The 57,671-nt window shown below is 38.2% G+C and carries 50 protein-coding genes and 6 tRNA genes (1 of these 56 running past the window's edge); 25 read left to right on the top strand and 31 right to left on the bottom strand.

Translation table 11 applies throughout. The features are described from left to right. Window positions 1-1,595, top strand: partial view of a translocation/assembly module TamB gene (locus ASG38_RS11985; RefSeq protein WP_056071464.1) — the final stretch only. 3,487 nt of this gene lie to the left of the window's left edge; 1,595 of the gene's 5,082 nt are visible here — the last part of the coding sequence; its start codon lies beyond the left edge, outside the window; the stop codon is at window positions 1,593-1,595. After that, on the top strand, window positions 1,585-3,894 hold the full coding sequence (locus tag ASG38_RS11980; RefSeq protein ID WP_056071079.1) for a BamA/TamA family outer membrane protein: 2,310 nt from the start codon (window positions 1,585-1,587) through the stop codon (window positions 3,892-3,894). The genes ASG38_RS11985 and ASG38_RS11980 overlap by 11 nt, the downstream gene beginning before the upstream one ends. A 69-nt stretch (window positions 3,895-3,963) precedes the next feature. On the opposite strand, the gene ASG38_RS11975 is transcribed toward ASG38_RS11980, so the two are convergent. The 5 genes from ASG38_RS11975 to ASG38_RS11955 all read right to left on the bottom strand — a co-directional run bounded on the left by ASG38_RS11975 (window position 3,964) and on the right by ASG38_RS11955 (window position 8,893). After that, window positions 3,964-6,465: an AsmA-like C-terminal region-containing protein gene (locus ASG38_RS11975; RefSeq protein WP_200937036.1), complete on the bottom strand. Its 2,502-nt coding sequence runs from the start codon at window positions 6,463-6,465 to the stop codon at window positions 3,964-3,966. Between the two features lie 233 nt (window positions 6,466-6,698). Then, window positions 6,699-7,205 carry a pyridoxamine 5'-phosphate oxidase family protein gene (locus ASG38_RS11970; RefSeq protein WP_056071076.1) on the bottom strand — a complete coding sequence of 169 codons (507 nt, stop codon included), beginning with the start codon at window positions 7,203-7,205 and terminating at the stop codon, window positions 6,699-6,701. Window positions 7,206-7,224: 19 nt separating this feature from the next. Beyond that, a complete protein-coding gene (locus ASG38_RS11965; protein ID WP_056071074.1) occupies window positions 7,225-7,602 on the bottom strand; it encodes an STAS/SEC14 domain-containing protein in 378 nt (125 codons plus the stop codon). 101 nt (window positions 7,603-7,703) lie between these two features. After that, on the bottom strand, window positions 7,704-8,195 hold the full coding sequence (locus ASG38_RS11960) for a GNAT family N-acetyltransferase (protein ID WP_056071071.1): 492 nt from the start codon (window positions 8,193-8,195) through the stop codon (window positions 7,704-7,706). A 5-nt stretch (window positions 8,196-8,200) separates the two neighbouring features. Further along, on the bottom strand, window positions 8,201-8,893 hold the full coding sequence (locus ASG38_RS11955) for a DUF421 domain-containing protein (protein WP_056071069.1): 693 nt from the start codon (window positions 8,891-8,893) through the stop codon (window positions 8,201-8,203). A 352-nt stretch (window positions 8,894-9,245) separates the two neighbouring features. Here ASG38_RS11955 and ASG38_RS11950 point away from each other — a divergent pair, with 352 nt between their 5' ends. Beyond that, window positions 9,246-10,262, top strand: coding sequence for a DUF3667 domain-containing protein (locus ASG38_RS11950; RefSeq protein WP_056071065.1), 1,017 nt, complete (start codon window positions 9,246-9,248; stop codon window positions 10,260-10,262). Between the two features lie 26 nt (window positions 10,263-10,288). Beyond that, entirely contained in the window at window positions 10,289-11,290 is a 1,002-nt protein-coding gene (locus ASG38_RS11945; protein ID WP_056071458.1) for a M28 family metallopeptidase, read from the top strand. Between the two features lie 50 nt (window positions 11,291-11,340). On the opposite strand, the gene ASG38_RS11940 is transcribed toward ASG38_RS11945, so the two are convergent. From ASG38_RS11940 to ASG38_RS11915, 6 genes are all read right to left on the bottom strand, one after another. Then, on the bottom strand, window positions 11,341-11,670 hold the full coding sequence (locus ASG38_RS11940; protein ID WP_056071062.1) for a YegP family protein: 330 nt from the start codon (window positions 11,668-11,670) through the stop codon (window positions 11,341-11,343). Window positions 11,671-11,791: 121 nt separating this feature from the next. Further along, complete coding sequence (locus tag ASG38_RS11935) at window positions 11,792-12,055, bottom strand: hypothetical protein (protein ID WP_056071059.1); 264 nt, start codon at window positions 12,053-12,055, stop codon at window positions 11,792-11,794. A gap of 115 nt (window positions 12,056-12,170) precedes the next feature. Continuing rightward, window positions 12,171-12,246, bottom strand: a tRNA-His gene (locus ASG38_RS11930). A 63-nt stretch (window positions 12,247-12,309) separates the two neighbouring features. Then, the gene (gene bshB1, locus ASG38_RS11925; protein ID WP_056071057.1) at window positions 12,310-13,026 is read right to left on the bottom strand and encodes a bacillithiol biosynthesis deacetylase BshB1; all 717 of its coding nucleotides are present in this window, start codon (window positions 13,024-13,026) and stop codon (window positions 12,310-12,312) included. Window positions 13,027-13,067: 41 nt separating this feature from the next. Further along, window positions 13,068-14,129, bottom strand: a complete 1,062-nt coding sequence (locus ASG38_RS11920; protein ID WP_369814315.1) for a chorismate-binding protein — start codon at window positions 14,127-14,129, stop codon at window positions 13,068-13,070. Continuing rightward, a complete protein-coding gene (locus ASG38_RS11915; protein ID WP_056071051.1) occupies window positions 14,126-14,554 on the bottom strand; it encodes a hotdog fold thioesterase in 429 nt (142 codons plus the stop codon). Before ASG38_RS11915 ends, ASG38_RS11920 begins: the two co-directional genes overlap by 4 nt. Before the next feature lie 190 nt (window positions 14,555-14,744). Here ASG38_RS11915 and ASG38_RS11910 point away from each other — a divergent pair, with 190 nt between their 5' ends. From ASG38_RS11910 to purL, 3 genes are all read left to right on the top strand, one after another. Beyond that, window positions 14,745-16,289, top strand: coding sequence for a hypothetical protein (locus ASG38_RS11910; RefSeq protein ID WP_056071048.1), 1,545 nt, complete (start codon window positions 14,745-14,747; stop codon window positions 16,287-16,289). Between the two features lie 85 nt (window positions 16,290-16,374). Further along, window positions 16,375-17,022: a DUF1579 domain-containing protein gene (locus ASG38_RS11905; protein ID WP_056071045.1), complete on the top strand. Its 648-nt coding sequence runs from the start codon at window positions 16,375-16,377 to the stop codon at window positions 17,020-17,022. A gap of 145 nt (window positions 17,023-17,167) precedes the next feature. Then, complete coding sequence (gene purL / locus ASG38_RS11900) at window positions 17,168-20,878, top strand: phosphoribosylformylglycinamidine synthase (RefSeq protein WP_056071040.1); 3,711 nt, start codon at window positions 17,168-17,170, stop codon at window positions 20,876-20,878. A 45-nt stretch (window positions 20,879-20,923) separates the two neighbouring features. On the opposite strand, the gene ASG38_RS11895 is transcribed toward purL, so the two are convergent. Beyond that, a complete protein-coding gene (locus ASG38_RS11895; protein ID WP_157486159.1) occupies window positions 20,924-21,211 on the bottom strand; it encodes a hypothetical protein in 288 nt (95 codons plus the stop codon). Window positions 21,212-21,358: 147 nt separating this feature from the next. Between ASG38_RS11895 and ASG38_RS11890 the strand changes: the two genes are divergently transcribed. Together ASG38_RS11890 and ASG38_RS11885 are read left to right on the top strand one after the other, a co-directional pair. Next, a complete protein-coding gene (locus tag ASG38_RS11890) occupies window positions 21,359-21,748 on the top strand; it encodes a DUF2809 domain-containing protein (protein ID WP_056071034.1) in 390 nt (129 codons plus the stop codon). A 93-nt stretch (window positions 21,749-21,841) separates the two neighbouring features. Then, window positions 21,842-22,765, top strand: coding sequence for an AraC family transcriptional regulator (locus ASG38_RS11885; protein WP_056071031.1), 924 nt, complete (start codon window positions 21,842-21,844; stop codon window positions 22,763-22,765). On the opposite strand, the gene ASG38_RS11880 is transcribed toward ASG38_RS11885, so the two are convergent. The 3 genes from ASG38_RS11880 to ASG38_RS11870 all read right to left on the bottom strand — a co-directional run bounded on the left by ASG38_RS11880 (window position 22,758) and on the right by ASG38_RS11870 (window position 25,816). Then, window positions 22,758-23,132: a DUF779 domain-containing protein gene (locus tag ASG38_RS11880; RefSeq protein ID WP_056071028.1), complete on the bottom strand. Its 375-nt coding sequence runs from the start codon at window positions 23,130-23,132 to the stop codon at window positions 22,758-22,760. The genes ASG38_RS11885 and ASG38_RS11880 overlap by 8 nt on opposite strands. Before the next feature lie 49 nt (window positions 23,133-23,181). Further along, window positions 23,182-24,243, bottom strand: coding sequence for a 2,3-butanediol dehydrogenase (locus ASG38_RS11875; RefSeq protein WP_056071026.1), 1,062 nt, complete (start codon window positions 24,241-24,243; stop codon window positions 23,182-23,184). A 67-nt stretch (window positions 24,244-24,310) separates the two neighbouring features. Beyond that, window positions 24,311-25,816, bottom strand: coding sequence for an aldehyde dehydrogenase family protein (locus tag ASG38_RS11870; RefSeq protein WP_056071022.1), 1,506 nt, complete (start codon window positions 25,814-25,816; stop codon window positions 24,311-24,313). Between the two features lie 222 nt (window positions 25,817-26,038). Between ASG38_RS11870 and ASG38_RS11865 the strand changes: the two genes are divergently transcribed. From ASG38_RS11865 to ASG38_RS11855, 3 genes are all read left to right on the top strand, one after another. Beyond that, window positions 26,039-27,817, top strand: coding sequence for a long-chain fatty acid--CoA ligase (locus ASG38_RS11865; protein WP_056071021.1), 1,779 nt, complete (start codon window positions 26,039-26,041; stop codon window positions 27,815-27,817). A gap of 110 nt (window positions 27,818-27,927) precedes the next feature. Next, window positions 27,928-29,316, top strand: coding sequence for a S41 family peptidase (locus ASG38_RS11860; RefSeq protein WP_056071018.1), 1,389 nt, complete (start codon window positions 27,928-27,930; stop codon window positions 29,314-29,316). A gap of 106 nt (window positions 29,317-29,422) precedes the next feature. Next, entirely contained in the window at window positions 29,423-29,872 is a 450-nt protein-coding gene (locus tag ASG38_RS11855) for a VOC family protein (RefSeq protein WP_056071015.1), read from the top strand. Between the two features lie 45 nt (window positions 29,873-29,917). Here ASG38_RS11855 and ASG38_RS11850 read toward each other — a convergent pair whose 3' ends face one another. The 9 genes from ASG38_RS11850 to ASG38_RS11815 all read right to left on the bottom strand — a co-directional run bounded on the left by ASG38_RS11850 (window position 29,918) and on the right by ASG38_RS11815 (window position 35,287). Continuing rightward, entirely contained in the window at window positions 29,918-31,015 is a 1,098-nt protein-coding gene (locus ASG38_RS11850; protein WP_056071455.1) for a slipin family protein, read from the bottom strand. 655 nt (window positions 31,016-31,670) lie between these two features. After that, window positions 31,671-31,991: a hypothetical protein gene (locus ASG38_RS11845; RefSeq protein ID WP_056071011.1), complete on the bottom strand. Its 321-nt coding sequence runs from the start codon at window positions 31,989-31,991 to the stop codon at window positions 31,671-31,673. Between the two features lie 27 nt (window positions 31,992-32,018). Next, window positions 32,019-32,091 (bottom strand) — tRNA-Phe (locus tag ASG38_RS17740). Window positions 32,092-32,096: 5 nt separating this feature from the next. Further along, a tRNA-Leu gene (locus ASG38_RS11840) sits at window positions 32,097-32,169 on the bottom strand. 10 nt (window positions 32,170-32,179) lie between these two features. Then, window positions 32,180-32,251, bottom strand: a tRNA-Pro gene (locus ASG38_RS11835). 5 nt (window positions 32,252-32,256) lie between these two features. Next, window positions 32,257-32,330, bottom strand: a tRNA-His gene (locus tag ASG38_RS11830). Between the two features lie 99 nt (window positions 32,331-32,429). Then, a tRNA-Arg gene (locus ASG38_RS11825) sits at window positions 32,430-32,503 on the bottom strand. A gap of 916 nt (window positions 32,504-33,419) precedes the next feature. Next, window positions 33,420-34,478: a DNA polymerase beta superfamily protein gene (locus tag ASG38_RS11820; RefSeq protein ID WP_056071008.1), complete on the bottom strand. Its 1,059-nt coding sequence runs from the start codon at window positions 34,476-34,478 to the stop codon at window positions 33,420-33,422. Window positions 34,479-34,540: 62 nt separating this feature from the next. Then, a complete protein-coding gene (locus tag ASG38_RS11815) occupies window positions 34,541-35,287 on the bottom strand; it encodes a nucleotidyltransferase domain-containing protein (protein WP_056071005.1) in 747 nt (248 codons plus the stop codon). A gap of 246 nt (window positions 35,288-35,533) precedes the next feature. Between ASG38_RS11815 and ASG38_RS11810 the strand changes: the two genes are divergently transcribed. Both ASG38_RS11810 and ASG38_RS11805 read left to right on the top strand, forming a co-directional pair. After that, window positions 35,534-37,255, top strand: a complete 1,722-nt coding sequence (locus tag ASG38_RS11810; protein ID WP_056071002.1) for a choice-of-anchor tandem repeat GloVer-containing protein — start codon at window positions 35,534-35,536, stop codon at window positions 37,253-37,255. Between the two features lie 40 nt (window positions 37,256-37,295). After that, complete coding sequence (locus ASG38_RS11805) at window positions 37,296-39,623, top strand: BspA family leucine-rich repeat surface protein (RefSeq protein WP_056070999.1); 2,328 nt, start codon at window positions 37,296-37,298, stop codon at window positions 39,621-39,623. A gap of 22 nt (window positions 39,624-39,645) precedes the next feature. Here the strand turns inward: ASG38_RS11805 and ASG38_RS11800 are convergent, their stop codons facing one another. Further along, the gene (locus ASG38_RS11800) at window positions 39,646-41,067 is read right to left on the bottom strand and encodes an RtcB family protein (protein WP_056071451.1); all 1,422 of its coding nucleotides are present in this window, start codon (window positions 41,065-41,067) and stop codon (window positions 39,646-39,648) included. A 229-nt stretch (window positions 41,068-41,296) separates the two neighbouring features. Between ASG38_RS11800 and ASG38_RS11795 the strand changes: the two genes are divergently transcribed. The 4 genes from ASG38_RS11795 (at window position 41,297) to ASG38_RS11780 (ending at window position 44,156) form a co-directional block, all read left to right on the top strand. After that, on the top strand, window positions 41,297-41,500 hold the full coding sequence (locus ASG38_RS11795) for a hypothetical protein (RefSeq protein WP_056070997.1): 204 nt from the start codon (window positions 41,297-41,299) through the stop codon (window positions 41,498-41,500). 4 nt (window positions 41,501-41,504) lie between these two features. Next, window positions 41,505-41,867, top strand: a complete 363-nt coding sequence (locus tag ASG38_RS11790) for a VOC family protein (protein ID WP_200937034.1) — start codon at window positions 41,505-41,507, stop codon at window positions 41,865-41,867. A 385-nt stretch (window positions 41,868-42,252) separates the two neighbouring features. Continuing rightward, window positions 42,253-43,275, top strand: a complete 1,023-nt coding sequence (locus ASG38_RS11785) for a YafY family protein (RefSeq protein ID WP_056070994.1) — start codon at window positions 42,253-42,255, stop codon at window positions 43,273-43,275. Between the two features lie 47 nt (window positions 43,276-43,322). Further along, a complete protein-coding gene (locus ASG38_RS11780; protein WP_056070991.1) occupies window positions 43,323-44,156 on the top strand; it encodes an AraC family transcriptional regulator in 834 nt (277 codons plus the stop codon). A gap of 91 nt (window positions 44,157-44,247) precedes the next feature. Here the strand turns inward: ASG38_RS11780 and ASG38_RS11775 are convergent, their stop codons facing one another. Then, window positions 44,248-44,742, bottom strand: a complete 495-nt coding sequence (locus ASG38_RS11775) for an SRPBCC domain-containing protein (protein ID WP_056070989.1) — start codon at window positions 44,740-44,742, stop codon at window positions 44,248-44,250. 289 nt (window positions 44,743-45,031) lie between these two features. Here ASG38_RS11775 and ASG38_RS11770 point away from each other — a divergent pair, with 289 nt between their 5' ends. From ASG38_RS11770 to ASG38_RS11745, 6 genes are all read left to right on the top strand, one after another. Continuing rightward, window positions 45,032-46,603 (top strand): Na+/H+ antiporter, encoded by a 1,572-nt coding sequence (locus ASG38_RS11770; RefSeq protein ID WP_056070986.1) that lies wholly within the window; start codon window positions 45,032-45,034, stop codon window positions 46,601-46,603. 206 nt (window positions 46,604-46,809) lie between these two features. After that, window positions 46,810-47,283, top strand: coding sequence for a MarR family winged helix-turn-helix transcriptional regulator (locus ASG38_RS11765; RefSeq protein ID WP_056070982.1), 474 nt, complete (start codon window positions 46,810-46,812; stop codon window positions 47,281-47,283). 9 nt (window positions 47,284-47,292) lie between these two features. Further along, complete coding sequence (locus tag ASG38_RS11760) at window positions 47,293-49,683, top strand: 3-hydroxyacyl-CoA dehydrogenase/enoyl-CoA hydratase family protein (protein WP_056070980.1); 2,391 nt, start codon at window positions 47,293-47,295, stop codon at window positions 49,681-49,683. A gap of 22 nt (window positions 49,684-49,705) precedes the next feature. Next, window positions 49,706-50,887, top strand: a complete 1,182-nt coding sequence (locus ASG38_RS11755) for an acetyl-CoA C-acyltransferase (RefSeq protein WP_056070977.1) — start codon at window positions 49,706-49,708, stop codon at window positions 50,885-50,887. Window positions 50,888-50,940: 53 nt separating this feature from the next. After that, window positions 50,941-51,309, top strand: coding sequence for a four helix bundle protein (locus ASG38_RS11750; RefSeq protein WP_056070974.1), 369 nt, complete (start codon window positions 50,941-50,943; stop codon window positions 51,307-51,309). Between the two features lie 77 nt (window positions 51,310-51,386). Continuing rightward, entirely contained in the window at window positions 51,387-53,192 is a 1,806-nt protein-coding gene (locus ASG38_RS11745) for an acyl-CoA dehydrogenase family protein (RefSeq protein ID WP_056070971.1), read from the top strand. Between the two features lie 77 nt (window positions 53,193-53,269). Here the strand turns inward: ASG38_RS11745 and ASG38_RS17735 are convergent, their stop codons facing one another. The 4 genes from ASG38_RS17735 to ASG38_RS11735 all read right to left on the bottom strand — a co-directional run bounded on the left by ASG38_RS17735 (window position 53,270) and on the right by ASG38_RS11735 (window position 55,599). Then, entirely contained in the window at window positions 53,270-53,440 is a 171-nt protein-coding gene (locus tag ASG38_RS17735) for a lmo0937 family membrane protein (protein ID WP_121366417.1), read from the bottom strand. Between the two features lie 46 nt (window positions 53,441-53,486). Next, window positions 53,487-53,648: a lmo0937 family membrane protein gene (locus ASG38_RS17730; protein WP_157486158.1), complete on the bottom strand. Its 162-nt coding sequence runs from the start codon at window positions 53,646-53,648 to the stop codon at window positions 53,487-53,489. Between the two features lie 27 nt (window positions 53,649-53,675). Then, a complete protein-coding gene (locus ASG38_RS11740; protein ID WP_056070968.1) occupies window positions 53,676-54,269 on the bottom strand; it encodes a DUF4142 domain-containing protein in 594 nt (197 codons plus the stop codon). 127 nt (window positions 54,270-54,396) lie between these two features. Further along, window positions 54,397-55,599, bottom strand: a complete 1,203-nt coding sequence (locus ASG38_RS11735; protein WP_056070965.1) for an FAD-binding oxidoreductase — start codon at window positions 55,597-55,599, stop codon at window positions 54,397-54,399. Between the two features lie 219 nt (window positions 55,600-55,818). On the opposite strand from ASG38_RS11735, the gene ASG38_RS11730 reads away from it, so the two are divergent. Then, entirely contained in the window at window positions 55,819-57,018 is a 1,200-nt protein-coding gene (locus ASG38_RS11730) for an LETM1-related biofilm-associated protein (RefSeq protein WP_056070962.1), read from the top strand. A 30-nt stretch (window positions 57,019-57,048) separates the two neighbouring features. Here the strand turns inward: ASG38_RS11730 and can are convergent. Further along, window positions 57,049-57,671: carbonate dehydratase (gene can, locus ASG38_RS11725; protein WP_056070959.1), on the bottom strand; the 623-nt coding region annotated here is incomplete at its 5' end.

The following is a 57,671-nucleotide window of genomic DNA, read 5'->3' as shown; positions in this document are numbered from 1 at the left end:
CCATAAACGATAAGATTTCGTTTACCAATACCGGAATTGGCTTCAATAATTTTTCAATATCTGATGCCGAAGACAATCTTTTGACGGTTAACGGACGCGTACTTACAACCAATTACAGTGATTTCGGTTTTGACCTAAAAATCAAGGCAGACAATTTCAAGGCACTCAACTCGAAAGAAAAAGACAATGACCTTTATTATGGCGTTTTGGTACTCGATACAAATCTTAGCGTAAAAGGAGACCTGAACAAACCTGTAGTTGACGGTACACTCAAAATAAACAAAGACACGGACCTTACAATCGTACTGCCACAATCCGACCCGTCTTTGGCCGATCGTGAGGGGATTGTAGAATTTATTGACCAAGACGAAGTACAAATTGACAAGCGTTTTACGGCTCCTACCGAGGCATTGACACAAACCCAATTTAAAGGTATGGACGTTTCCGTAAACATCGAAATCGTAAAAGAAGCCGAACTGACAATGATTATCGACAAAGGAAACGGTGACTACTTAAACCTGAAAGGCGAAGCCCAACTCACCGGCGGTATAGATGAATCCGGAAAAACAACGCTCACCGGAAGATACGAATTCAACGAAGGTGCTTATCAAATGAACTATAACCTCATTAAAAGAAAATTCGATATCAAGGAAGGCAGTTATATACTTTGGACGGGAGAACCTACTTCGGCAGATGTCAACATTACTGCCGTTTATGAAATAGAAACCGCCCCTATTGATTTGCTGGACAATCAACTGGGCAATGCCGCACCAGCCGTTCGGAACACCTACAAACAAAAAATTCCGTTCCAGACGTTATTGAAAATGAATGGCGAATTGCTGAAACCGGAAATTACTTTTGATATCGTACTTCCGGATGGGAATTATGGCGTAGCTACTGAAATCATTTCTGCGTCAAAAACAAAACTGGCACAGCTTCGCCAGGAACCGGGCGAACTTAACAAACAGGTTTTTGCACTCTTGCTGTTAGGCCGTTTTATTGGTGAAAATCCTTTTGCCAGTGATGCGGGAGGAACAAGCGCTGGAGCAATTGCCAGACAAAGTGTGAGCAAAATCCTGTCACAGCAACTGAATAATCTCGCCAGCGACCTGATTCAGGGCGTAGAACTTGACTTTGACCTGCAATCCAGAGAAGACTATACTACAGGTTCAAGAGAAGACAGAACCGACCTTAATGTAGGCCTGTCAAAACGATTGCTGAATGACCGGCTAAAAGTAACCGTAGGAAGCAGCTTTGGCATTGAAGGTCCTCAACAAGCCAATGAAGAAACTACAAACATTGCAGGAGACGTTTCTGCCGATTACCAATTGACCAAAGACGGACGCTATATGGTTCGTGCCTACAGAAAAAACCAATACCAGGTTGCCTTACAGGGACAAGTGGTTGAAACCGGAGTAGCTTTTATCATTACAATGGACTACAATAAATTCCGGGAACTTTTCCACAGAACCGAAGAAGAAAAAAGAATGATTAAAGAAACCCGAAAACGAGAAAAAGAACTGCGGGAAAAACAAAAAGAAAAAGAAAGATTAGCCAAAGAAAAAGAAGAAAATGAAACCGACAATGAAAACTAGCCTGAAATATACGCTCTTTTTTACCTTACTTTTCTTGTATGGCTGTAGCAATCTGAAATATCTTGAAGAAGGCGAAGCGCTCTATGTAGGCGGTAAGGTAAAAGTAGAAGACTCACTCCTATCCCGAAAAGAAAGAAAAAATCTGGAAAAAGAACTGGAGCCACTGTTACGACCGTTGCCTAATAAAAAATTCTTAGGGCTCCGCCCTAAACTTTATTTCTATAACATTGCCGGCGAGCCTAAAAAAGACAAAGGTTTTAGGTATTGGCTCCGCAATAAGGTGGGAGAACCGCCTGTGCTTTTTAGTCAGGTCGATTTGGAATACAACGAAAGCATACTTCAAAATTATGCCGAAAACAAAGGCTATTTTAAAGTAAGAACAGAATCCGATTCAACCGGAACAAGCCGTAACAGAAAAGTCACTGCAGAATATACCGTACGCCCTGGAAAGCAGTACAAAATCAAAAGCGTTACGTTTCCTTCCGATTCATCAGAACTATCAAAAAATATTGCCCGATTACAGCGTCGAAGTAGGTTAAAAGTAGGCGATGCTTATAGTCTTGACAATATTAAAGATGAAAGAGAACGCATCGATACCCGCCTAAAAGAAAAAGGCTACTATTATTTCAGTCCTGACTTTATTTTGGTACAGGTCGATAGTACGGTAGGAAAACAGGAAGTAGATTTAATTGTTAAGGTAAAAAATGAAACGCCGGAACGTTCAAAAAAAATTTACAAGATTAATGAAACCTATATTTATCCGAATTATTCCCTAACAGCAGACAGTATTTCTGAAGATAAGTCGTATGCTGAAAAATACAAGGACCTTACCATTATTGACACGACTAAAACATTTAATCCGCGTATTTATGACAGGACTTTATATTTCAAAAAAGGCGATGTCTATAACAGGACAGACCATAACCTTTCACTCAATCGTCTGGTCAATCTGGGAACCTTCAAGTTTGTAAAAAATGAATTCCGTGTTTCAGATTCTATTGATGATGCGCTGGATGCCTATTATTATCTCACGCCTCTTCCTAAAAAATCCATTCGTGTAGAAGTATTGGGTAAGACAAACTCTGCCAACTACACCGGAACAGAGCTCAATGTCAACTGGCTCAACAGAAATACTTTCAAAGGAGCTGAATTACTCACGATTACTGCTTTTGGCGGTATGGAAGTACAGGTTTCCGGCCAGAATAAAGGCTATAATGTTTTCCGTTTTGGAGGTGAAACCAGCCTGATATGGCCGCGTTTTATTGCACCTTTCAAATTCGAATCCGGTAGCGGATTTGTACCCAAAACCAGGGCATTAATAGGCTATGAACATCAGGAACGCCAACGTCTTTATACTCTAAATACTTTTAAAGGTTCTTTTGGTTATTTATGGAAAGAAAATGCCCGAAAGGAACACCAGCTGAATCTTACTGAAGTTACCTATGTAAGTTCCGGTAATGTTTCAGCAGAATACCAGGCACAAATTGACGGAACAGAGGAAACGCCGGGAAATCCTTCCTTAGCACGCGTTATTGAAAAGCAGCTGATTTTTGGTCCTACTTATTCCTATACCTATACCAATACGATGCGAAGAAGACGCACAAATACTTTCTATTACAAAGGCAGCATAGACCTTTCAGCTACGGTAACAGGATTAATTATGGGAGGCAATTCAGACAATCCGAAACAGATTTTGGGTGTTCCGTTCAGCCAGTTTGTAAAATTGGAAAATGAATTCCGCCATTACCTAAAACTTGGAAGCGATTCACAACTGGCCAGCAGAATTATTGTGGGTGTAGGAATACCTTACGGAAACTCAAAAGAACTTCCTTTTATCAAGCAATTTTTCATAGGCGGAACTAACAGTATCAGGGCATTCAGGGCACGTTCAATTGGTCCCGGAACCTATAACCCAAATGTAGAAGAAAGTTCCTTCCTGCCCGACCAATCCGGAGATTTGAAACTGGAACTGAACACAGAATACCGGGCCAAATTATTTAGCATTGTTCATGGTGCCTTATTTGTAGATGCCGGAAATATCTGGCTGATGAATGATAATGAAAACAAAGCAGGTGCCCGTTTTTCGAGTAAATTTATAGATGAGCTTGCTGTTGGTGCAGGTGCCGGTCTGCGATTTGACCTTTCATTTTTGGTCTTACGTTTGGATTTGGCTTTTCCTCTCCGCAAGCCTTATCTTCCTGAAGGCGACCGTTGGGTAATTGATAAAGTAAGATTTGGTGACCCGGATTGGAGAAAAGAAAATCTGGTTTTTAACCTGGCGATTGGCTATCCATTCTAATACTTTTCGTCCTTGCGACTTTGCGTGAAATAATTGCTCGCAAAAACTCGCAAGCGTAAAGCTTATTGCCTATTGCTTATCGCCTAAATCTACTTCCTCATTTCGTTTTTTCTTACTAACGAGTCTGATTTTTATTTTTCCGTCATCACCGTCTGATGCCAGGAGATGCAGTACTATACCTCTGTTTCTCCTTTCTTCCAGCTTTTCCTTATCGGTTATATCCTTATCATTTTTAGGATTCCGGAGTGGTACGTCAAGCGCTATATTCGTGCCTTTCCCAAAAGAATAGATACCGGCAATATCCATATTCAATACGCTTGAATTAATCTGCATTGGGTGAATCGTTACCTTTTCTCCACTTATGTCGAAATTGCCTTTCAGGTTGCTGAATGTAATATTATCCAAATCGCGAAAAGGAAAGGCAAATTTTCCGGCACTTTTAATTGGTTGAAAGCTAATGAGGGCACCATTTTTAAGGGCGAAACCAACCGTTCCGTTCATAGAATTGGGCACCAGCTTACCTTCATTTGAAATAGTTCCGGAAATGGTTGCGGAAGTCGTCAGATAACCTTTCAGGTTTTTTGATTTCAGAGATTGCATATCAAAATCATTAAACGCATAGAAAAATTTTTCTATCGCCACATTAGACACATTGGCCTTCATCGAAAAATTATTTTTTGTTTTTCCCTGCTGTACAGAACCGCTGAGATTTACCTGACCTCCTGCGTGATGTACAACTGCATTTTGTATTGTAATTCCGGAGTCAGAAAGCAGTATGGCTGCTTTTGTATTGGTCGCGGTAAATTTATTATAGTAGAATTTGTCTATCTGAACATTCAGGGCGACATTGCTCTTTTCAAAAAGAAAATCCAATTTATCGTTCACATTCCCTTTTTTTGTTTTTACCGGAGCACGCTTCACCGTTTTACGATTATCCAAAAAACCTAGAAATTCTCCCAAATACAGTTGAGGACTTGTTACTTTCCAATTCAACACCAGTTTTTCAGGCTCCGTATAATACAGGTTAAGGAAATTTTGAATACTCCCTTCCATATTGACAATACTTTTACCACTTTGTAATCTGATATTACTGATAAATAAATCCTTATCTGTAAAATTCAGAGCTACATTCGTGTTTTTGAATGCCAGATTTCTTGGAACGTAAAGCATATCTCCGTTTTTAATGGTAACCAACCCTGAAACAAAAGGCTTCGTAATTTCAAAATCAACAATATCGGCTTTAAATTGAAATTCAACATCTGCATTGCCTTTGGAAAATACCATCAGATTCCTGTCAACAGCATTATTTAATTTTTCAAGGGGAAATTTCGCCTTAAAAACACCCGAGGCAATAGGCTTGCTGAAATCATTAATCATGGCAGAATCCATCACAAAAGGAATCTCTTTATAATCGCCTTTGAATCCCATAAGCTTAACGACAGAATTAGGGTCGTTAAATCCTTTGCCTTTAACCAATTCATTGGTATACATTCCGTTGAAGCTGCAATTATCAATAATTCCGTCAGGAATATGCAGGCGATTATTTTTGACAACCGCTTTTACCAAAAATAACGGGTCGCCTTCAGCATTCAAATCACCAATAATATCACAATTGACATCGATGGGTTTTTCCAAATCAAACCGGTTCAATTGCCGGCTGATATTGTTTGAAAGCAGATTGGAAGCATTTTTCCATAAAATATTATCTGCCCTGATATGCAGTGAAAAACCGGAATTGTTTTTACCAACATTAAATTTCCCTCCAATATTGAAGACATCACGGCCTATTTCCAAATCATTGGGGTCAAAAACAATCGTTTCTGCTTTTTCATTATAAGCAATATCAAATTTGCCATTTAGTGTTTTGTCCTTAATAAAACTTCCGTGCACTGTATTAAAAGCCAGACTTTGGGCAGAAGCATCTAATTTTACAGCCGCTTTCCAGCCTTCCGAGTTATAATCCAGCCGTCCTTTCAGGTCATTGATTGAAAATTTAAAAAGTTTTTTCCCTTTGAGATTTTCAGAGATAAAAACAACATTGTGCAATTCAAAAGCCTTTATTTCTGCAAAAGAGCTGCCTTCACCAGAAGATTCCTTTTCTTGCTTTGGTTTAAAAATCGCCGTATTACTATAACCGTCTTCGGCAACAAACAAATGAATCTTTGCCTCATTGATAGCTATCTTCTTAATCTCTAATGTTCCTTTTAGGAAAGCCAGCACATTAATCGAAACATTAAAATCTTCGGCCTGCAGCAGTGTATTTTTATGGGAGTTCCAAAGGCTGTCTTTTAAAACCGCATTTTTTATCCTTAATGAAACACGCGGAAATCCTTGCAAAAAAGTAGGCTCCATACTTTCTGCTGTAAATTTACCATTGATATTTTCGTTGATTTTTTGATTGATTGAGGCTAAGATTTCTTCCTTATGGGTATTGACATAAAAAGCAAGTCCTATGTACATTATAATGATTAGCAGAAATACCCCTGACAAAACCCTAAATGAAATCCTAACCCAACGAGGCAGGCCGCTTATTTTTTCAAGAAATCTGGAAATTACAGCTTTTATTTGCATGGGCTATCATCAATTGACAGGCGTCAGTATCTAAATTTACAATAAATCATTGAAGATTGGCATAAAAATAAAAAAAGCTTCCGTTTTTAGAAGCCTTTGCTTTTTTAGTGGTAAGATTAAATGTCAGAAACTATGCGGCTCTGCGCCTTTGTTAGCAATAATTTCACGCAAAGACGCAAGGCCGCAAAGCATTGAATATTCAAATGCATATTCCGGTAATTACTGAAAATCAATTATACCGAAAGTTTTCCTTCTATGCTATCGTCTAGTGGTTTTCCAATAATGGCACCTACAGCTATTTTCAATAGCGATACCATCTTACCGCTTTTGGTATCCCAATAATAAACATAATCAGGCTGAACGCGGATTACGGTAACATTCGGGTCATCTTTACCTTTTGAAAACCATGCTTTTGCAATGGGACTCCATTTGTCTTCGATGGTCGATTTATCCCGGTAGATAAATGCTTTTCCATAGACATTCAGATACTCCGAACTTGAATTCTTTGCAAAAAGCAATTGTACATTTTCGTCTTGTTTTATCTCGAAATTCTTATCGCTATCGGCACCGCTCAGAAACCATATGTTTCCTGATTCATCTACTTCCTGTACACTCATTGGCCGTGTTGAAAACGGCGCATGCGTCAAATCCGTGCAAAACATACAAACTCTGATATCTTCTGCCAGTTTTTTCAATTTCGAGACAGCATCTTCGCTGCTTAAGTTTTTGTAATCTCCCATGACGTTATTTTTTAGTTGGTTATTCTTTGATATCAATTTTTTCCGAAGTCCAGTCAACAGCACGTGCCATATCGTCCTTTCGGAAAACCTTAAATTCTCCGGGCATAATTTTGCTGAAAAAAGAAGTGAATTTATCGACCGTTTCGGAATCGGAAACAATAGCAGCCCGGTTCCATTTGGTAATATTTTTGATACCCAGCAAGGCATCCTGTATCCAGGCCCCAAAAGTAAAATCGGCCGGAGAATTATCTAAAAAAAGCAAATAATTGAGCTTGCCTGTTGTTTCGACAAGCTCAGAAACTTTTTTATTTACGAGTTTAAAATCGTCCTGTGTAACCTCGCCACTGGAGCGAAAACCGACCATATTTTGTGGCAGGTTGTGGATTTGTTCTATCATAACAGTGAGTATTTTGGTTAGGGTCTTACTCAAAGTTACGCCATATAAAACGGGAGCTATGTTATTGATATCATAATGTTTGCCAACAAAATCCTAAATAACTATAGTTGTTTTTCCATGATATAATCTTCCATCAGGTAGCCATTTCCAATATTTATATCTTCTTCCCCTTTTTTCTCAAATCCGATTTTGACATAAAACTCATAGGCAGAATTGTAACGATTCACATTTAAGGAAAGTATCGTATTTTTATTTTCTTTGGCCTTTTCTACTATGTAATCAAGCAGTTTTTTTCCAATTCCTTTGCCCTGTGTTTCGGGAAGGATATAAATTTTATGGATTTTGGTCTTTGGCTCTCCTTTATAGTTAAATTCATAAGAAGCAAAACCCAAAGGTATTCCGTCCTCTTCTGCAAGAATAAAATGGTGTCCTTTACTGTCTGCCTGTTCTTTTAGCGCATCAATGCTATACATCATAGCAAACATATAGTCAATCTGTTCTGGTGAAAGAATATGCCCATAGGTTTTAGGCCAGGTTTGTTCCGCAATCTTTCGTACGGCATTATAATCGGTAGTTTTGGTAATCGTAATCATTTATTTTATGCTTTTCGTATAGTGTTGATTGCTTCGACCCATTCGGTTTTATGGCAAACCTCACAATGTGCTTTTCCTGCCTCGACTTCTTTCGTATGTCCACAAAAAGTACATGAATAGAAACCTGTTCCGGGAATGGTCTGGCTCTTTTTTTCAAATAACTGTGGCAAGATAGGCAATCCGTATTTTACATCCTTGTCTTCATAGAAAAAAATACTCACCTCTCCGGATGTTTCAAGATAGGCATTCCTCACCTGTCCGAGATGCTCAATTGAACGAAGTCTTAATTCCGAAAAAAATTCGTCCTGCGCCAATCCCTCTCTTTCAAAACTGGCTATAGAAAATTTCCCGTTTTCAATCAGGCATTCCGTTTTTCCTTCGACCAGATTTTCAAACCATTTAAACTTACCGGTTAGCATGGTCACAAACCGGTACAACAAAATGATAACAATAAAGACCGTGATAGCCGGAATCAATCCTACATCTTCATAGAACATAGGGTCGCCGGCTGCAGAACCCAAAGCAATAATGATAACAGTCTCAAAAATCGAAAGCTGCTTCACTCCTCTTTTTCCGGTAAACCGCAATGTAATCAACAGGACAATAAACATAATTACCGACCTGAAAATTACCTCGAAAAGAAACTCGAAAGGATGATTGTTTATAAGCAGCCTTTCCCATTCAAAAATAGAATACATCTTTTAGCCCTTTTTTTATTTGAATTTACTAATTCTGCCTTGCTCTTAGTGAATTTTTAAGAGAAATTTAATAGTTTTTTAAAAACAAAAAATCGAATTATAGTGTAATTTTATAGTCCAATTCATCCGAATATAAATTTCTGAATTGGCTATCAGTACATTTTGATAGAAAATAACACGAATTGCAATCACGTTAATTTAGAGTAGCTTGTAATTCATGTGCAAGGCTTTAGCATTGAGAAGATGTTGAAGCCTTGCTTTTTTTTGAAGTTTCTTAAAATCTTTCCCAAATGTTTTGGATTTTTTTATAGTTTTAGCTTCCATAAAAAAACAGAAGCATTCATCTTAGAAAATGGGACACCAAAAACTACGGGAAAACAAAACCTGCCTGAACTGCAATTATGTAGTTGAAAATAAGTTCTGCCCTAATTGCGGACAGGAAAACACCGAAACACGACAGTCGTTTCATTATTTGTTTACACATTTTATAGAAGACCTTACCCACTATGACGGCAGCTTCTGGAAAACCATAAAAGGCCTCTTATTCAAGCCCGGCTATCTGACAAAAACTTATCTGGAAGGCAAAAGAAAAAAATTCGTACCTCCGGTAAAGCTTTATATTTTCATCAGTTTTGTAACCTTCTTCCTTCCTACGCTTTTGCCCGGCCCATCGCTTATAAAGTTTAATGAAAAGAAAGATGTCGAAAAACAAGAGGTAAAAACAACAAAGGAGGAAGTAAATAAAGAAAGTGAAAAGGGACTTAAAGAAATGAATGACGAGGTGGAAGAGGAACTTTCCGGAATAGACCTTCCTAACAGACCCCGCATCAAAAACCTCACACAGTTAGATTCCATTCAAAAAAACTCTCAAAAAGCAGAAAAGCTCTCAGACTTTGAATATAGTGCCGCTAAAAAAATCATAAAAATTCTAAAGAGCAAAAACAGGGCTGAACTTTGGAACAAGGCCATGGAATCCTTTGTCCATACACTTCCAAAAGTCTTGTTTTTATATATGCCGATATTTGCTTTTTTCCTCTGGCTGATGCACGACAAGAAAAAGTGGTATTATTTCGACAGTGGCGTGTTTACCCTGCATTATTTCTCATTCCTTTTGCTTGTTATAACGATTGGAATGCTTTTTAACTGGATTATGGACCTGATCCCGTATGGCAGCATCTTGTCCAACCTTTATAATCTTGCTGCCATGTTCTATATGTTTTTTTACTTTTTTAGAGCCCACAGCAACTTTTTTGGAGAACACAAAGCCATTTCAAGACTAAAGGGCTTTATATTGTTTTTTATAAACATGTTCCTTATCAGTATTTTTTCAACAATACTATTTCTCTACAGCCTATGGAATTTACATTAAATTCGTATTTTTATAAAAATTTGAAGATGAAAAAAATGTTTGTTTCCGGTTTTATGCTTTCGTTATTCCTGGTTAGCTGTTCTTCAGTCAAGCCAACAAAATATATGGAAGCCATATCTGCTTCTGACCTAAAGACTAATCTCTATGTCATTGCAGGAGATGAAATGGAAGGTCGAAACACAGGTGAAGCTGGCCAAAAAAAGGCTGGAAAATACCTGATTTCCCAATATGAAAAAATAGGTGTTTCCTATCCAAAAGGAGCCACCGACTTTTACCAAAAAGTTCCTGCAGCATTTATGTCACGGGCGTTCAGTCCTAAACTAAACGATTCCGAAAATATCTGGGCGTTTATTGAAGGTTCTGAAAAACCGGATGAAATTTTGGTCATCTCTGCGCATTACGACCACGTAGGAATGAAAAACGGACAGGTATATAATGGTGCTGACGATGACGGTTCCGGAACTGTTGCCTTGCTGGAGATTGCCAAAGCATTTATGCTGGCAAAGAAAGACGGACACGGGCCAAAACGCTCTATTCTATTTCTCCATGTAACCGGTGAAGAGCATGGATTACACGGTTCAAGATATTATGTCGAGCATCCGCTGTTTCCATTAAAAAATACGATTGCCGATTTGAACATTGATATGATTGGTCGTCGTGATGACAAACATAAAGATAACGGCAACTACGTTTATCTGATAGGTTCTGACCGTTTGAGTACAGACTTGCATAAAATATCAGAAAACGCAAATAAAGAATATACCAAGCTGGAATTAGACTATAAATACAACGACAGGAATGACCCGGAACGAATCTATTACCGTTCCGACCATTATAACTTTGCAAAAAATGGAATTCCGTCACTATTCTATTTCAACGGAGTTCATGAAGACTATCACAAAGCAACCGATACGCCGGACAAAATAGAGTATGACCTGCTGCAAAAAAGAGCCCAACTCGTTTTCGTTACTGCCTGGGAATTAGCAAACCGAAAAGAAAGACCTGTTATTGACAGGGATGGAAAATAAATAAAAAAAGCTCCGATATCGGAGCTTTTTTTATTTATTAAGTTTTAGAACTACAAATCTTCTTTCACATCTGCGTCTGGCGCATTCTTTTTTACAGACTCGATTCCGTTATCGCGTCCTGAAGCAGAAGCATACATCTGGCTTGACCCAATAATCTGTCCGTTTGTAGCTTTTAGGTTAAAATATAATTTGCCATTTGAAGCTTCCTTTTTATCGAATTTAGAATCGTCCTGTGAATTTTTTCGTACTGATTCGATACCGTTCGTACATCCGGCTTTGCTTGAATAGCCTTCACTTGTCAATATGACTTCTCCGTTTCCGGCTTTCAGTACAAATTGAAACTCGTCATTTTTTCTTTTTGAAATCAAGAATGTCCCCATAAAATTTAATTTAAAAGTTATACTAATTTGAGCTTATGCAATTCCATAGAATAATAATAGCCAAAATATAACATTTTTATCAAATTTTATAACAATACCGGATTATTTTTTCTTAAAAGAATCACGAATTGAGATTCTCGTTTTTTACAATCTGGATTTTTCCCAATTCCACACTGTCCGTTTCATCCTGAACAAGCAGTACTCCAAAAACATTGATTGGAATTTCAATTGTTTCTTCGTGTGAATGTTTTATCTCTTCAATCAAGCTTTTATAATTGAGCGGATTCAGCACAATACAATCACCTTTATTGACTTTATGATTAAAAATATAATCCCGGATGGACTTGAAAGAAATCGGATTTCCTATAATTATTTGCTGTGACATGGTCTTTTTTCTCTCTAATTTAGAAAATAATGACCACAGACACTGCCAATTTAAGTTTTAATTAGCAAAGGGAAGAAATAAAAAAAGCCCTGGAAAAATCCAGGGCTTTAAAAATGGGTGGCAGACCGGGTTCGAACCGGCGACCCTCGGCACCACAAACCGATACTCTAACCAGCTGAGCTACAACCACCATTTGTTTAACGAGTGCAAATATACTGCAAAAGTTGATTCCTGCAAACAAAAAAGCTAAAAAATTATACCAAATCCCCTAAGCTATTGACTGCCAAATATCTTTCTACGGTAAATCCTTCTGCATATTCCGAGTTTATCAATCTTCCTAAATCCTGGGCACGGTATAAGATACTATCTTTAAAGTTTTTTGTAGCTATTGGCGTGGAAGGCTCATTGGAATTCGGGTCATAAAACTGGGATTTGTACTCCATCAGAGAAGCCACTTTTTTATCCATAAAACCGCTGACATCAACTACAAAATCCGGTTTAAGGTCTTTCCATTGAATGTAATGATATACCAGTTTAGGTCTCCAGGCAGCCTGGGCTATACCATCAATTTCGGTTTCAATCTTAATCAGCCCGGATAAAAAGCAGGCATCAGAAACCAATTTGCTGCCTTTGCCGTGGTCAATATGCCTGTCATCAATAGCATTACAGATTACGATTTCGGGCCTGTATTTTCGAATCATTTTAATGACTTGCATCTGATGGGCTTCATCATTGATAAAAAAACCGTCACGCATCTTAAGGTTTTCACGTATTTCAACCCCTAAAACAGCAGCGGCATTTTTTGCCTCTTCATCACGAATTTCAGCAGTGCCCCGTGTTCCCAATTCTCCTCTGGTCAGGTCGACAATACCAACCTTCTTTCCTAACGAGACTTCTTTAGCAATAGTAGCACCGCAGCCCAATTCAACATCATCCGGATGTGCACCAAAAAAAAGTATGTCTAATTTCATTGTTTGTGTTTGTTTGTTTTTAAAAATACGAAGAATAATTATTACCCAAGGATATTCTTCAGCGTTAATGACTTATTCACAGTTTCTATAAACTCCTTCTCCGGAATACTATCTTTTGTAATCCCGCAGCCTATGTATAAATGGGCTTTTTCATTTTGTAGCTTCATACAACGGAGATTGACGAATAAGTCTGAATTCTCCGGTTTATCTTTTGCGAAATCCCGATTCAGTTCTCCTAAAAACCCTGAATAATATTCGCGGTCGTAACCTTCGTTTTCAAGTATAAATTTTTTGGAAGCTTCTTTTGGAAGCCCGCATACAGCCGGAGTCGGATGCAGCATTTTTATTATTTTTCCTAAATCCTGCCTGTCATGCAAACGTGCTTCTATATCAGTTTTGATATGTACAATATTTCCTGCCCTGAAAGTATAAGGTTTGGAACTGTTTTTTTCGGCTGTATAATCTTCAAGTCCTTCAAGAATAAATTCCGTAACAAATTCCTGTTCTTCCTGTTCTTTAATTTCCCATTTTATTTCTCCTTCATGATACACCTGTGTTCCGGCAAGCGCCACAGTTTTAATACGGTCTCCCGAAGCTTTTAATAACTGCTCCGGAGTTGCTCCAAGCCACATCCCTATCTCCGGATGGAAAAAACAATATTTAAAAGCTGCCGGATAAGCCGAAAGCAGTTTTTTAAACAACTCAAAAGGAGTGACATTTTCTAGAGAAACCGTTTCTTTACGTGACAGAACAACCTTTTTGAAATCGCCTTTGCAGATAGCATCTACCCCATTCTGAACCAACTGTTCAAAGTTTTCTTTGGCTGCAACATCTGCTCCAAAAACTGTATTGTTATTTTCAATTGCGATTCGGGTATATGCTTCCGTAAAGACATCCGATTTCTCTTTTGGTAACAGCACAAATTGCTCACCCTGAAAAGGGGCAAATACAAATCCTTCTTCCTTAAAATCGGTTGTAAAGTGTAAAGAAGCATCCTTTTGAAAAATACCGACAACAGTAGTTTCTCCGGGCTTGGAGTACAATACGAAAGGAAGTCTTTTTTTGAACTGCTCTTCCGCTTTTTGGTATAATCCTGACATCATTTCTTTGTTCTTTCCAAAACAATATTGGTAATCTTGCATAGTGATATCAGCATATCATTTTCATCAGTTATCCTGATTTCCCAAAGATGTACCATCCGTCCTTTATGGATAATTTTTGCCGTTCCGTATACCATACCCGCCCGTTTACTTTTGACATGGTTTGCTGAAATTTCAATACCGCGAACTTCATGAGTTTCCGGATTAATAAACATAAGTGAAGCCGCACTTCCTACACTTTCTGCAAGGGCAACAGAAGCACCGCCGTGAAGTAGTCCCATTGGCTGGTGGACTCTTGGATTAACCGGCATCTGGGCTTTTAAATAACCTTCTCCGGCATCAATAAATTCTATTTCTAAAGTCTGCATCAGGGTATTTTCACACCATTTCTTGCAGTTTTCAAGCATTGTATTTCTATCGAAAGCCATTATTAAAATTTGTTTTTCCAAAATTAAGGAAATTAATACGGAACACAGCAGTTGATTATTGTCAGAAAAGTTAAAAGACACATACTAATTTTAACATTTTTGAGTTTACTGATGCAAGACATAACTCAATTTAAAAAATTAACCTGTCTGACAAATCAGATTTTTACTATTTTTACCAAAATTCAAACCGATGCGCAATACCTTTATATTTTTATTCATAATTGCTGTTATTTCACTGACTTCTTGTCGAAAAGATTTTGATTTTGAGCCTAGCAGCGGTAATCTTGGATTTTCAAAAGATACGGTTTTTCTCGATACTGTTTTTACGAACATCGGCTCCAGTACTTATACCTTAAAAGTATACAACCGCAGTGATAAAGACATTAGCATCCCAACCATACAGCTTGCAAAAGGAATGAATTCAAAATACCGAATGATGGTAGACGGAATGCAGGGAACCGGAGGTAAAATTTTCAATAATGTAGAACTTCTGGCTAAAGACAGTTTGTTTATTTTCATAGAGACGACCATAAACTACAATGACTTTGCCAATCCGGATGCAGAATATCTTTATACAGACCAGATTCTATTTGACAACGGAACTAAACAGCAAAAAGTCCAATTGGTTACTTTGGTAAAAGATGCCATTTTTCTCTATCCTAACCGTGATAATGAAGGCAATTACGAACAGATTCCTATAGGAGTCGATGAAGAAGGAAACCCAATAACAGGACGAGGCTTTTTCCTTGATGATACTGAAAGGCACTGGACTAAAGACAAACCTTATGTTATTTACGGCTACGCCGGGGTTCCAGCTAATGAAACGCTCACAATAGATCCAGGCACACGGGTGCATTTTCACTCCGGCTCTGCCCTGATTGCATATAATGGCAGTTCAATCAAAATAAACGGAAGCCAATCGTTTACAGACCAACTGGAGAATGAAGTTATCTTTGAAGGTGACCGATTAGAACCGGCCTTTTCTGACTCACCCGGACAATGGCTGGCTATCTGGCTTACCCAAGGAAGTACAGGTCATGAATTTACCAACCTTACCATCAAAAATGCAACTGTTGGGATTCTGGTTTCCGGAAATTCAGGAATAAACAACCCTACTCCTGACTTAAAATTAAAGAATGTACAGATTTACAACTCATCTAATGCGGGAATTCTGGCACAAACAGGATATGTTGAGGGTGAAAATGTAGTTATCAATTGGGGTGGCTCTTCGAGCTTTGTAGGCAGCTATGGTGGAAAATATGACTTCAAACATTGTACATTCAATAACAACTGGTCGGGTTCCAGAAAGTATGCTGTTGCACTTGACAATTACATACAGGGAGCAACACCTGAAGTACAACCATTGGAAGCCAGCTTTAAGAACTGCATTATTTTCAGTTCCAACCAATCCGGATTGTTGCTTAACAAAAAAGAAGGTACCGATAATTTCAATGCTACATTTACGAAGTGCCAAATCAAGCTTAGCAATTCTATCAATACGACCAATAATATCTATTCTTTTGTGAATGATAATACAAATATCATCCGAAATGGAAATCCGAACTTCATGGACATCAACAAAAACAAGCTGATGATTGGTGAAGACTCGAGTGCAAATGGTTTTGGAGACCCTGGTGTTGCTGCTCAGGTTCCTAACGACATCAAAGGAACAGCAAGAAATACGGCAAGTCCGGACCTTGGCGCTTATGAATCTATTACTTTTGAAGAACGCTAATCATTTTTGAAAAACCATCATTAAAAATACGATTAAATTATTTTTTTTCATAATTTTATGCGAATCAAACAAAATCAATACAATTATGAAAACAAACTACATTTATCTGGGTGCTTTGCTTCTGTGCCTGACGGCCTGTAAAAAAGAAGTCAAGGTTGAAACGACAACAACAGTACCAAAAGATTCTGTTCCAACAGAAACCGTAAAGTCTGAACCAATGGATTCGATTGCCATGCAAAAAGCCTGGCAGGAATACATGACACCGGGCGAAATGCATAAAAAAATGGCTGCTGACGTAGGAACCTGGGACGAAGAAATTACGTTCTGGATGGGACCTGACGATAGGTTGCCACACAAAAGCAATACTACTGCCAATACCAAAATGATATTAAACGGTCTTTATCAGGAATCGGTGCATACCGGAAACATGATGGGACAACCTTTTGAAGGACGCAGTACTTTAGCTTACGATAATGCCGCCAAACAATACGTTTCAACATGGATTGACAATATGGGAACAGGGATTATGGTCATGAAAGGAAATTATGACGAGGCTTCAAAAACAATTAAAATGGAAGGTGAAGTTACAGACCCGATGACTAAAAAAACTAAAAAAGTTCGTGAGGTTATTACCGTTATTGACCCTAACACCCAAAAAATGGAAATGTATGACATGACTCCTGACGGCAAAGAATTTAAAAGTATGGAAATCATGCTGAAAAGAAAGAAATAACACCAAAAAATAATGCGAAAAAGGCTGTCGGAAGACAGTCTTTTTTATTAACAGAGATTGTTTACGAACTTTTGGCGTAAGGCTTTTGACTTTAGGACTTTTTGAACTAAATTTGCGCCACAACAACAACTAAATATAAGAACTAATGATTCATTTCTTCGGAAACGAAAGCAATACCGTTTTTGCCGTTCAGACGCAAAACGAACTTTCTGCTCAAGACATTTCAAAATTAAACTGGCTTTTTGGCAACACCCATAAAATAGAAAAATCCGTACTAGCGGATTTTTTTGTTGGGCCACGAGCTGCTATGATTACTCCTTGGAGTACGAATGCTGTGGAAATTACTCAGAATATGGGAATTGAAGGCATTATCCGTATTGAGGAATTTAAAAAAGTCACTACTGATTTTTCTGATTTTGATCCGATGCTTTCTCAGAAGTATTCCGAATTAGGACAAGAAATATATAGCATAAATATACAGCCGGAACCTATCCTTGAAATTGAAGATATTGCAGGCTTCAATACAAAAGAAGGACTGGCATTAAGCAAAGAAGAAGTTGACTATTTGGAAAATTTATCCAAAAAACTAGGCAGAAAACTAACCGACTCTGAAGTATTTGGATTCTCACAAGTGAATTCAGAACACTGCCGCCATAAAATATTCAACGGAACCTTTATCATTGATGGAGAAGAAAAACCTTCTTCCCTATTTAAATTGATTAAGAAAACATCTGCTGAAAATCCGAATGATATTGTTTCGGCTTATAAAGACAATGTAGCTTTCTTAAAAGGACCAAAAGTGCAACAATTCGCACCTAAATCCGCAGACAAGCCTGATTTTTACGAAACAAAAGATTTTGATTCTGTTATTTCGCTTAAAGCGGAAACACATAACTTCCCGACAACTGTTGAGCCTTTCAACGGTGCGGCAACCGGTTCCGGAGGAGAAATCCGTGACCGTCTGGCTGGCGGGCAGGGTTCTTTGCCTTTGGCAGGAACAGCGGTATACATGACCTCCTATTCCCGACTGGAAGAAAACCGTCCATGGGAAAAAGCAATGGAAGAAAGAAAATGGCTGTACCAAACGCCAATGGATATCCTAATCAAGGCTTCAAACGGAGCTTCTGATTTTGGGAATAAATTCGGACAGCCGTTAATTACGGGTTCAGTCCTGACATTTGAACACGAAGAAGAAAATAACCCTGCCAGAGTTTTGAACTCTGGCAGGGCTGAAGTTGAAGATAACCGAAAACTTGGTTACGACAAAGTCATCATGCTAGCCGGAGGAATTGGTTATGGAAAACAAGACCAGGCTATCAAGCAAAAGCCAAAAACCGGCGATAAAATCGTTATACTGGGTGGTGAAAATTACAGAATTGGTATGGGCGGTGCTGCAGTTTCTTCTGCAGATACCGGTGCTTTCAGTTCCGGAATCGAGTTGAATGCCATACAGCGTTCCAATCCGGAAATGCAGAAACGTGCTGCAAATGCTATCCGTGGCCTTGTAGAAAGTGATGCGAATCCTATAGTTTCCATCCATGACCATGGAGCCGGAGGCCATTTAAACTGTCTTTCGGAATTGGTTGAAGAGACAGGAGGCTTGATTGATTTGGATAAACTTCCTGTAGGCGACCCTACACTTTCTGCCAAGGAAATCATTGGAAATGAATCTCAGGAAAGAATGGGATTGGTTATTAGCCAAAAAGATATCGATACTTTACAAAGAATAGCAGACCGTGAGCGTTCTCCTATGTATCAGGTAGGTGATGTAACCGGAAACCACAGATTTACTTTTGAGTCAAAAACGACAGGAGCAAAACCAATGGATTTTGCTTTGGAAGATATGTTTGGAAGCTCACCTAAAATGGTAATGACCGACACTACTGTAAATCGAAACTATACCGAATTAGAGTATACTCAGGAAAATTTTAAAAATTATCTGAACCAGGTCTTGCAATTGGAAGCTGTGGCTTGTAAAGACTGGCTTACCAATAAAGTAGACCGTTGTGTTGGCGGAAAAGTTGCCAAACAACAATGTGCCGGACCATTGCAATTGCCTCTGAATAATGTTGGGGTTATGGCTCTGGATTATTTAGGAAAAGAAGGAATCGCAACCACCGTAGGCCATTCTCCTGTTGCCTCCTTAATTGACCCTGCTGCAGGAAGCCGCACGGCAATTGCAGAAGCATTGTCTAACATTATCTGGGCACCAATAAAAGACGGCTTAAAAGGAGTTTCACTTTCTGCCAACTGGATGTGGGCCTGTAAAAATGAAGGTGAAGATGCAAGATTATATGAAGCCGTTCAAGGGTGTTCTGATTTTGCAATAGAATTGGGTATCAACATCCCAACAGGAAAGGACTCACTTTCAATGAAGCAGAAATACCCTAACGGAGATGTTATTGCTCCCGGAACGGTAATTATTTCGGCAGCAGGTAATTGTACCGATATCCGAAAAGTGGTTGAGCCAGTTTTGAAAAAAGACGGTGGCAATATCTATTATATCAACCTTTCAGAAGATGCTTTCAAATTGGGAGGTTCATCTTTTGCACAGGTTTTAAACAGAATAGGAAACGATGTTCCTACAATCAAAAATGCAGCCAATTTCAAGACTACTTTTAATGTCTTGCAAGACCTGATTAAGGAAGGAAAAATCCAGGCCGGACACGATATTGGAAGTGGTGGATTAATTACTACTTTACTGGAAATGTGTTTTGCAGATGTGAATCTGGCAGCTGATTTCGACCTGAGCAATCTGAATGAAAATGATACTGTAAAAGTTCTATTCTCTGAAAACATTGGAATTGTTTTCCAGGCAGATGCTTCTGTTGAAACTGTATTGGCGCAAAATAATATTTCTTTCTTCAATATTGGAAAAGTAAAAGATGGCAACACCGTAACTATCAAAAACGGAAGCCAAAATCTATCTGTAGATGTGGCTGAAGCACGTGACACATGGTACAAGACTTCATATCTGTTAGACAAAAAACAGTCGGGAGAACTGAAAGCAAAAGAACGTTTTGAAAACTATAAAAAACAGCCTTTGCAATTTAAGTTCCCTGAACATTTTACAGGAAAAAAACCGGTAATTGACGCTTCAAAACCAAGACCAAAAGCCGCTATCATACGCGAAAAAGGAAGTAATTCTGAGCGTGAAATGGCCAATGCTATGTATTTAGCTGGTTTTGATGTAAAAGATGTCCACATGACCGACTTGATTTCGGGCCGTGAAACTCTCGAAGACATCCAATTCATTGGGGCTGTTGGAGGTTTTTCCAACTCCGATGTTTTAGGTTCTGCCAAAGGTTGGGCCGGTGCATTTTTATACAATGAAAAGGCAAAAACAGCTTTGGATAATTTCTTTAAAAGAGAAGACACGCTGTCTGTTGGAATCTGTAACGGGGCTCAATTGTTTATGGAATTGGAATTAATCAACCCGGAACATGAAGTACATGGAAAATTAAGACATAACGACTCTCACAAGCACGAAAGTGCCTTTACATCTGTGAGCGTTTTAGAAAATAATTCCGTAATGTTAAGCACATTAGCCGGAAGCACTTTAGGAGTTTGGATTTCGCATGGTGAAGGAAAATTTGATTTGCCTTATACTGAAGACAAATACAATGTTGTTGGAAAATATGGTTATGAAAATTACCCGGCTAATCCTAACGGTTCTTTCTTTAATATTGCCATGTTATGCGACAAAACCGGAAGACACCTGGCTATGATGCCGCATATTGAACGTTCTACTTTCCAATGGAACTGGGCAAATTATCCGGAGGGCAGAAACGATGAAGTTTCGCCTTGGCATGAAGCCTTTGTGAATGCAAGAAAATGGATTGAAAATAAAATCTGATTTTAAACAGAAGAATCCTTTCCCCGTGGAAAGGATTCTTTGTTTTTATCGTTTCCCTTTCATCATTACAGACCCGATTCCGGTAACTATACCCGAAGCGGCAAAGGCAAACATTCCTGAAGCAATCATTTCCTGACCGGTAAACAGTGCATTTTGTGTAATTGCATCATGGAACAATGACCCACCTGCTCCGCCTGCAATTATTCCGATTACTGACAAAACAGAAAAATCTCTCCAAGGTTCAGGGTCTGGATGCGGAGGCACTGGAAAACGCCACCAACCCGGAAACTTTGTACCACACCAGCCCATTGCTAAGTAAAATAACATTCCCATACTGATTCTATTTATATAATGCCTACTCTTTTTGCTTTTCGGCTTACGCATAAACCAAATGTAAAAACAGTTATTTTACTGACTATAAGGCTATTCCCTGTTTTTATTAAGTAAAAACACTGTATTTTAGAGGGCAGAAATTACAGTATGAAAAGACAATCCCGGTTATTATACTTTTTACTCTTGTCAGGAACAATCGTTCTGGGACTGTTATCCCGATTCATAAAAACGATTCCCCTGTTTATAGGCGACATGCTTTATGCCATCATGATATACTTTCTGGTACGGTTTCATTTTCCAAAAGCCAGAACCAAAACAACGGTTTTAATTTCACTTTTGGTTTGTTATATTATAGAGACGTTGCAATTGTATCAGGCCGATTGGATAGTCAGTATCCGTGCTACCACTTTAGGTCGTCTTATATTAGGGCAAGGATTTTTATGGAGCGATATTCTTGCCTATACTTTTGGAATCGGGATTGTTTTTATGATTGAAAATATTTTAAAAAGTTCACGCAACCGTCAGCAAAAACGTTAATATTCATTGCCCGAAGAAAAAAAATCTTTACTTTTATAGGAATGACTTTTCTTATAAAGTGAAGTCATTACTTTTTAAAACTTTTTGATGGTTATGGCTTTAAAAAATGGAATAATTCTCAATGCTCCCGAACTTTCCAAAGAAAATTCTTTAAAGACACTGGTTGAAAACCGGACAATACATACTTTGAATCATTGTGAACTGAATTTGTTTGAAACTTATCAGGAAGCACAGCTGGTTCCTTTAAAATTTAATGATTTGGTTGTGACCAGCATGTTGAGAGGCAAAAAGGTAATGCATCTGTTAGATAAGGAAGGATTTGATTATCTTCCGGGTGAAACCGTTATTGTTCCCTCCAATGTAGAGATGAAAATTGATTTTCCTGAAGCTTCCAAACAAAATCCAACCCAATGCCTTGCCCTCGCTTTAGATCATTCCAAAATCAGCGAAATATTAAATCTGCTTAATGAAAAATATCCTAAAGGTCAGGATGAATACTGGCAGCTAAATGCCAATAATTATTTTTTCTATAACAATATAGAATTGGCAGCTTCCATACAAAAACTGATTAAAGTTTGCCTAAGCAATTCTGTAACCAAAGACATTATAGCCGATTTGACCTTACAGGAAATGCTGATTCAAATCATACAGCTACAGACCCAAAAAGGAGCCCATGACAACACTCTTACAGATTCCAATCCGACACTTTCTCCCATTATAGCCTACATCAAGGCAAATATCAATAACAATATCAATATGAAAAAACTATCGGATGTAGCCTGTATGAGTACAACTGCCTTCCATCGTTTTTTCAAAAGAGAACTGGGAATCACTCCTGTTGAATTTATCCTCCAGGAAAAAATAAAAATGGCAAAAGCCCTTTTAAGCGGGCAGAATATCCATGTAAATGAAGTTTCGTATGAACTGGGTTTTGAAGACAGCAATTACTTCATACGCCTGTTCAAAAAACACGAAGGAATTACCCCAAAACAATATCAAAAACTTACCGTTAATTAAACCGTTCTACGGGCTCCAAATCTTTGGCTTCTTCTTCTGTATACAATCGGGAATGGATAAAAAAGCCGACATCCAAAACGGATTCAAGGGAAAAACTGGCCGCCCTACCTTCCATGGCATCCAAAGTGAGTTGGGTATGTTTCCAATATTCAAACTGGTCACCAGCCATATAAAACTTACAACCTTCAATTTCTCCGATACACACATCGTTTGAACCAATCAAAAAACCGCCTTTTTCAAAACAATGCGGATAGGAACCTTCACAACAGCCTCCGCTTTGATGAAAAATCAATTCACCATATTCTGTTTTTAGCCGTGCTATTACTTCTTTGGCTTTTTCGGTAGCCAGTACTCTTTTTGTAGCCATAACTGATTAAAAAATGAGCTCTCCAAAACAGAAAAGCTCATTTACTAAGTTAATTATTAATGTCAACTAATATTTTTACTTCGGATGGATTGGTCACAAGAGCTTCAAAACCATCTTTCACTATATTGTCGAGTTTTATTTTACTGGTTACTAATTTTTCAACCGGCATCCTTCCGGTAGCAATAAGATTTATTACTTCCGGGAAAATATTTCTGTAGGCGATAATTCCTTTAATAGTAATTTCTCGGACAACCTGCGTAAAGGCATCATGGCTTACCGGTTTTCCAAACAAAGCAACCAAAACAGCCGTTCCCCCGTTTTTCAAACTGGCCAGTCCGGCGTCAAATGTTGCCTGTACACCTGCCGCATCCAGAAAAATATCGGCACCTCCATTTGTCAGGTCTCTTACTTGCTGCGGAATATTTTCGCTTTTTCCGTTAATAACGTAACTGGCTCCTATAGAAAGTGCTTTTTCCAAACGTTTTTCAGCTACATCAACTACTACAACCGTTGTTGCTCCTGCCGCAATTGCCGCCTGCACACATAAAAGGCCAATAGGTCCTGCTCCAAAAATAACACAGGACTGCCCTATTTTAAGACCGCTTTGCAAAACCGCATAAACCGCCACGGCCGCAGGTTCTACTAATGCTCCCTGCTCAAAACTCATAGAATCCGGAATTTTATGCACCATATAATCCTCGACAACCGTATATTTTGCAAAACCTCCATTAGAAGTCAATCCAACAAATCCGAGTGGTTCTGAAAGATTATACTGTCCATTCGCTATAAAAGGACTTTCGGGATTTTTAAAAATAGGCTCAACTACAACCCTGTCACCTTTTTTTATGTTCTTCACATTTTCGCCCACTTCGTTTACGATTCCCGCAAACTCATGCCCCAATGTTGTCACTCCCTGATGTCCGTTAAGCGGATAAGGCTTATCAAAAGGAATCAACATTGGTCCGTGTGTATATTCATGGAGGTCGGAACCACAAATTCCCGCAAATTGTACTTCTATCTGTACCTGATTCTTTCCGGGTGACGGCACTGTTGTTTCTTCTACCCGGATATCTTTAGCCGCATGCCAGCGGGCTGCTTTCATATTTGCCATAGTATATATTTTTATTTTTTGGAGAATAAAAACACCGCATTTAAAATGCGGTGCCAACAATTAAATATTAAAAGAATCCTAATTTCTTTTTGTCGTAAGAAATCAGCATGTTTTTAGTGCTTCTGTAATGGTCGAGCATCATTTTATGGTTTTCGCGTCCGAAGCCTGATTTTTTATAACCGCCAAACGGAGCATGAGCCGGATAAGAATGGTATTGGTTTACCCATACACGCCCTGCCTGAATAGCCCTCGGAACCTGATACAACTCATGGGCATCGCGGGTCCAGACTCCTGCTCCTAATCCATACAAGGTATCGTTTGCTATTTCTATGGCTTCTTCAACCGTCTTGAATGTAGTCACGCAAACTACCGGACCAAAAATTTCTTCCTGAAAAATACGCATCTTGTTATGTCCTTTGAAAATTGTAGGCTCAATATAAAATCCACCTTCCAAATCACCTTCCAAACGATTTATTTCACCTCCTAACAGTACTTCGGCTCCTTCTTCTTTTCCTATTTTCAGATAGGACTGTATTTTTTGGTATTGCTCATTGGAAGTTTGCGCTCCCATCATACAAGACTTATCCAAAGGATGCAGGGTTTTAATTGCTTTGGTACGTTCAATTACTTTAGCAATGAATTTGTCATAAATGTCTTCGTGGATTAGCATTCTTGACGGACAGGTACATACTTCACCCTGATTTAAAGCAAATAAAACGGCGCCTTCGATGGCTTTGTCAAAAAACTCGTCGTCTGCATCAGCTACCGATTTAAAGAAAATATTAGGCGATTTCCCTCCTAATTCCATAGTGGAAGGAATAATGTTTTCAGCTGCATATTGCATGATCAATCTTCCCGAAGTGGTACTTCCCGTAAAGGCTACTTTAGAAATCCTTGAAGATGTTGCCAATGGTTTTCCGACTTCGATTCCGTAGCCGTTAACAATATTCAATACGCCGGGAGGTAAAATATCACCTATCAGTTCCATTAAAACCATGATTGAAACCGGAGTCTGTTCTGCCGGTTTTACAACCGTACAACAACCAGCAGCGAGAGCCGGAGCTATTTTCCAGGTTGCCATCAAAAGCGGAAAATTCCACGGAATAATCTGTCCCACGACACCAATAGGCTCATGCAGTACAATACTAACGGTATTTTCATCATGCTCTGCAATCGTACCTTCATCTCCTCGGATTACTCCTGCAAAGTATCTGAAATGGTCCACAACCAAAGGCAAATCTGCCGCTAATGTTTCTCTGACAGCTTTTCCATTATCAATTGTTTCAACAATAGCCAGATATTCTAAATTGTCTTCTATAACCTGGGCAATTTTCATAAGCAGATTGCTCCTGTAGGTAGGCGAAGTCTTGCTCCACGACTTAAACGCTTCATGGGCCGCGTCCAAAGCCAATTCAACATCTTCTTTGCTGGAGCGTGCTGCCTGTGCAAATACTTTTCCGTCAATCGGGGAAACATTGTCGAAGTATTTTCCATTCACCGGAGGTACAAATTTTCCTCCGATATAATTATCATATCTTTCTTTAAACTGGGGTCTTTTTAGAATATCGCTCATAATTTAATATTTTTAGTTTTATCAAATTTGAGTATTACTAATTACGAATTATAGCATTATTCTGTCAAAAAATAGCACAATTCTAATTTTAAGAAGAAAATAACTAAATAACATGCTTTATAAAGACGTATTACTAAACTTATATTAAAATAGTATATCACTATTTGAAAATATTGGCATTCTTAATATATTTTTTATAATTTGCAGATAAAATTTACCTCAATGAACAAAATAACACGCTTGTTTGATTTTCCTTACCATCAACAGGAAAAATACAGCATTCCCGATTCGTTGGTTACAAAGTATGATGGAGAATGGGTGAAGACTTCTACTGACGAATATATTTCAAAAGCAAACGCCATTTCAAGAGCCCTTTTGAGAATGGGAGTACAAAAAGATGATAAGATTGCGGTCATTTCATCAAACAACAGAACCGAATGGCATATTGTAGACATTGGGATTCTGCAAACCGGAGCGCAAAATGTTCCTATATATCCTACTATTTCTGAAGAAGATTATGAGTATATCCTGAATCATTCCGGTTCTATTTACTGTATCGTTTCTGATGAAGAAGTCCTGAAGAAAGTAAATGCAATTAAAAATAACGTTCCCAATCTAAAAGAAGTTTTCTGCTTCAACACCATCTCCGGATGCAAAAACTGGACAGAATTACTGGAATTAGGTAAAGACGAAAGCAATCAGAGTGAAGTCGAAGCCAGAAAAGAAACCGTAACCACTGAAGACCTGGCAACAATCATCTATACTTCAGGAACTACCGGAAGACCGAAAGGTGTAATGCTATCTCATAAAAATATTGTTTCCAACGTATTGGGAAGCGAAAAAAGAATTCCGTTTCAAGCCGGAAAAAGTAAAGCGTTGAGTTTCCTTCCTATCTGTCATATTTTTGAAAGAATGGTTGTATATCTCTACCAGTATTATGGTGTGGGAATTTATTTTGCCGAATCGATTGACAAATTAAGCGATAACCTGAAAGAAACGAGACCGCATGTTATGACAGCTGTCCCAAGACTTTTAGAAAAAGTATATGATAAGATTTATGCCAAAGGTGCCGAACTTACCGGAATCAAGAAAAAGCTATTTTTCTGGGCTATTGAGCTTGGACTGAAATTTGAGCCTTACGGAAAAAATGGCTGGTGGTATGAATTCCAATTGGGAATTGCCAGAAAACTGATTTTCAGTAAGTGGAAAGAAGGTCTGGGTAACAATCTTGAACTGATGGTTTCCGGTAGTGCTGCATTACAACCAAGGCTGGCAAGAGTTTTTGCTGCTGCACAAATTCCTGTTATGGAAGGTTATGGACTAACCGAAACTTCTCCTGTAATTGCTGTAAACGATATGCGTAACCACGGATTCAAAATAGGAACCGTAGGTAAAGTGATTGACAATGTGGAAGTCAAGATTGCAGAAGACGGTGAAATCCTTTGTAAAGGTCCAAACGTAATGATGGGCTATTATAAAGACCCGGAGAAAACTGCCGAGGCAGTCAAAGACGGCTACTTCTATACAGGCGATATTGGATTGATTGATAAAGACGGTTTCCTGAAAATTACCGACAGGAAAAAAGAAATGTTCAAGACCTCAGGAGGAAAATACATCGCACCCCAATTAATTGAAAATGCAATGAAACAGTCCCGTTTTATTGGGGAAATTATGGTTATTGGGGATAGTGAAAAAATGCCGGGCGCTTTCATACAGCCTGATTTTGACTTCGTAAAACAATGGGCTGCTAAAAAAGGATTGTCTATTGGCTCCACAAACAAAGAGATTGTTGCCAATGAAGAAGTCAAGAAACGTTTTCAGGAAGAAGTGGATGATATCAACAAAAAATTCGGACACTGGGAAATGATAAAGCGATTTGAACTGACACCGGAAGTTTGGTCAATTGACGGAGGAGAACTCACTCCTACTTTAAAATTAAAACGTAAAAACGTCAAAGAAAAATACCAGGATTTGTATGATAAAATATACAGAGATGCTTAAAAATAATACAACCGCAAATTTCCAGTTTGCGGTTTTTTGTTTTAAATAATTTATCTTAGCCTATTGTTGTGTCACTTTGCAGTCGCCTAATCATGCCCAACTATTTTTAAATGAAGAAATTAACTTCACTGCTACTATTGCTGAATTGTCTGAGTGTATATAGTCAAAAAACATATACTCCTCAGCAAATGAAAGCCGATGTTGATTCATTGGTACAATATATTGAAGAAACACATCCTAATCCTTATTACAGTTATCCGAAAAAGAAATTTCAAAAAGACATTCAACAACTAAAAAAGGGTCTAAATACCAATCTTAATGAAGTAGATTTTTATCTAGCCTTCATAAAGATTATTTCCAGGTTGGATGATGGACATACAGGAATAGATATTCCTTTGAATTCATACCTTAAAACAAATCCTTCGCTTCTGCTCTATGAATTTACTCTATCACCACAAAAACCATATATCATTACGGGAAAACCCTATACTACAATAAAAAACGAAATTCCTAAGGACTCAGAGATTATCAGTATTAATAGTATTTCATCTGAAAAAATTATAAAAGATATTATAGCATTAAATACTGGAGAGCGTGATGAGTTTAAAGCCGAATACGGTGCCAATTCATTCTTTTTCTATCTCGATTATCTTTATAATGCCAAAGGAATTTATAACATTACCTATAAGCTCAATGGAAAAAAGCAAAAAATAACCGTAAAAGGCGTTCCTTATCAGGATTATGAAAAACAGAGAAACCTGAAACAAGAAAATAGTGGAAATGAAGACACTAAGGATACTGAAAATTATACTTTGAAACTAATTCCTGAAAAAAGTACAGCTATCATCAGTTTTCAGATTTTTGATTGGGATGGTTTTTCAGAATTCTGCAAACAGGCTTTTACAGAAATAAAAGATAAAAAAATTGAAAACCTGATTATTGATATCCGAAACAATCTTGGAGGCGATTCGGATGTAGGCGACGAACTGTTTCAATTTTTCATGAACCAACCTTATAAGCAATATGATCGCGTGATTGGAAAAAATAGCCGATTAATCAAAGAACGAATTCGCACACATGAAAGAAATGGAAAAATCCTTACATCAGAAGATTTAGCCACCTTAAAAAAGGCAGAAGGAATTTACGATACAATTGTATATGAAGAAATTCCAATCCGTGAAAATTCGTTGCGATTTAACGGCAAAGTGTATCTGTTGACCAGCGCCCAGACCTTTTCATCTGCTGCCGATTTTGCCCAATGTTTCAGCAATTATAAAAGAGGGAAGATTATTGGAGAAGAAACCGGTGGATTGGTCGTCAGCTATGGTGATATAGTATCACATCAGCTTCCTAATACCCAACTACCCATTACCATTTCAAGTAAATTATATTACAATGTCGGAACAAAAACAGACGATTGGCATGGTGTTATTCCTGATATTAAAATACCTGCCGGTAAAGCACTGGATGAAGCTTTAAAAATAATCCAAAACCAATAATTCTAATTATTTAATGTCAATAGTCCTATAAACTTTTATTATAGCAAAGCTCATTCTACGCCCGGAAGAATGGCTAATTTTAGTTATCTATTAAATTACTATTCTTATGATAACCGGACTATACGAAACCCATATTCAAGTCAGTGACCTGACAAAAGCAGTCCAATTTTATACCGAAACACTGGGATTACAATTGGCTCATTATGATGAAACCAGACCCATAGCCTTCCTTTGGATTGGTGAAGGAAAAAAAGCCATGCTGGGACTATGGGAACAAAAGGAATCTTTACAAACACGACATTTTGCTTTTACCTGTGATATTGAATTTATATTACAACAGTCGGAGGGCTTTTTAAAGAACAACCAGCTCCAGCCTTATAATTTCCTCAAAAACGGCTCATCAGAACCTATGGTTTTTGCCTGGATGCCGGCACTGGCTATTTATTTCAATGACCCTGACGGAAACCAATTGGAATTCATATCGCTTCTGGAAGGAAACGGTCAGCCTGAATTAGGAGTTTTGTCGTATGATAGATGGCTGGAATTGAAGAAATAATAATAAGCAAAAACAGCCGCAGATTCTTACATCTGTGGCTGTTGCTTATTTCAAGAAAATATCTTTCAATTGATTGATGACATTGCCTCCACCAGAAATAGTAATCTCACCAATTCTATCTGCGATTTTTTCGACATATTCCATCTCTTTCAATTTCCATAACATTTCATTTTCTTCCATTAATTTTGCCGTATTCAGCAAACTTCTGGTAGAAGCCGTTTCCTCACGTCTCATAATACTGTTGGCCTGCGCTTTTTTCTCAGCAACCAATACCTGATTCATGATTTCCTTCATATCTCCTGGTAAAATAACATCTCTGATGCCTGCATCTGAAACGACCAAACCTAAGTTTTTAATCTTTACCTCAACATTTTCCAAAATTTCCTTTGCAATTGCATCTTTCCTGTTCAACAATTCATCCAATGTCAAATTACCAATGAAAGCTCTCAATGCCAGTTGCATCAACACATACAATTGCTTTTCAAAATCTTTATTGTTAATCAAAGCCTTGTAAATATCAGCTATTTGGTAGCTCACAAAGAAATTGATTCGTAAGCCGGCTTTGTCTTTTGTCAGTAACTCTTGTCCGGAAATTTCCAATTGTTGCTGTCTTGTATCAATAGTCTTAATTTCGACCGCAACAGCATTGCTCCAGAAATAATAAGCTCCTGCTGTCACTTCTTTGACAAAAGTACCATTAACGAATAATAGTCCTTTTTCATAACTGGCTACGTTAAAACGTCTTACATAAGTCCTTAACTTAATATTATCCAGTAAAGCCAATGGAATCTGTTCTGTAATATACACTTTTGACAAATCTGCTTTTACAAATTCGTTTTGTGCATAACCTTTCCAGAAAGCATATCTTCCAGTAAGCAAAACTTCCTTAAAGATGCCGTTTGCATAATACAACGCAATTTCATTATCAGCAACTTCGACAATTTCCAACAAAGAAGCTAAGGCTTCATTTTGCAATAAGATGTTCAATTCAACTGGAGCTACAAAAGATTGCTTTTTTTCAAAAACCATCAATTCTTTGTTTCCAAACAGCCAGGAGCTGCCTTCTTCCAAAACATCTACCAATTTCTTGTTTTCAAATACCAAACCAACCTGGTAGGCATTGATACGTACTTTTCTAATCATTTTTTTATATTTTTTAATATTCAACATCTAATAAAAAGAGAACCTTTTCCATCCTTTCTTCTGAACGGGAGCGCTGGTTTGTCTTTTTCTAATCGGAATTTGTTTCCGGCTATTTTTAAACAAAAAAGTACCATGACGAAATTGTTTATCAAACCTAAAAGAAAAACCAATATTCCAAAGCCGCTACTGCGCTCACAGGTCCTGTCAAAAGTGCAAAAGACCAGACATTGCATTTAGTCTTTGCTGATAGAGACAGGCTCTCTTTCTTTTTTGAGCATCTTTTTAAGAGTGATGCCTCTCTTACTTGCAGATTTTGAGCCTGCGAAGGGACAACCGCTGTCAAACCGATCAAATTCGGTGTAGGATTCGAACCTACGTAACTTCTATTGTTCTATCCAGATTGAACTATCTGCCTAAACAGAGTGGGATTCGAACCCACAACCCATAGATGTGTGACCGTTTTTTGGAAAACTGCCCTAACCTCCAAATCAAGTTGCATAGAAAAACATAATACCCTAAGGCAACGTTTCCTACAATGGTGCTATTCAGAAACACGCAACAGGACTTGTTTGATATTTTAATTTCAAGGAACTTTCTTATTTCTTTACAAAGATTTCAAAACCACTGCGCAATTATTCTGCGCAGTGAATTTAATTTATAAAAGTCCCAGTCTTTTCTGATGTTCCCTGTCTCTTTGTTCGATTGCTCCAAAAGGACTTCCTTTGAAATAGCCTATATTAACAAAACCATTTTCTTCAGTTATGAGTGACTCTTTTTTGGTAACCGCTCCTGTGTATTTGGAACCATAATTGCCTGTGAGCTTTTTTGTAGCCGGATCCAAGTCACCCCATTCCGGTGTTTTTCCGTTATAGATAGGCTCAACAAAATAAATAATACCGGTTATCCTGGATTTCATCAGGAAACGCCCTGTTTCGTCCGTATTGGTCAAAAACCTTTTTAAGATGTCTTGTCTCATAATTATCATTCTTTAAATTAAACATTGTGGAACAGATTCGAGTTGAACGAATACCTTTAGTGTTTCAAACTAACGTGCATACCACATACACTACAGTTCCTTTTGTACAGGAAGGGAGATTCGAACTCTCAAAAAACAGATCCTAAATCTGTCGCGTATACCATTCCGCCATTCCTGCAATTAATATGTCTGGGAAGCAGGATTCGAACCTGCGACCTCCCGCGTCCAAGGCGGGCAAACAACCTCCGTTATCTTCCCAGTTTTTTGGGGTGCTTTCGGGAATCGAACCCTGTTCTTCAGAACCACAATCTGAGGTTTTACCTAATAAACTAAAAGCACCATTTCGGCTCATATCAAATTACTTGCAACTTTCTCCAAGAGACAGTCGGGAAGGTTAGCCAGTAACCCCAATGAGCCAGTTCCTTTCCAGAACTTATGTGACCCTGACAGGATTTAAACCTGTAACCTTCTGCTTCGTAAGCAGTTGCTCTATTCAATTGAGCTACAGGGTCATTACGGAGAGCAAGAGAATCGAACTCTCATTCCCTTTTAGGCATAAAAAAAGCACCTCGTTAAAGGTGCTTCATATCATACTATCAGGATAAGATTATCCTATCAGCCTGTAATGATTATACACCTGTGTTTTATAAAATCGGCTATCCAGACTAGGGAAAGCTATATCTGTGTTATGTCGTCTAAAAGCAAACACTTCTTTATAGTTGATAGTTGTTAGTTGATAGTTTATAGTTGTCATATCTTAAATCTTAAATCTTAAATCTTAAATCTTAAATCTTAAATCTTAAATCTTAAATCTTAATTCTTAAATCTTAAATCAAAAATCTTTTCATTTTTCTTCGGCAAAGATAAAGTCGAAAAAATCAAACTTCCAAATTATATTTAAATTTATTTTATTGAAAATCAAATAGTTACACTCAATTAAAACAAAAGAAATCCTGTCCGCTTTGAAGCAGATATTTCGAAATATTCAAATGACTGTCTCTCATTTGGTTAGTTTCCAATTCTTATTTTCTATTTTTTATATCAGGCATGAAACATTTTTTTACTTTTTTTTGACTATGTCTTGAAAGACACTTGTTTTTTATATCATTTCTATTGTTTTTTCATTTTCAAAATCTGTTTTAATCTGTCATAGCTGTTCTCAAAATGGCTGTAAAACAAAAAAGCGTCCTGATATCAGGACGCTTTTCTATATAGTTTCGGATTACCAATTACAAATCTTGCTTGAAATCTTTACAATACATACCACATCCCTGGCATTTCGCCATAAATTTTACTTCAGGGCGATCGCATATAAGTCTAATTGACGGTACGCTATGTTGGTATATTGTATTCATTTCGAGGGCAAATGTAATTGTTTTTTTGGAATTGTAACCAAGGTCATATTATTTAGTAAGAAAATATACAGTTTTAGGAATACAAGCTCTTCCTTATCTCAATCAAATTTTCTAATGCTTTTTGCTCATCCGGATAATCTGGTAGAGTTGATGTATTATAATAATTTTCAATCGAAAGAATTAATTGGTCTGCTAATTCCAATAGCTCATCATATTCTTTTTCTCCTGATTTGATAGCCAACAATTCTGCACGATTTGGAACACGAATATTTAACTTTCCGGTAGCAAGAAGCTGCTCCGCAGTCTGCAACAGCCGAATTGTATGCATCATATTTTTGCTGTCATAATTTTTTCCGTGCTGCTGATTGGTCTGGTATCGGTCTTCATTTCGTTTATCAATCCAGTTCCAATATTCCGTATATTCTTTGCAGTATTTAGAATAGCCATCTTTATTACAGGAAAGATAAGCTAGATGAGCCTTTTCTTTTGGAATAGACGAAAGCGAAAGCTCGTTGGAGTTTTCTTTTTGGATAATTCCTTTATAGCCCAGGTTTCCTTCCGCATCATAAAACAACGCAAACATGTCTCTGGAATTTGGCAGGTTAATTAAACCACATCGCTCTTGTTGATAGTTCCGTTCTTCCAACCATTGTAGTAGCGGTACGGTTGCATAACCTTGAAGTATATAACAGAAATCCAAAAGGCTTTTCTTTTCCTTAGCCATCGGATTTACGATTTTCTTTTTCAGGCCTATTGCCTTTTTAATCTGCGTCACAGCATAGCCTGCAAAAGTATCCTTGCATAACTTCGACAGAAAGTCTTCTAGCCGTAAGCGTTCCATTAATGGGTGTTTGTAAAGTATACAATCCTCTGGAGTCGCCAGAATCTCTAAAATATTTGGATTGTTTTTAAGTAATAACTCTACAAAACGACCAATCTCATAATATACCTCATCGTTAGTTTCGTTGGCTATCTGTGGAATATAATTCAATCCATAAAACTTTTCTTTGGGCAGGTAGAATACTCCTTTGATATCAGTATCCGATGTAGGCGTATCTAATCCAAAGGACTTACTACCTGAGATGACTTCAAAGAGAATTAGGTTTTGTGATTTAAGGTCTTGGATAGTCATGTCTTTATAAAATTCTTCTGCAATATAAAACAGTATTTATAAATTTTAATTCAACAATTATGCTACTTTATACAGTTCTTAAAAAAACTATCCAGTTCCCCACTTACCTTCTTCCCACTACCCAAACTCCCTGCATTCTCTTGATTAAATCTAATTGTTTCCATCAAAAAGTCTGTAATCAAAACTTCTTTTGGATGTAGATAACCTTCATGTTGTTGCGCTTTGATATCTAACAACTCCATTATTTTTTCTTGTATCTCAACTGGTGCAATTGGTAACAATTCAACAAAAGCCACTGGAGGAAATGTATTCTTTTCTATAATCCACTTGCCTGCTAATGCCGTACGCAATGCATAGAAATAACTTTTCAGCTTTACTTCTTCTGCTGAGCATACTTCCATGAAATTTTTTGTTGTGCCCAAATAATGATGGAGGCAGGCCACAGGTGAAAAGCAAGCTTCTGCTAAAGGCAATATTTCTTTCGTAAAAACCTCATTCTTGTAATATATTACAGGCGAATGCAGCCATTCCAACAAAGGTGCATTCGATTTTGCCAATAATTTTATAGCCTTTCTTAAATCCCAACCAGAGCCATCCAGATCTCCCTCTGTCATAAACTCAATCACATCAGGTTGTTCCCAAAGTGACAGGTAATAATGTATCTCGTGTTTGTAAATAAAGCGTATGTCATAATCACTGTCAGGAGATGCAAATCCCCATGCACGGCTTCCTGATTCGCAGGCAAAAAGGATTTCCACACCTTTTTCTTTTTCTACTGTTTTTAATTTATGTAGTATTTTATCTATCATAGTAAGCAATTTCTCAAATTTAAAAATATTTTAAAATAAATTCACTTTCAACATAATTATGGATAAGAAAGAAATCTTCCTATTTCAAAAATTTATCTCTCAGAAAACATAAAATTTAATTTATTAGCCTAAGTTTGCAGTAGTACCCTTAAAACCAAACTAATACCTTCACAATTACGCCTTTATATTAAATCTCGCCATATAGCTTGATTCGGAGTATTAGCAATCTACCAACACAAAAAAACCATGAAAAAAATTACCCAATTTTCAGCCTGTCTGTTTTTTATTTTTTCTTCTGCCTACAGCCAAAAAGAGCTTTGGGGTTACCGGATGACCGCTCCCGGAACTCCCGGCAGTAACAATGGTATTATTATCAAAACTGCCCTGGCTGGTGATAGTTCAGTTGCTGAAACTATACATGAGTTTGACCCTAACGGTATGTTGGGAAAGTTTCCAAGAGGCCGACTATTTCAGGCTTCTAATGGAAAATTATATGGTGTGACCGGTTACGATGGCAACACACCTGGCCCTGGAGTACCATTGGGAGTTCTGTTTGAATATGACCTTATACTTGATCAATATAAAGTACTTTCTACAGCATTAATAGGTACCATGCATGGTGTTATTGAACCTCAGCCTAATATACTATATGGCATCACTAATAGCGGTTCTTCCATCTTCAAATACAACATTAATACGGAAGAAATGAGCATCGCAGCGACCATTCCTCCTTTTTCTTATAACAATAGCAACCAATACCCTAAATTTTTGGGAGAGCTTATGAAAGCATCCGATGGAAATTTATATGGTGTAACTTCTATGGCGCCATCTTCACAAAATGTTCCATATCCCGGTGGTATTTACAGGCTCAATCTTTCAAACAATCAACTGACCAAAGTTCATGTTTTTGGAACTCTGGGTTCAGGTTCCGATGTTATGCACACTATTTATGAAACCAAACTGGTAGAAGCTTTACCAGGAAAATTATATGGCACAGCATTGGGCGGAGCTAATATAGGTCCTCAGGGTGTTGCTCCTTTAGGAAGCGGTACGCTGTTTGAATTTACGATTGCAACCAATACTATGGTCAAAAAGTTTGATTTCAATTATGCAGTCAACGGTGCCAATCCTAATCCTCTTATAAAAAGTGTCGACAATAAACTCTATGGTACGCTGGGAGGAAACAATAACAGCAGTTATCCTAATTCAGACGGTTTGGTATTTGAGTATAATCCTGCAACGGAAATGATGTCTATAGTACATGCTTTTTCTTATGTTGCGGACGATATGGTCAGGGCGCCGTATGGAACCTTGCTGAAAGCGAGCGATGGTGCTATTTATGGCAGTAGCCCTCAGGGAAATTTCAAACTTGACCTGACGACCAATTCGGTTAGTCGGAAAATAATTGCCAATAATACCTATGAGCCTAAAGACCTTATTGAAATCTGCCGCAAGCCATCTTATCGTTTTTTTGATACTGCCTCTTTTGTCGTGTGCCAGAACAATCCTTTCACATTTGATGTGCAAAATACTAATGCCACTAGCTATGTATGGAAAAAAGGTTCTACTGTATTGCCCTCCCAAACTACAGGCATACTCTCTATTTCCAATCTTGCCTTATCAGACAGCGGTATTTATACCTGTACAATGACCAATACTTGCGGTACCACCATAACCATGCCTTTACAGATTACTGTAGATGGCTGCCTGGGTACAGACGAGTTGGTTTGGAAAAATGCTATAAAACTCTACCCAAACCCTGCGGCTAATGTCCTGAACATTCAGCTTCCGAATATGCCTGATTTTGAAACAAAACAGATTCTGATAAGCAATATGTTGGGACAAACTATCTACAACGAAGCCTATAAAAATCTGTCTGTCGATATTAACTTTTTGGCAACCGGAGTGTACCAATTACATCTTGTTACCAATAAAGGCGAATGGAAAGGCAAATTCGTAAAAGAATAATATTTATACAAAACCGACCTATACCGTAAAACAACATCATATGAAAATAAAATTACTTTTTTTTACATTCTTCTTAATGGCTGCTTTTCCCTGTTTCGGACAGTTTATAACGGAATGGAATACGGGTGCCAGCACAACAATTACGGTTCCAACAACCGGAACAGGATATAACTATACCGCTACGATTGCACGACTAGATACTCCTGCAACCATCATTACAACATTGAATAATGTTACTGGAAATGCTCAATTTACCGGCTTGGCAATCAACACCAATTACCAGATTAAAATTACCGGAACTTTTCCAAGAATCTATTTCAATAACTCTGGCGACAAGCTAAAACTGAAAAACATTGCACAATGGGGAAACATTGCCTGGACCAGCTTTGCCAGTGCTTTTTACGGCTGTACCACGATGAACATTACGGCAACAGATGTTCCTATACTTTCCGGCGTGACGAATATGAGTCAAATGTTTCAATTTTGTATCGCTTTGAATGGTCCTGCCAATATTGGAAGCTGGAATACAGCTACCGTAACTAATATGAGCTATTTATTTAGCGGTGCAACAATTTTTAATCAGAATATCGGAGCATGGAATACGGCTTCAGTTACAACCATGAATAGCATGTTTGTCAATGCTACTGCTTTTAACCAAAATATTGGGAACTGGAGTACAGGAGCCGTTACTGACATGGAAAATATGTTTTATGCGGCAAGGACTTTCAATCAGCCAATTGGAAATTGGAATACGGCAAGTGTTACTACTATGAATAGTATGTTTTCTCAAGCTTCTGCTTTTAACCAAAATATCAATAATTGGAATACGGGAGCTGTTACCAATATGCGTAGTATGTTTACAGCAGCTACTGCCTTTAACCAACCTATCGGAAACTGGAATACAGGAGCTGTTACAACAATGTACGGTATGTTTAACGAAGCTACGGCTTTCAATCAAAATATTGCTAATTGGAACACGACAAGAGTTACCGATATGTCAACTATGTTTTCCGGAGCCACTGCCTTCAACCAGAACATTGGTAATTGGAATGTTAGTGCGGTTACCGGGATGAACGCCATGTTCAAAGGGGCTACGGCTTTTAATCAAAATATTGGCAATTGGAACGTTTCGTCAGTTATCATTATGCTGAATATGTTTCTGCAAGCAACTTCTTTTAATCAGGATATCAGCAATTGGAATATTTCTTCAGCAACTTCTATGGAAGCCATGTTTAAGGATGCCACAGCATTTAACCAAAATCTGGGACCATGGGGATCTCGTCTTAATCCGAATGCTGCCTTAGGAGGTTTTTTTGGCGGTATATTTGATAATTGCGGTATGAGCATAGCTAATTATGACGCTACTCTAATCGGATTTAATGCCAATGGTCCTAACGGCAGAACCTTAGGTGCTTCCGGATTGTATTATTGCAATGCCGGAGCAGTAGCCCATGCTAATCTTCTATTGCCTGTTGCCAACGGAGGAAAAGGCTGGAACATTACCGGTGACATTTCCCTGGCGGCTTCAACTCCGCTTTTGGCAGCGACGGGAACCACAACTACACTGGCTTATTCAGGATGCAATTATGATTGGTCAAATCCGACAAACCGTGCCAGAAAAATGCTGACCGTCAATCCAAATGGGAATACTTTTTCGCCTGCCAATGTACAAATCAACAACAATAACATAGGTACGCTTCCAAATGGGATTACTTCTACAGATGGCTATTACCAAATCAGCAATGGTACTCACAGTACCAGAGTCAGCAATCGTCTTGTTTCTATTACTGATAGTGGAAACCATACTGTAAATGATGGTATTATTGTGCGGGTTTATTATTCTATATCTGAATATACCAATCTGGTTGTAAATACACCTCCTGCCGGAGATATCGTCGATGCCGGATGGTTTCGTTCAGATAGCAATACCGCAGCAGCATTAATCAGCACTATGTCTGCCGGTACTTATGTTCTACCTAATGCAGAAAAAATTATTCCTTTTAATTCAGGCTCTGAAAATGGTATTGCCTTTGTAGAATTTCGCCTGTCCAAAACCGGTACTATCGGGTTGTATGCAAAAACACAGGAAGGTTCACTGGCACCTGAATTATCTGTTCCGGATAGGTCAAAATCTTTAGCTGTAAAGATATATCCGAATCCTGCTAAAAATCATCTGCATTTGGAATTTACCGAACCTCAAAATCCGGAAATACAAAAAATTGCCATTACGAATATGTTGGGACAGAGAATTTACACCATTGCCGAAAACCCAAAATCTATAGACGTTTCATCACTCACTTCGGGGATATACCAAATTTTGGTTGCCACAGACCGGGGTAATTGGAATGGTAAATTTATAAAAGAATAGCAGGCAATTCAGCCTGCTATTTTTAATCTTCTCTGCTTCCATCATCTGCCATACGTACCATTTTAGGGGTAAATTTCGCTACTACATCCACCAGTTCCTGTTGTGATGCCATGACCTGATTGATATCTTTATAGGCCATAGGCGCTTCGTCCAGTCCGGCTCCTATTAACGTTACGCCATGATGGTTTAAGATGGCCTGCATCTCATTTTTAGTAATCGACTTAAAAGCCTGCGTTCTGCTTATTTGTCGTCCGGCACCATGCGAAGCCGAATTGATGGCATTTTCTTCTCCTTTTCCTCTAACCAAAAAACCCGGTGCGGTCATACTTCCCGGTATGATTCCCATCACGCCTTTTCCGGCCGGAGTCGCTCCTTTTCTATGAACGATAACTTCTTCCCCATTCCAGATTTCTTTCCATGCAAAATTATGATGGTTCTCCACTTTCGCTAATACCTCAGCACCTAATGCCTGCTGCATCTTGTTGTGGATGATTTCATGACAGGCCGAAGCATAATCTCCTGCCAGATTCATAGCTATCCAATATTCCTGTCCTATCTCTGAATTCATATCCAGATACGCCAGGTTTCTTGCCACTTCCGGTAACGGGCATAGTTCTTTTGCTAATTTGGTATAATGCCCGGCAACAGTAGCCCCAAAACCTCTGGAACCGGAATGTGTCAGCAAAGCAACATATTTTCCTTTGGAAATACCCAAAACAGTATCATCCGACTCAAATTCTAAAATACCAAATTCTACGAAATGGTTTCCTCCACCGGAAGAACCCAATTGTGACCAGGCCTTATCTTTTAAATTTTTGATAAAAGGATTGCTTTCAAAATTAGGATTCTCCAATACGGCATGGTCTGCTCTGTATTGTCCCTGAAAACCATGTCCGGCACCAAATTTAGAATGGGCTATCAGTTCTCTCTTAAATGTATGTTCGTTCTCATAATAATATGCTTCCGGAATATCATAAACCGACAAGGCCATTCTACAACCAATATCCACACCTACTCCATAAGGAATAATGGCATTCTGCGTAGCCAATACTCCCCCAATTGGCAATCCGTAGCCTTGATGTGCATCCGGCATCAGGGCACCTGCAACCGTAACAGGCAATTGCATGGCGGTTTTCATCTGGTCAATAGCGCCTGCTTCAATATGGTCTAATCCGTAGGATGAAAAAGCTTTCGGGTTTGGATTCAGGGCAATAAAATCTTCCGGCTTTTCAGCTGCCTTTTCAATTAATGCTGTAGCTAATTTTCCAAAAAGCGCATCGTCGATATAGCCTTCCGGGGTCTCCAGTACTTTTTTATACAATTCCAGCATCTGCTCTTTTGTATACCCGGTTCTCTTTTTGTTTACTTTTAAGGCAATCCCGATGACGCTTCCCTGAGGGTATCCTAATTCCAGCAAATCGGTTCCGTTAATTGGTGTTTTCATGTTTTCCATTTTTTGATGGTACAAAGCTGAAATCAAAGTACGCAATTATTTTGCGCAGTTATTTTTTTTGTTATCTTACTGCTTAAATTGTTGATTCTATTCAAAATAAAAGGATATGAAAAAGTATGACTAATATCACTTTTCTATTTTTAAACTTTATTTAATTTTGATTATAACAATCCTAATATTAAAGAGAAAAAACAGTTGAAAATAAATTAAAAATAAGAAAATGGACAAAACATTAGACAGAAAGCCAGCCAAGAAATGTTACGAACATATTGGAGGAAAGCTTGGAATGCTTTTATTAGAACAGTTTATAGCAAAAGGCTGGTTAGCAAAGGAAAAACCGGATGACAAAAATTTTTATATCACTGATATAGGAATACTTGAGTTTACAAAATTAGGCGTTGACCTATCACAAATTAAATCTTGATTTTATGAATATAAATGACTTCGATAATTTTTTCCTTCCTGCCAAAAATCTTGACGAGGCAAAGGAATTCTATAAAGACAAACTCGGACTTGAGATTAAGTTTGATTTTTCAGATAAAGGTATGACAGCCTTTAAAGTAGGTCAAAATGAGCCGGCAATTATTGTAAGTACTATGCAAAATGCAAAACCGGCTATTTGGTTTACTGTAGATAACGTACAGGAAGCCTATGAGATTCTAAAGCAGAAAGGAATAACGTTTTTGAGCGAACCATTTGAAATAATGACCGGCTTGGCCGTAGAATTTAACGACCCGTTTGGCAATAAACTAGGATTAACCGATTATTCCAAGCTAAACAAAAAGGAATGAAAAAATAAATCCGAAACAATACCACTTAAAAGACGAAACCAATCAAAATGATTCTGATTGGTTTCTGAATGTAACCTTGATGAGATTCGAACTCACATTCCCTCTCGGGCATTACGGCTGCAAATACGCTTCCCTACTTTCCCTCACGATTTCGGTGCTTCTGTAAATTCTACCCATTAGTCCGCGCAGGTCTAACCGGAATATCCGTAAACTCAATGGCCAGTAAATTTTGCCACAGGCTTTTCCCTTTAAGCTACAAGGCCATTTTGATAGTACAAAGATGACACTATTTCCTACGCAATTATTTTGCGCAGTAAAAAGGAATTTTTATTTTTGATTAAACCAATAAATATCTCTTTGTCACTTTCTATTTAAAATCAGAAAAATGTCTCAAAACAAAAATGCTCTTATCCGTTATAAAACCATTGACAAATGCCTGCAAAACCAGTACAGGAAATGGACTCTGGAAGATTTAATGGAAGCCTGTTCTGAAGCATTGTTTGAATATGAAGGCAAAGAAAGTTCCGTAAGCAAGAGGACAACACAACTCGACATCCAGCTTATGCGAAGTGAAAAACTGGGCTACAATGCGCCTATTGTCGTCTATGACAAAAAGTATTACAAATATGAAGACGAAGAATATACTATTACCGACATCCCATTAACTGAAACAGATATCAATGTATTGACTGAAACCGTTTCCATGCTCAAACAGTTTAAAGATTTTTCTTTGTTCAGTGATGTATCCGATATATTACAGCGTCTTGAAGATAAGATTTATGCGGAGAAATCGCATACGCAACCCGTTATTTATCTGGACAAAAACGAAAACCTAAAAGGATTGCATTTTCTTGACATACTCTACCAGGCCATTATTAAGAAAGTTGTAGTAGTACTTAATTATAAATCGTTCAAATCCAGAGAACCACAGCAGTTTATCTTCCATCCGTATATATTAAAGGAATTCAACAACCGCTGGTTTCTGGTTGGCAAGAAAAAAGTATCCCAGCCTATTGTTAACCTGGCATTAGACCGCATTGAGGCAGTAGACTTTGATTTTGGCCATCCGTATGCGGAAGAAAATTTCAATGCCGAAAATTTTTATAAAGATGTCATTGGTGTTACGGTCAACCAGGGACAGCGGGTCAGAATTATTCGTTTATGGATAGATGCCGATAATGCGCCTTATGTAATAACAAAACCATTCCACCACTCCCAAAAGATAGAAGAACATCGGGAAGACGGAAGCATTGTAATCAGCTTGATGTTAAAAATCAATTACGAATTCGAAAGACTGATTATGGGATTTGGGGAAGGAATTGAAGTGCTGGCACCCGAAAGTCTAAGACAGCGAATCAGGGACAAACATAAAAAGGCATTGAGAAAATACGATTTGCCCGTTAAATAAATCCCAATACCTACCGTCTATATCAGATAAAAACAGAACTTAGCATCATGCAGCTACAGTATTTCAAGCCCAAAAGTAAACTCCTTTCCCAATATCTCGAAGGTTATTATTTCTTAGAAAAAGAAAGAAATGAACCTACTGTGGAGTATTTTACTTTCCCAAACAATTTTAGTATCGTATCCGTGCTTGACGATACCCGATTAGTGATGGATAATAATGGTGCTTTTGCCAAAGAAAAAAAAGGAGTTCCTTTTATTTCCACACTTATCTGCCATTATAAAAAACCTTTCAAAATACATTATGAAGGTAAAATCAGAGAAATTACTTTTTACTTCAAGCCATTAGGACTGAATGCCTTTATTCCAAAACAGTTGAAATATTATCTTGAAAACTATTCCAGTTCTTTTATTCCTTTCGAAGATTATGAAACGACCTTTAAATCAATCTTAAATGAAAGTAACATGGAAGAACAGCGAAACCAGATTGAAAAATACTGGCTGTCCAAACTAATCGGTTTTGAAAATCCTTTAATACAGGATGTGGCGCTGGAACTGACACAAAATGCTGAAGCAGCTTCTATTGAACAGCTTGCAGCAAAACACCACACAAGCCGACAAAATATTGCAAGACAGTTCCATATCCATTTAGGCAAGACACCTTCAGAATTTAGAAAAATCCAACGATTCAGGGAAACGATGGCTAAAAATACCGGGCTTGCCAATAACGATAAAAACAAAGGAACCTTGAATTACGACAGCTCATTTTATGACCAGTCACACCTTATCAAAGATTTTAAAGCCTTTACGGGATTAGCTCCCAAAGCATTTTTTAAGTCGGTTTCTTTACAGGAAAATGCCACGATAAACTGGCTGTTTCTATAAGGAGCAAAAGTTTTTTACTAAACTTAGAACCATATAAAAAAGGCTGCCGGTTGGTATTGGCAGCCTATGATATGCTTAATAAAAAATCGTATTACGATGCCAAAAGCGCATCCAGATTTTCCAATCCGGCAGTAAATCCTTCTTTGAAGCCCATTGCTATTATCTTTTCAAGGTCCTCCAAACTTTTATACACGATTTCGATATTCACAATCGTTGAACCGGATTGTTCCTTAAATGTATTAGTCCAGAATGACCTTTCGAAACTGGTATCTACGGTTCCGTTTTCATCACAGAAAGCATCAAACGTAGAAAAGCTTTCCAATTCCCTGATTTTTTCAAAGTCTGCCCTTGCCCAATGTTTTGAACCATCAGGTCCAACCATAGCGTAAAGCCAAAATCCACCTTCGGTAAAATCCATAGTCTTAGTTTCTGCTTTCCATGGTTTTGGTGCCCACCATTGGTCTAAAAGTTCACTTTTGGTCCAGGCATCCCATACCCTGTCACGGGTTGCTGCAAATTCTCTTTCTACCCTGATTTTCTTATTTTCCTTATCAACAGTAAAATTCATTAAAAGATTGTGTCCCATTTTTTTTTAATTTAAGTTATTCAATATTATCCAGTTAGCAAAACACTTTATACAAAATTTAGAAGATTGCTTTTCTATTATATATTAGCAACCATTCAGTTGCAAATATAAGCAACTTTTTGGTTGCGAAAAATATTTTACATATTTTTTTTAGACAATTAGATTTAAGAGCACAAAAAACAATCAAAAAAAATACTTGAACCGACATTGATTTCTTAAAAAAAACAGTTGCAAATCTTAATTGTTAACGGCTTATCAAAATTTATATATTTGTACCAAAACAAACCCAATGCTGCACGAATTTCCTTTTTATCTTGCTGTTATCCTGGCTATTATTTTTTTGGTAATGCTGGCCAACAAAATCAAAGTTGCTTATCCTATCCTATTGGTATTGGCAGGCCTTGCCATCAGTTTTATTCCGGGTATTCCATTAGTCAAAATTGACCCCGAATTAATCTTTATTATCTTTTTGCCACCGCTTTTATATGAAGCGGCATGGTCTACTTCATGGAAAGAGCTTTGGCGATGGCGCAGGATTATTGGCAGTTTCGCCTTTCTGATTGTTTTTCTTACGGCTCTTGTTGTTGCAGTTGTTTCCAATCATTTTATTCCCGGATTTTCCCTGGCGCTTGGTTTTCTTTTGGGAGGTATTGTTTCACCTCCGGATGCCGTGAGTGTTGGCGCCATTCTGAAATTTGTAAAAGTACCCAAACGATTGGCCTCCATGCTTGAAGGCGAAAGTCTGCTCAATGATGCGTCCAGCTTAATTGTTTTCCGTTTTGCCCTGATAGCTATCGGGACGGGACAGTTCGTATTACAGGAAGCCGCCATCAATTTTAGCTGGATGGTATTTGGTGGAGTAGCTATTGGCGTGTCTATAGCTTTTGTATTCTTCAAAGTACACAAGCTACTGCCAACAGATGTCAATATGGATATAGTACTGACACTAGTGGCTCCTTATATTATGTATATGCTTGCGGAAGAACTGCATAGTTCCGGTGTATTATCTGTTGTTAGCGGTGGCTTATTTCTTTCTAAAAGAAGTCATCAGTTTTTATCCAGCAGCAGCCGTTTGCGGGCCGTAAATTTTTGGGAGTCTTTAGTATTTGTGCTCAACGGATTGGTATTCATGTTTATCGGGCTTGAACTTCCTGAAATTGTGGACGGTTTGGGTGCTATAGGCCTTTCAACCGCTATAGGCTATGGAGTACTGATTACAGGTGTACTTATTGTTGTACGGATTCTCTGTGCTTATGGCGCTGTTATTGTCACATTGATTGCCCGTAATTTTATTACCGTAGCCGAAACAAGAAATCCTGGCATAAAAGGTCCCTTCGTTTTAGGATGGGCGGGCATGCGAGGCGTGGTGTCATTAGCAGCTGCCTTGTCGATTCCGGTTCATCTGGATAACGGCATGCCTTTTCCGCAACGTCACCTTATACTGTTTATCACTTTTGTAGTCATCCTGCTTACTTTGGTATTGCAAGGACTTACACTGCCTTTTATTATCCGAAAATTCAATCTCCCGGAATACGACCATCCGCTAAGCGATGAAGAATCCTACCATCAGATGTATAAAAAGCTTACGCAGCAAAGTCTGGAACATTTAAAAAGTAACTTTTCAAAAGAACTCGAAGAACAGGCTGTTTTACAACAAATGGCCCGCAAATGGGAAGATGCTAACTATCTGCCGGACGATGCTTCAATGGTAGTCGAATGCAAAACGGTGTATCTTTCCATACTCGATCAGCAACGGCAGTGGCTTCGTGATTGGAATCAGGACCATCATATCAACGAAGAAGTCGTGCGCAGGCATTTACGCCGATTAGACATTGAAGAAGAAAAAATGTCATTTCAATAATTTGTATCAATAAAAGAAATAAATCAGCCAGGGTAGCCTGGCTTTTTTTATGCTTTTTATCCAAATCAAACCGAGCTTTATTGAACATTGCGTAAAAGTTAGAAAAAGTTTAAAATCATTTTTTTTCTGTTAAAAAATAAAAATAAACTCATTTACTATGCGTGCATAATATTTTATTTTGTATATTTGAAATAACCTAATACTTTATGAAAGATAAAACTATAGACTATATACTAAGAGCGACCTGGCAAGCCGTCTCCAGAATGTATAATGAAGAAGCCGCAAAATATGGTGCCACAATGGCCACAGGATTTGCCTTGCTAAGCCTGGACAAAGATAAAGGTTCACCATCAACAACCTTAGGTCCTAAAATGGGTATGGAGCCTACAAGCCTTACCCGAACCCTGAAATCGATGGAAGAAAAAGGATTGATAACCCGAAAGAAAAATCCTGTTGATGGACGTGGCGTATTGATTCATCTTACAAAGTTCGGAAAAGAAAAAAGAGAACTTTCTAAGAATACCGTACTTAAATTTAATGAAAAAATAAGGGAACATATACCGGAAGAAAAATTGCTGCATTTTATTGAAGTGGCTGAAACTATCAATACACTAATCGCAGACAAAAATATCTTCTCGGACATACCCGAAGAAAAACAGATGCAAACAACAAACAAATAATAGTAAGGAATGAAACGACTGATTAAAAAAGTTGCTGTCATAGGGTCAGGAATCATGGGGTCAGGTATTGCCTGTCATTTCGCTAATATCGGAGTAGAAGTACTTTTACTTGATATTGTTCCTCGAGAATTAACCGAAGCAGAACAAAAAAAAGGACTCACGCTTGAAAGCAAAGTAGTCCGAAACCGAATCGTAAACGAACACTTGGCGAATGCCTTGAAATCGAAGCCCTCGCCTATTTACAATATAAAATTTGCCGACAGGATAACAACCGGAAATACTACAGACGACCTGTCAAAAATAGCAGAAGCCGACTGGATTATCGAAGTTGTTGTAGAACGGCTTGATATCAAAAAACAGGTTTTCGAACAAATTGAAAAATATAGAAAACCAGGCACCTTAATTACTTCAAACACCTCCGGAATCCCGATTCATTTTATGAGCGAAGGAAGAAGCGAAGATTTCCAGAAACATTTCTGTGGAACGCATTTCTTTAATCCGGCACGATATCTTAAACTTTTTGAAATCATACCAGGTCCAAAAACCTCAACAGAAGTATTGGATTTCCTGAATAATTATGGAGAACAATTCTTAGGCAAAACATCGGTCATAGCCAAAGACACTCCGGCATTTATTGGAAACCGTATCGGAATTTTCGGTATCATGAGCCTTTTCCATCAGGTCAAGGAGCTTGGCCTTACCATAGAAGAAGTAGACAAATTGACCGGACCGGTTATTGGCCGGCCAAAATCAGCTACGTTCAGAACCGTAGATGTTGTAGGGCTTGACACATTGGTGCATGTAGCCAACGGACTTTATGAAGGAGTTCCGAATGATGAAGCCCACGAACTCTTCAAACTACCGGAATTCATCAGCAAAATGATGGAAAACAAATGGTTGGGAAGCAAGACCGGACAAGGTTTTTATAAGAAAGTAGACAAAGACATCTTATCGCTTGACTTAGATACTTTAGAATACAGAGCGCCTAAAAAAGCATCTTTTGCAACTCTGGAACTCACAAAAACAATTGACAAACCAATTGACCGCTTTAAGGTTCTGGTAAAAGGAACAGACAAGGCAGGAGAATTTTACAGAAAGAATTTTGCCGGAATGTTTGCCTATGTAGCCAACAGAGTTCCTGAAATTACTGAAGATTTCTATAAAATAGACGATGCCATGAAAGCCGGTTTTGGTTGGGAAAATGGCCCATTCGAAATCTGGGATGCTATTGGTGTTGAAAAAGGAATCGAACTGATGAAAGCCGAAGGACACGAACCGGCAGCCTGGGTTACAGAAATGCTGGCATCCGGAAATAAATCGTTCTATACCATCAAAGATGGCGCGACTTATTTTTATGACAGGGCTTCCAAATCCCAGAAAAAAGTTCCGGGACAAGATGCTTTTATCCTACTGAACAACATCCGCGAAAGCAAAAAGGTATGGAGCAACAGCGGAGCCGTTATTCATGATTTGGGCGATGGAATCCTGAATCTGGAATTCCAGTCCAAAATGAATACTATTGGTGGTGACGTACTTCAGGGAATTAATAAAGCCATCGACCTTGCTGAAAAAGAATATAACGGATTAGTTATTGGCAATCAGGGAGCTAATTTCTCTGTAGGTGCCAATATCGGAATGATTTTCATGATGGCTGTTGAGCAGGAATATGACGAGCTGAATATGGCTATCAAACTGTTCCAGGATACTATGATGCGTGTTCGCTATTCCGGTGTTCCTGTAGTGGTAGCACCACACGGAATGACTTTAGGAGGCGGCTGTGAAATGAGCATGCACGCAGATAAGGTCGTTGCAGCGGCTGAAACTTACATCGGATTGGTAGAATTTGGAGTCGGAGTTATTCCTGGTGGAGGTGGTTCTAAAGAAATGGCTTTGAGAGCTTCTGACCTTTTCCGAAAAAATGACGTAGAATTAAATGTACTTCAGGAATATTTCCTAACGGTTGCTATGGCTAAAGTTTCAACTTCGGCTTATGAAGCTTATGATTTAGGCATTCTGCAACACGGAAAAGATGTGGTAGTCGTGAATAAAGACCGCCAGATTGCGGAAGCCAAGAAACACGCCCTGATTATGGCAGAAGCCGGATATACACAGCCTGTAAGACGCAAGGATGTAAAAGTTTTGGGAAAACAGGCACTGGGAATGTTCCTGGTTGGAACAGACAGTATGGAAGCCGGGCATTACATTTCTGAACACGATAAGAAAATTGCCAACAAACTGGCCTATGTTATGGCCGGAGGTGATTTGTCTGAACCAACATTGGTTACTGAACAATATCTTTTGGATATTGAAAGAGAAGCCTTTTTATCATTATGTACTGAAAGAAAAACTTTGGAAAGAATCCAGTACATGCTGACCAAAGGGAAACCATTGAGAAACTAATCGAGATTAAAGAGACTAGAAAATGAAAACAGCATATATCGTAAAAGCATACCGCACAGCCGTTGGAAAAGCGCCAAAAGGAGTATTCCGTTTTAAGCGCCCTGACGAGCTTGCCGCAGAAACCATTCAGTATATGATGAATGAGCTGCCAGACTTAGATAAAAAAAGAATCGACGACGTTATGGTAGGTAACGCCATGCCAGAAGCAGAACAGGGATTAAATGTTGCCCGACTGATTTCTCTTATGGGATTAAAGATAGACGACGTTCCGGGAGTAACCGTCAATCGTTACTGCGCTTCCGGTTTGGAAACTATTGGAATGGCAACGGCTAAAATCCAATCCGGAATGGCAGACTGTATCATTGCAGGTGGTGCCGAAAGCATGAGTTTTATTCCAATGGGAGGTTATAAACCAACACCGGATTACGCTGTGGCAAAAGAAGGCCATGAAGATTATTACTGGGGAATGGGACTCACAGCAGAAGCTGTTGCAAAAAAGTTCAAGGTTTCCAGAGAAGACCAGGATTTGTTTGGCTACAATTCCCACCAAAAAGCATTAAAAGCACAGGCAGAAGGCAAATTCGACAAACAGATAGTGCCAATTACTGTTGACCAGACCTACATTGACGAGAACGGAAAAAAAGCAACCAAATCTTATACCGTTACCAAAGATGAAGGTCCAAGAGCCGACACTTCATTAGAAGCTTTGGGCAAACTGAAACCGGTCTTTGCCGCAGATGGTAGTGTTACTGCCGGTACTTCTTCTCAAATGAGTGATGGTGCCGCATTTGTAATGGTCATGTCTGAAGAACTTGTAAAAGAATTAAACCTGCAGCCCATTGCAAGATTGGTGAGCTACGCTGCTGCTGGAGTGGAACCGAGAATTATGGGAATCGGGCCTGTCAAAGCTATTCCAAAAGCTTTACAGCAAGCCGGAATGTCATTAAACGACATCGAATTGATTGAATTAAACGAAGCATTTGCATCACAATCATTAGCCGTTATTCGTGAATTGGGAATCAATCCTGATATCGTTAACGTAAACGGTGGTGCTATTGCATTGGGTCATCCGCTAGGTTGTACCGGAGCTAAGCTTTCCGTTCAACTTTTTGACGAAATGAAACGAAGAGGCAACAAATATGGTATTGTCACTATGTGTGTAGGTACCGGACAAGGCGCTGCCGGAATTTATGAGTTGTTGTAAAGAAGATAGATAATAGAGGATAGATAATAGAAGATTAGACGAAAGATAAAAGTATGGCTGAATTTAAGAGACATAATTTTAAAAAACTTAAAATTTGGCAGATGGCAATGGACATTACGAAAATGGTTCTCGACTTGACGGATACATTTCCTGAGAGTGAAAAATTTGGATTGAAAAACCAAATGGACAGATGTAGTGTTTCTCTTCCTTCTAATATTGCTGAAGGTTCAAGCAGATCATCAAAATCGTTCAGTCATTTCTTAGATATTTCTCTAGGTTCTTCTTTCGAATTACATACACAATTATTGCTTGCAAATCATAGAAAATATATCACAGATGAAATAACAACAGATTTAGAAAATAGAATTGAAGAGTTTCAGAAAATGACAATGGGTTTCCAAAATTCACTGCAATCCCAATAAAGTCTATTCTCTCTCATCTATTATCTATTTTCTATTCGTCTATCATCTAAAAAGTCTAACAAAAAACAAAAAATACAATGGCAGATACTATCGAAAAAGACGTTACCCGTGGCGGGCAGTTTTTGGTAAAAGAAACAAAATGTGAGGACATTTTTACTCCGGAAGATTTTTCGGAAGAACAATTAATGATGAAGCAGACGGTAAAAGAATTCGTGGATAAGGAAATCTGGCCGAACAAAAACCGTTTCGAAAATAAAGACTATGCCTTTACGGAAGAATGCATGCGTAAAGCAGGTGAGTTAGGACTATTAGGCGTTGCAGTTCCGGAAGAATATGGCGGACTGGGAATGGGATTTGTTTCTACCATGCTCGTTTGTGACTATATTTCCGGAGCAACAGGGTCATTCTCCACTGCTTTTGGTGCCCACACCGGAATTGGAACCATGCCTATTACTTTGTACGGTACCGAAGAACAAAAGAAAAAATACGTTCCAAAATTAGCTTCCGGCGAATGGTTTGGCGCATACTGCCTTACTGAGCCCGGTGCCGGTTCTGATGCCAATTCAGGCAAAACCAAAGCAGTATTGTCTGATGACGGTACGCATTATAAAATCACAGGACAAAAAATGTGGATTTCGAATGCCGGATTCTGTAGTCTCTTTATTGTATTTGCAAGAATTGGAGACGACAAAAACATTACCGGATTCATCGTTGAAAACGACCCGTCAAACGGAATTTCAATGAATGAGGAAGAACACAAATTAGGAATCCGCGCCTCCTCTACCCGTCAGGTATTCTTCAACGAAACAAAAGTTCCGGTTGAAAATATGCTTTCTGAAAGAGGAAACGGCTTTAAGATTGCCATGAACGCTCTTAACGTTGGTCGTATCAAACTAGGTGCTGCCTGCCTTGATGCACAAAGAAGAGTTACATCCGGAGCTATAAAATATGCTAATGAAAGAATACAATTCAATACACCTATTTCTAATTTTGGCGCTATCCGTTCCAAAATTGCTGAAATGGCAACATCCTGCTATGCGGGAGAAAGCGCTTCTTACCGTGCAGCAAAATCTATTGAAGACCGAATCAATGCACGAGTAGCAGAAGGTTCTTCACATCAGGAGGCAGAACTGAAAGGTGTAGAAGAATTTGCAATCGAATGTTCTATTCTAAAAGTGGCTATTTCTGAAGACATACAAAACTGTTCTGATGAAGGAATTCAGATTTTAGGTGGTATGGGATTCTCTGAAGACACACCAATGGAAAGTGCCTGGAGAGACGCGAGAATTGCCAGAATCTATGAAGGAACAAACGAAATCAACAGAATGCTTTCTGTTGGAATGTTGGTTAAAAAAGCCATGAAAGGTCACGTAGATTTATTAGGACCTGCTATGAAAGTAGCAGAAGAATTAATGGGAATTCCTGATTTTAATACTCCTGATTATTCTGAATTATTCGCCGAAGAAAAAGAACTGATTGGCAAATTGAAAAAAGCATTCCTAATGGTAGCCGGAAGCGCTGTACAGAAATACGGCCCGGATTTGGATGCACATCAGCAATTGTTGATGGCTGCTGCCGATATTCTTATCGAAATCTATATGGCAGAATCTACTATTTTAAGAACAGAAAAACTGGCAAAATCAAAAGGTGCTGAAAATGTAAAAGAGCAGATTGCTATGGCGCAATTATACTTATACAAAGCCATTGACATCATCAATACCAAAGGAAAAGAAGGTATCGCTTCCTTTGCCGAAGGTGATGAACAGCGAATGATGATGATGGGACTGAAACGTTTTACCAAATACACTAACCTTCCTAATGTAGTAGCGTTGCGGGAAACTATCGCTTCCAAACTAATACAGGAAAATCAATATTGCTTTTAGTTACGTTTTAATAGTTGGTTAATGAAAAAGCCCTGGCTAATGTCAGGGCTTTTTTTTGTTTTTGGCAGATTCAAAACTTATAGCGGTTTTCTTCCTTGAATAATTCTAAGCAATACGATAATGACCGCAATCACTAACAAAATATGTATCAACCCATTTGTTGCAATTCCTTCACCAAGAATTCCGAAAAATCCTAATGCCCAGATAATTACTAAAATTACTGCAATTGTATAAAGTAAATTTCCCATGATAGTGTTTTTTATTGGTTAGACTATTTGTTTTTTTTGAAAGAGACTACTCTAAAGGCTTTCTTCCCTGGATTACTCTTAAAAGCACGACAATGATGGCAATTACCAACAAAACATGAATAAGACTACTGGTAACCATTCCGCCTAAAAAACCGATGGCCCAGACAATGACAAGAATTACGGCAATTGTATAAAGTAAATTTCCCATGACTGTAAATATTAAATTGGATTATTATTATTTCTTAACTAATGTCGATTGCAACTTTTCCACTTCATCATGATGGTTTTTCAAAGTACTAATCATGCTTTCCAGATAAGCTTTGATTTCAACGCTCTTTGTAGCTTGTGCATCCTGTGTAAAATCATCTATGGCATCATGATGTTCTTTGTATACACGGTCAAGATACTCTTTGTCAAAGTTTTTGACATCAACCTTACTTAGTCTGTCATATTCTTTCTGACCATCTTCGGTAATTGCTGTAGGGATAGAAATCTGTTTTTCCTTAGCCAAAGCAGAAAGCTGGGTAAAAGCATCGTTATGATGTTTTTCCATCATTTTACCTAAATCCTTAACTGCTGCCGAAACACCTCTGGATTGGGCCAATTTGCCCAGTTCTCTTTGTTCCAAATCAAAATCAGCGGCATCTACAAGAATCTCAGCATCTTTTTCTGCTTCTTTAGTATTGTCAAATTTTGCTTCGTTTTCGTCTTCAGCAACCTCTTTCGGGTCTTCTGCTTTAGGTTCATTCTTACAGGAAACTGTTCCTAAAGACAATGTCAAAACACCCAGACTTAAGATTGCTTTTCCAAAAATTGTTGGCTTTTTCATACGATATAAATTTTAGTTGGTTCGTAATTTTTTCGAGTTTATCTAAATTACCCAATAAAAAAAATACCGTACTTACAGAATTAACCTATAATGTTATACGATTCAGATAAAGTAATTCCAGTTCGGATTATACCCTGTCAAAAGAGAAAATAGAAGCATCTTTGTTTTCCTTGCCCAGCAAAAGGTCTCTTATAATTTCTGCAGCAATCAGACTGAAAGTAATTCCATTACCTCCAAAACCAAGGGCAAAATAACTGTTGGGTAGTTTATCATAGACACCTATAAACGGGAGCCCGTCTTTTGTGGCTCCAAAAGTCCCTGTCCAACTAAATTCAGGTTTAAAATCCAATTGTGGAAATAGCGTGTTAATGTCTTTTGTGAGCTGTTTGGTCTTTTTAGAAATCAACTTATTTCTTTTATCCGGATTGTAGAAATCTTCATCTCTGCCACCTACAAGCACTCTTCCATCTGGTGTAGTCCGCACATACAGATAAGGATTGGCTGTATTCCAGATTAGGACTTCGTCTTTCCAAAACTTCCTTTCATTATACTGTTCGCTCACCACCGCATAGGTTGATTTGAGGTCGACAATTTTCTTATCAATAAATTCCACAACTTCATAGCCTGTAGCATACACTACCTTTTTTGCTTTGATGGTAAAACCAGATTCGGTTTTAAGGACTGTCCCATTTTTTTGGGTATCGATTTTTACAATAGGGCTGCGGTCATAAATATCAAGATGACTGCCTTTTTTGACCTGCAATAATTTATGCGTAAAAGCATAGGCATTTGTCTGAGCGGCATTAGCAGAAAGTATAGCCAAGGGAGCCTTAAACCCAAACTGCTTATATATTTGCTTTTCATCAAGGAGACTCACGTCAAAACCTGCTCCTTTTCTGGCCTGGAATTCCTTTTCCAACATTGAAACATCTTTTTTATAGGCAGCATAAAAAAGGCTTTTTTTCTTTTCGAATTCGTCAAGTTTTAGCTCTTTGGCAATCTTCTCCAGTTTATCAATTGCATAATTGCACAAATGATAGGCCCGTTCTGCTTTTTCTTTTCCAATTTTATCGATTAGTTTATGGAGCGGCGTGTCTATTTCATATTGCAAAAGTGAGGTACTGGCAGAAGTACTTCCTAAACCTATTGTTCTGGCATCAATCATCACGCATTGGATTCCTGCATTGATTAGATAATAACGTACCAATGCGCCTGAAATACCGGCTCCTATAATAATAACATCTGTCTCGATATCCTTATCCAGTTTTGGAAAAGTATGAGGTAGTCCATCTTTAATAAGCCAGAAAGGCATTCCTGATTTTAGATTCATATATTGCTATTTATTCTATTAAATATAAGGATAAAGCCATAAAAAACCTTCAGCATTATAAGTAATTTAAGTTTTTTCAGCATACTATTATGATTTGCGGCGCTGTGCCTTTACGTAAAAAAATACTCGCAAAGACGCTGAGGCGAAAAATTTACAACAGTCATCAATTATTTTTGACTTCATAATAAAAAACATAGCTTTGCATCAGAAATTTGAATCATGATTAACCCTTCGGCACATGGCTGGATAGACAAGTTTTTTGCAGAACAAAAGTACCTGCAATTTCCTGTTGTGGACAATCCGTTGGAGTTTTACAAAAACACACGCAATACCGGCTTTATCTACGGGCATGTAGTGTCATTTGATACACCACAGCCTATTGATACAAAAGGTTGGATTTCTGAGGAATTTTCAAAAGTTGCTCTTTTGAATACGCTGTATCGCGTTTACGGACTGGTTACACATGACACCAACCCCAAAAACTTTATCGCAAAAGTTATTGCCTTTTACAAGGAAATGCATCCAAAAGGCTTTAACCTACTGGATAAGATGTTGCCCGAAAGCATACCGTCCCATAATCTGGAAAAGATTATAGCAGAACGAATACAAACCAATGAGGATATCATCAGTAAAAACTTTTCGCATATCCTGACCAACGCTTTGCTATTTATGGATGTGCTGGCTTTCCAGCAATATCTTATGAACCACTCTATTCCGGATAATTATTTAAAAAAACTGGAAGAAACCATCGTAAGCATTATTTCTTTAGCCTTAAAAACAAAACTAAAGAAATCGAAATATGATGATTTGCTGATAAAACTGTTTGAAGCCTCTGTGCGCTATACCAAATTTTCTAAAGTCAACGTACAGGATATGGAAGCATTAGGGTTGGACATTTTCACAAAGCAGCTGGAAAAACTATATCTGATTGACATGGCCGGAATGGCGCTTTGGAGCGATATGGAGATGGAAAGCAATGAAGCCTACTTTTTATATGAACTGGCAAAAATCACGGATGTTCCGGATAATTTTGTTGCTGAAAGTATTGTCTCTACGGATGATTTCATCAACAAGTACAAAAAACAGATTCCGTATTTCAATTATTCCAATCCTGTCAGGCATTTTTATGACCAGGCCACACAAAATGTGAAAATACTGATTACAAGAAACAAAACCCGATTGGTTAAGGAACTCTCCAACAACGGCGACCTTATGCTCCTGCTCACACAATCCACACATCGCAGTCTGGATGCCAAAGAAAAGAAAAAGGTAAAAAAGCAGCTTTTGGAAATCTGCAAGACCATTCCGTCATTGACTATTTTCCTTTTGCCGGGCGGCAGTCTGCTTTTACCGATTTTGATAAAATTTATTCCGCAACTATTGCCATCCACATTCAACGAAAATCTGGATGAAGAATAAAAAAAGCCTCTTTTTCAAGAGGCTTTTTATTTAGAATTTCAATTGGTATACCTGATCTAAATCTTCATTCCCACATAGATTCACTTCCAGGTCTTTTACGATTCCTGAATTTAATCTGTAAACCCATCCGTGAAGGCATAAATCCTGTCCATTTCTCCAGGCTCCCTGAACAATTGAAGTTTTAGCCAAATCATAAACCTGCTCCTTAACATTCAATTCAACAAAAGCATCGAAACGTTCCTTTTCGTCAAGAATTGAATCCAGGTAATGGTGATGGTGTCTGTAAACATCTTTAATGTGACGAATCCAGTTGTCAATCAAACCGATAGAATCGTTACCCATAGCCGCTTTTACCCCACCACATCCATAGTGTCCGCATACAATGACATGCTTCACTTTCAAAACGTTTACGGCATAGTCCAAAACGCTTAGCATGTTCATATCAGAGTGCACCACCATATTAGCGATGTTTCTGTGTACAAAAACTTCTCCTGGTTGTGCTCCAATTACTTCATTCGCAGGAACGCGGCTGTCTGAACATCCAATCCATAATAACGGTGGTGACTGCCCTTCAGCTAGTTTTTCAAAATATTTTGGGTCCTGGTTAATTTTAGATTCTACCCATTTCCTGTTTCCGTCAATTATTTTTTTAT

The organism is Flavobacterium sp. Leaf359 (assembly GCF_001423985.1).
In the GTDB taxonomy this organism is placed as follows: domain Bacteria; phylum Bacteroidota; class Bacteroidia; order Flavobacteriales; family Flavobacteriaceae; genus Flavobacterium; species Flavobacterium lindanitolerans.
The sequence above is the reverse complement of the archived record's forward strand: the minus strand, read 5'-3'. Positions and strand labels throughout refer to the sequence as shown.

Coding starts and splice junctions, on each gene's coding strand:
- ASG38_RS11980 (WP_056071079.1), top strand. CDS start 1,585: ATGAAAACTAGCCTGAAATATACGCTCTTTTTTACCTTACTTTTCTTG.
- ASG38_RS11975 (WP_200937036.1), bottom strand. CDS start 6,465: ATGCAAATAAAAGCTGTAATTTCCAGATTTCTTGAAAAAATAAGCGGC.
- ASG38_RS11970 (WP_056071076.1), bottom strand. CDS start 7,205: ATGGGAGATTACAAAAACTTAAGCAGCGAAGATGCTGTCTCGAAATTG.
- ASG38_RS11965 (WP_056071074.1), bottom strand. CDS start 7,602: ATGATAGAACAAATCCACAACCTGCCACAAAATATGGTCGGTTTTCGC.
- ASG38_RS11960 (WP_056071071.1), bottom strand. CDS start 8,195: ATGATTACGATTACCAAAACTACCGATTATAATGCCGTACGAAAGATT.
- ASG38_RS11955 (WP_056071069.1), bottom strand. CDS start 8,893: ATGTATTCTATTTTTGAATGGGAAAGGCTGCTTATAAACAATCATCCT.
- ASG38_RS11950 (WP_056071065.1), top strand. CDS start 9,246: ATGGGACACCAAAAACTACGGGAAAACAAAACCTGCCTGAACTGCAAT.
- ASG38_RS11945 (WP_056071458.1), top strand. CDS start 10,289: ATGAAAAAAATGTTTGTTTCCGGTTTTATGCTTTCGTTATTCCTGGTT.
- ASG38_RS11940 (WP_056071062.1), bottom strand. CDS start 11,670: ATGGGGACATTCTTGATTTCAAAAAGAAAAAATGACGAGTTTCAATTT.
- ASG38_RS11935 (WP_056071059.1), bottom strand. CDS start 12,055: ATGTCACAGCAAATAATTATAGGAAATCCGATTTCTTTCAAGTCCATC.
- bshB1 (WP_056071057.1), bottom strand. CDS start 13,026: ATGAAATTAGACATACTTTTTTTTGGTGCACATCCGGATGATGTTGAA.
- ASG38_RS11920 (WP_369814315.1), bottom strand. CDS start 14,129: ATGATGTCAGGATTATACCAAAAAGCGGAAGAGCAGTTCAAAAAAAGA.
- ASG38_RS11915 (WP_056071051.1), bottom strand. CDS start 14,554: ATGGCTTTCGATAGAAATACAATGCTTGAAAACTGCAAGAAATGGTGT.
- ASG38_RS11910 (WP_056071048.1), top strand. CDS start 14,745: ATGCGCAATACCTTTATATTTTTATTCATAATTGCTGTTATTTCACTG.
- ASG38_RS11905 (WP_056071045.1), top strand. CDS start 16,375: ATGAAAACAAACTACATTTATCTGGGTGCTTTGCTTCTGTGCCTGACG.
- purL (WP_056071040.1), top strand. CDS start 17,168: ATGATTCATTTCTTCGGAAACGAAAGCAATACCGTTTTTGCCGTTCAG.
- ASG38_RS11895 (WP_157486159.1), bottom strand. CDS start 21,211: ATGGGAATGTTATTTTACTTAGCAATGGGCTGGTGTGGTACAAAGTTT.
- ASG38_RS11890 (WP_056071034.1), top strand. CDS start 21,359: ATGAAAAGACAATCCCGGTTATTATACTTTTTACTCTTGTCAGGAACA.
- ASG38_RS11885 (WP_056071031.1), top strand. CDS start 21,842: ATGGCTTTAAAAAATGGAATAATTCTCAATGCTCCCGAACTTTCCAAA.
- ASG38_RS11880 (WP_056071028.1), bottom strand. CDS start 23,132: ATGGCTACAAAAAGAGTACTGGCTACCGAAAAAGCCAAAGAAGTAATA.
- ASG38_RS11875 (WP_056071026.1), bottom strand. CDS start 24,243: ATGGCAAATATGAAAGCAGCCCGCTGGCATGCGGCTAAAGATATCCGG.
- ASG38_RS11870 (WP_056071022.1), bottom strand. CDS start 25,816: ATGAGCGATATTCTAAAAAGACCCCAGTTTAAAGAAAGATATGATAAT.
- ASG38_RS11865 (WP_056071021.1), top strand. CDS start 26,039: ATGAACAAAATAACACGCTTGTTTGATTTTCCTTACCATCAACAGGAA.
- ASG38_RS11860 (WP_056071018.1), top strand. CDS start 27,928: ATGAAGAAATTAACTTCACTGCTACTATTGCTGAATTGTCTGAGTGTA.
- ASG38_RS11855 (WP_056071015.1), top strand. CDS start 29,423: ATGATAACCGGACTATACGAAACCCATATTCAAGTCAGTGACCTGACA.
- ASG38_RS11850 (WP_056071455.1), bottom strand. CDS start 31,015: ATGATTAGAAAAGTACGTATCAATGCCTACCAGGTTGGTTTGGTATTT.
- ASG38_RS11845 (WP_056071011.1), bottom strand. CDS start 31,991: ATGAGACAAGACATCTTAAAAAGGTTTTTGACCAATACGGACGAAACA.
- ASG38_RS11820 (WP_056071008.1), bottom strand. CDS start 34,478: ATGACTATCCAAGACCTTAAATCACAAAACCTAATTCTCTTTGAAGTC.
- ASG38_RS11815 (WP_056071005.1), bottom strand. CDS start 35,287: ATGATAGATAAAATACTACATAAATTAAAAACAGTAGAAAAAGAAAAA.
- ASG38_RS11810 (WP_056071002.1), top strand. CDS start 35,534: ATGAAAAAAATTACCCAATTTTCAGCCTGTCTGTTTTTTATTTTTTCT.
- ASG38_RS11805 (WP_056070999.1), top strand. CDS start 37,296: ATGAAAATAAAATTACTTTTTTTTACATTCTTCTTAATGGCTGCTTTT.
- ASG38_RS11800 (WP_056071451.1), bottom strand. CDS start 41,067: ATGAAAACACCAATTAACGGAACCGATTTGCTGGAATTAGGATACCCT.
- ASG38_RS11795 (WP_056070997.1), top strand. CDS start 41,297: ATGGACAAAACATTAGACAGAAAGCCAGCCAAGAAATGTTACGAACAT.
- ASG38_RS11790 (WP_200937034.1), top strand. CDS start 41,505: ATGAATATAAATGACTTCGATAATTTTTTCCTTCCTGCCAAAAATCTT.
- ASG38_RS11785 (WP_056070994.1), top strand. CDS start 42,253: ATGTCTCAAAACAAAAATGCTCTTATCCGTTATAAAACCATTGACAAA.
- ASG38_RS11780 (WP_056070991.1), top strand. CDS start 43,323: ATGCAGCTACAGTATTTCAAGCCCAAAAGTAAACTCCTTTCCCAATAT.
- ASG38_RS11775 (WP_056070989.1), bottom strand. CDS start 44,742: ATGGGACACAATCTTTTAATGAATTTTACTGTTGATAAGGAAAATAAG.
- ASG38_RS11770 (WP_056070986.1), top strand. CDS start 45,032: ATGCTGCACGAATTTCCTTTTTATCTTGCTGTTATCCTGGCTATTATT.
- ASG38_RS11765 (WP_056070982.1), top strand. CDS start 46,810: ATGAAAGATAAAACTATAGACTATATACTAAGAGCGACCTGGCAAGCC.
- ASG38_RS11760 (WP_056070980.1), top strand. CDS start 47,293: ATGAAACGACTGATTAAAAAAGTTGCTGTCATAGGGTCAGGAATCATG.
- ASG38_RS11755 (WP_056070977.1), top strand. CDS start 49,706: ATGAAAACAGCATATATCGTAAAAGCATACCGCACAGCCGTTGGAAAA.
- ASG38_RS11750 (WP_056070974.1), top strand. CDS start 50,941: ATGGCTGAATTTAAGAGACATAATTTTAAAAAACTTAAAATTTGGCAG.
- ASG38_RS11745 (WP_056070971.1), top strand. CDS start 51,387: ATGGCAGATACTATCGAAAAAGACGTTACCCGTGGCGGGCAGTTTTTG.
- ASG38_RS17735 (WP_121366417.1), bottom strand. CDS start 53,440: ATGGGAAATTTACTTTATACAATTGCAGTAATTTTAGTAATTATCTGG.
- ASG38_RS17730 (WP_157486158.1), bottom strand. CDS start 53,648: ATGGGAAATTTACTTTATACAATTGCCGTAATTCTTGTCATTGTCTGG.
- ASG38_RS11740 (WP_056070968.1), bottom strand. CDS start 54,269: ATGAAAAAGCCAACAATTTTTGGAAAAGCAATCTTAAGTCTGGGTGTT.
- ASG38_RS11735 (WP_056070965.1), bottom strand. CDS start 55,599: ATGAATCTAAAATCAGGAATGCCTTTCTGGCTTATTAAAGATGGACTA.
- ASG38_RS11730 (WP_056070962.1), top strand. CDS start 55,819: ATGATTAACCCTTCGGCACATGGCTGGATAGACAAGTTTTTTGCAGAA.